The 57,671-nt window shown below is 39.7% G+C and carries 57 protein-coding genes (2 of these 57 cut by a window edge); 36 read left to right on the top strand and 21 right to left on the bottom strand.

Features of this window, described 5'->3' with window-relative positions:
* On the top strand, positions 1 to 546 hold the 3' portion of the coding sequence (locus tag HII17_RS16315) for a hypothetical protein (RefSeq protein ID WP_169076436.1). It extends 582 nt beyond the left edge of the window; the window shows 546 of its 1,128 coding nt (coding positions 583-1,128); its start codon lies off the left edge, out of view; the stop codon is at positions 544 to 546.
* An 18-nt stretch (positions 547 to 564) separates the two neighbouring features.
* On the top strand, positions 565 to 2,268 hold the full coding sequence (locus HII17_RS16310) for a TolB-like translocation protein (RefSeq protein WP_169076435.1): 1,704 nt from the start codon (positions 565 to 567) through the stop codon (positions 2,266 to 2,268).
* 182 nt (positions 2,269 to 2,450) lie between these two features.
* On the opposite strand, the gene HII17_RS16305 is transcribed toward HII17_RS16310, so the two are convergent.
* Positions 2,451 to 3,224 carry a trypsin-like peptidase domain-containing protein gene (locus tag HII17_RS16305; protein WP_169076434.1) on the bottom strand — a complete coding sequence of 258 codons (774 nt, stop codon included), beginning with the start codon at positions 3,222 to 3,224 and terminating at the stop codon, positions 2,451 to 2,453.
* 223 nt (positions 3,225 to 3,447) lie between these two features.
* On the opposite strand from HII17_RS16305, the gene HII17_RS16300 reads away from it, so the two are divergent.
* Both HII17_RS16300 and HII17_RS16295 read left to right on the top strand, forming a co-directional pair.
* A complete protein-coding gene (locus tag HII17_RS16300; RefSeq protein ID WP_169076433.1) occupies positions 3,448 to 4,353 on the top strand; it encodes a hypothetical protein in 906 nt (301 codons plus the stop codon).
* A gap of 25 nt (positions 4,354 to 4,378) precedes the next feature.
* Positions 4,379 to 5,662, top strand: coding sequence for a DUF885 family protein (locus HII17_RS16295; protein WP_169076432.1), 1,284 nt, complete (start codon positions 4,379 to 4,381; stop codon positions 5,660 to 5,662).
* 36 nt (positions 5,663 to 5,698) lie between these two features.
* Here HII17_RS16295 and HII17_RS16290 read toward each other — a convergent pair whose 3' ends face one another.
* The gene (locus HII17_RS16290; protein WP_169076431.1) at positions 5,699 to 8,053 is read right to left on the bottom strand and encodes a PKD domain-containing protein; all 2,355 of its coding nucleotides are present in this window, start codon (positions 8,051 to 8,053) and stop codon (positions 5,699 to 5,701) included.
* 254 nt (positions 8,054 to 8,307) lie between these two features.
* A complete protein-coding gene (locus HII17_RS16285) occupies positions 8,308 to 8,904 on the bottom strand; it encodes a hypothetical protein (protein WP_169076430.1) in 597 nt (198 codons plus the stop codon).
* Positions 8,905 to 9,194: 290 nt separating this feature from the next.
* Here HII17_RS16285 and HII17_RS16280 point away from each other — a divergent pair, with 290 nt between their 5' ends.
* The 5 genes from HII17_RS16280 to HII17_RS16260 all read left to right on the top strand — a co-directional run bounded on the left by HII17_RS16280 (position 9,195) and on the right by HII17_RS16260 (position 13,579).
* Positions 9,195 to 10,598 carry a sensor histidine kinase gene (locus HII17_RS16280; RefSeq protein WP_169076429.1) on the top strand — a complete coding sequence of 468 codons (1,404 nt, stop codon included), beginning with the start codon at positions 9,195 to 9,197 and terminating at the stop codon, positions 10,596 to 10,598.
* An 8-nt stretch (positions 10,599 to 10,606) separates the two neighbouring features.
* Positions 10,607 to 11,968 carry a sigma-54-dependent transcriptional regulator gene (locus tag HII17_RS16275; protein WP_169076428.1) on the top strand — a complete coding sequence of 454 codons (1,362 nt, stop codon included), beginning with the start codon at positions 10,607 to 10,609 and terminating at the stop codon, positions 11,966 to 11,968.
* Between the two features lie 81 nt (positions 11,969 to 12,049).
* Entirely contained in the window at positions 12,050 to 12,901 is an 852-nt protein-coding gene (locus HII17_RS16270; RefSeq protein WP_235938876.1) for a DUF417 family protein, read from the top strand.
* Between the two features lie 99 nt (positions 12,902 to 13,000).
* A complete protein-coding gene (locus HII17_RS16265; RefSeq protein WP_169076427.1) occupies positions 13,001 to 13,315 on the top strand; it encodes a TraR/DksA family transcriptional regulator in 315 nt (104 codons plus the stop codon).
* Positions 13,316 to 13,333: 18 nt separating this feature from the next.
* Complete coding sequence (locus HII17_RS16260; RefSeq protein WP_169076426.1) at positions 13,334 to 13,579, top strand: YdcH family protein; 246 nt, start codon at positions 13,334 to 13,336, stop codon at positions 13,577 to 13,579.
* Positions 13,580 to 13,734: 155 nt separating this feature from the next.
* Here HII17_RS16260 and HII17_RS16255 read toward each other — a convergent pair whose 3' ends face one another.
* From HII17_RS16255 to HII17_RS16245, 3 genes are all read right to left on the bottom strand, one after another.
* A complete protein-coding gene (locus HII17_RS16255; protein WP_169076425.1) occupies positions 13,735 to 14,268 on the bottom strand; it encodes a sel1 repeat family protein in 534 nt (177 codons plus the stop codon).
* A 202-nt stretch (positions 14,269 to 14,470) separates the two neighbouring features.
* A complete protein-coding gene (locus HII17_RS16250) occupies positions 14,471 to 15,154 on the bottom strand; it encodes an exonuclease domain-containing protein (RefSeq protein ID WP_169076424.1) in 684 nt (227 codons plus the stop codon).
* 1 nt (position 15,155) lies between these two features.
* A complete protein-coding gene (locus HII17_RS16245) occupies positions 15,156 to 17,003 on the bottom strand; it encodes a putative nucleotidyltransferase substrate binding domain-containing protein (RefSeq protein ID WP_169076423.1) in 1,848 nt (615 codons plus the stop codon).
* Positions 17,004 to 17,198: 195 nt separating this feature from the next.
* Between HII17_RS16245 and HII17_RS16240 the strand changes: the two genes are divergently transcribed.
* From HII17_RS16240 to HII17_RS16225, 4 genes are all read left to right on the top strand, one after another.
* Positions 17,199 to 17,447 carry a DUF4212 domain-containing protein gene (locus HII17_RS16240; protein WP_169076503.1) on the top strand — a complete coding sequence of 83 codons (249 nt, stop codon included), beginning with the start codon at positions 17,199 to 17,201 and terminating at the stop codon, positions 17,445 to 17,447.
* Entirely contained in the window at positions 17,447 to 19,183 is a 1,737-nt protein-coding gene (locus HII17_RS16235) for a sodium:solute symporter family protein (RefSeq protein WP_169076422.1), read from the top strand. The genes HII17_RS16240 and HII17_RS16235 overlap by 1 nt, the downstream gene beginning before the upstream one ends.
* A 127-nt stretch (positions 19,184 to 19,310) precedes the next feature.
* Entirely contained in the window at positions 19,311 to 19,751 is a 441-nt protein-coding gene (locus HII17_RS16230; RefSeq protein ID WP_169076421.1) for a hypothetical protein, read from the top strand.
* Between the two features lie 27 nt (positions 19,752 to 19,778).
* Complete coding sequence (locus tag HII17_RS16225; protein WP_169076420.1) at positions 19,779 to 23,219, top strand: hybrid sensor histidine kinase/response regulator; 3,441 nt, start codon at positions 19,779 to 19,781, stop codon at positions 23,217 to 23,219.
* Positions 23,220 to 23,235: 16 nt separating this feature from the next.
* Here HII17_RS16225 and HII17_RS16220 read toward each other — a convergent pair whose 3' ends face one another.
* From HII17_RS16220 to coaBC, 4 genes are all read right to left on the bottom strand, one after another.
* Entirely contained in the window at positions 23,236 to 23,892 is a 657-nt protein-coding gene (locus HII17_RS16220) for a response regulator transcription factor (RefSeq protein ID WP_169076419.1), read from the bottom strand.
* Positions 23,893 to 24,033: 141 nt separating this feature from the next.
* Positions 24,034 to 25,503 carry an aminoacyl-histidine dipeptidase gene (locus HII17_RS16215; protein WP_169076418.1) on the bottom strand — a complete coding sequence of 490 codons (1,470 nt, stop codon included), beginning with the start codon at positions 25,501 to 25,503 and terminating at the stop codon, positions 24,034 to 24,036.
* Positions 25,504 to 25,555: 52 nt separating this feature from the next.
* Complete coding sequence (slmA, locus tag HII17_RS16210; RefSeq protein WP_169076417.1) at positions 25,556 to 26,140, bottom strand: nucleoid occlusion factor SlmA; 585 nt, start codon at positions 26,138 to 26,140, stop codon at positions 25,556 to 25,558.
* A gap of 125 nt (positions 26,141 to 26,265) precedes the next feature.
* A complete protein-coding gene (gene coaBC / locus HII17_RS16205) occupies positions 26,266 to 27,471 on the bottom strand; it encodes a bifunctional phosphopantothenoylcysteine decarboxylase/phosphopantothenate--cysteine ligase CoaBC (RefSeq protein WP_169076416.1) in 1,206 nt (401 codons plus the stop codon).
* Positions 27,472 to 27,559: 88 nt separating this feature from the next.
* On the opposite strand from coaBC, the gene radC reads away from it, so the two are divergent.
* The 8 genes from radC (at position 27,560) to mutM (ending at position 31,941) form a co-directional block, all read left to right on the top strand.
* On the top strand, positions 27,560 to 28,231 hold the full coding sequence (radC, locus tag HII17_RS16200; protein ID WP_169076415.1) for a RadC family protein: 672 nt from the start codon (positions 27,560 to 27,562) through the stop codon (positions 28,229 to 28,231).
* Between the two features lie 155 nt (positions 28,232 to 28,386).
* Positions 28,387 to 28,698 (top strand): PilZ domain-containing protein, encoded by a 312-nt coding sequence (locus tag HII17_RS16195; RefSeq protein WP_169076414.1) that lies wholly within the window; start codon positions 28,387 to 28,389, stop codon positions 28,696 to 28,698.
* Positions 28,699 to 28,777: 79 nt separating this feature from the next.
* On the top strand, positions 28,778 to 29,446 hold the full coding sequence (locus HII17_RS16190; protein ID WP_169076413.1) for an AAA family ATPase: 669 nt from the start codon (positions 28,778 to 28,780) through the stop codon (positions 29,444 to 29,446).
* Positions 29,433 to 29,828: a hypothetical protein gene (locus HII17_RS16185; protein ID WP_169076412.1), complete on the top strand. Its 396-nt coding sequence runs from the start codon at positions 29,433 to 29,435 to the stop codon at positions 29,826 to 29,828. The genes HII17_RS16190 and HII17_RS16185 overlap by 14 nt, the downstream gene beginning before the upstream one ends.
* 230 nt (positions 29,829 to 30,058) lie before the next feature.
* A complete protein-coding gene (rpmB, locus tag HII17_RS16180; protein WP_159822134.1) occupies positions 30,059 to 30,295 on the top strand; it encodes a 50S ribosomal protein L28 in 237 nt (78 codons plus the stop codon).
* A 10-nt stretch (positions 30,296 to 30,305) separates the two neighbouring features.
* Positions 30,306 to 30,461 (top strand): 50S ribosomal protein L33, encoded by a 156-nt coding sequence (gene rpmG, locus HII17_RS16175; protein WP_033078277.1) that lies wholly within the window; start codon positions 30,306 to 30,308, stop codon positions 30,459 to 30,461.
* 191 nt (positions 30,462 to 30,652) lie between these two features.
* The gene (locus HII17_RS16170; RefSeq protein ID WP_169076411.1) at positions 30,653 to 31,126 is read left to right on the top strand and encodes a hypothetical protein; all 474 of its coding nucleotides are present in this window, start codon (positions 30,653 to 30,655) and stop codon (positions 31,124 to 31,126) included.
* A 2-nt stretch (positions 31,127 to 31,128) separates the two neighbouring features.
* Positions 31,129 to 31,941 carry a bifunctional DNA-formamidopyrimidine glycosylase/DNA-(apurinic or apyrimidinic site) lyase gene (gene mutM / locus HII17_RS16165; protein ID WP_169076410.1) on the top strand — a complete coding sequence of 271 codons (813 nt, stop codon included), beginning with the start codon at positions 31,129 to 31,131 and terminating at the stop codon, positions 31,939 to 31,941.
* Positions 31,942 to 31,968: 27 nt separating this feature from the next.
* Here the strand turns inward: mutM and coaD are convergent, their stop codons facing one another.
* Positions 31,969 to 32,448 (bottom strand): pantetheine-phosphate adenylyltransferase, encoded by a 480-nt coding sequence (gene coaD / locus HII17_RS16160; protein WP_169076409.1) that lies wholly within the window; start codon positions 32,446 to 32,448, stop codon positions 31,969 to 31,971.
* 65 nt (positions 32,449 to 32,513) lie between these two features.
* Entirely contained in the window at positions 32,514 to 32,897 is a 384-nt protein-coding gene (locus HII17_RS16155; protein WP_169076408.1) for a nuclear transport factor 2 family protein, read from the bottom strand.
* 295 nt (positions 32,898 to 33,192) lie between these two features.
* Here HII17_RS16155 and HII17_RS16150 point away from each other — a divergent pair, with 295 nt between their 5' ends.
* On the top strand, positions 33,193 to 33,885 hold the full coding sequence (locus HII17_RS16150; protein ID WP_211185392.1) for a substrate-binding periplasmic protein: 693 nt from the start codon (positions 33,193 to 33,195) through the stop codon (positions 33,883 to 33,885).
* 178 nt (positions 33,886 to 34,063) lie between these two features.
* The gene (locus HII17_RS16145; RefSeq protein WP_169076406.1) at positions 34,064 to 34,720 is read left to right on the top strand and encodes a TetR/AcrR family transcriptional regulator; all 657 of its coding nucleotides are present in this window, start codon (positions 34,064 to 34,066) and stop codon (positions 34,718 to 34,720) included.
* Here HII17_RS16145 and HII17_RS16140 read toward each other — a convergent pair.
* Positions 34,717 to 35,469, bottom strand: a complete 753-nt coding sequence (locus tag HII17_RS16140) for a 3-deoxy-D-manno-octulosonic acid kinase (RefSeq protein WP_211185391.1) — start codon at positions 35,467 to 35,469, stop codon at positions 34,717 to 34,719. The genes HII17_RS16145 and HII17_RS16140 overlap by 4 nt on opposite strands.
* Positions 35,470 to 35,524: 55 nt before the next feature.
* On the opposite strand from HII17_RS16140, the gene HII17_RS16135 reads away from it, so the two are divergent.
* Positions 35,525 to 36,592 carry a glycosyltransferase family 9 protein gene (locus HII17_RS16135; RefSeq protein ID WP_169076405.1) on the top strand — a complete coding sequence of 356 codons (1,068 nt, stop codon included), beginning with the start codon at positions 35,525 to 35,527 and terminating at the stop codon, positions 36,590 to 36,592.
* On the opposite strand, the gene HII17_RS16130 is transcribed toward HII17_RS16135, so the two are convergent.
* Entirely contained in the window at positions 36,578 to 37,801 is a 1,224-nt protein-coding gene (locus HII17_RS16130) for a 3-deoxy-D-manno-octulosonic acid transferase (protein ID WP_235938874.1), read from the bottom strand. The two genes, HII17_RS16135 and HII17_RS16130, sit on opposite strands and share 15 nt — an antisense overlap.
* Before the next feature lie 202 nt (positions 37,802 to 38,003).
* On the opposite strand from HII17_RS16130, the gene HII17_RS16125 reads away from it, so the two are divergent.
* The 5 genes from HII17_RS16125 to glpG all read left to right on the top strand — a co-directional run bounded on the left by HII17_RS16125 (position 38,004) and on the right by glpG (position 42,560).
* A complete protein-coding gene (locus HII17_RS16125) occupies positions 38,004 to 38,792 on the top strand; it encodes an alpha/beta hydrolase (RefSeq protein WP_169076403.1) in 789 nt (262 codons plus the stop codon).
* A 211-nt stretch (positions 38,793 to 39,003) separates the two neighbouring features.
* Positions 39,004 to 40,197 carry a glycine C-acetyltransferase gene (locus tag HII17_RS16120; protein ID WP_169076402.1) on the top strand — a complete coding sequence of 398 codons (1,194 nt, stop codon included), beginning with the start codon at positions 39,004 to 39,006 and terminating at the stop codon, positions 40,195 to 40,197.
* Between the two features lie 49 nt (positions 40,198 to 40,246).
* The gene (gene tdh / locus HII17_RS16115) at positions 40,247 to 41,272 is read left to right on the top strand and encodes an L-threonine 3-dehydrogenase (protein ID WP_169076401.1); all 1,026 of its coding nucleotides are present in this window, start codon (positions 40,247 to 40,249) and stop codon (positions 41,270 to 41,272) included.
* Between the two features lie 107 nt (positions 41,273 to 41,379).
* Positions 41,380 to 41,709 carry a thiosulfate sulfurtransferase GlpE gene (gene glpE / locus HII17_RS16110; protein WP_169076400.1) on the top strand — a complete coding sequence of 110 codons (330 nt, stop codon included), beginning with the start codon at positions 41,380 to 41,382 and terminating at the stop codon, positions 41,707 to 41,709.
* A 2-nt stretch (positions 41,710 to 41,711) separates the two neighbouring features.
* Positions 41,712 to 42,560 (top strand): rhomboid family intramembrane serine protease GlpG, encoded by an 849-nt coding sequence (gene glpG, locus HII17_RS16105; protein WP_169076399.1) that lies wholly within the window; start codon positions 41,712 to 41,714, stop codon positions 42,558 to 42,560.
* On the opposite strand, the gene HII17_RS16100 is transcribed toward glpG, so the two are convergent.
* On the bottom strand, positions 42,557 to 42,937 hold the full coding sequence (locus HII17_RS16100; protein ID WP_169076398.1) for a flagellar basal body-associated protein FliL: 381 nt from the start codon (positions 42,935 to 42,937) through the stop codon (positions 42,557 to 42,559). The two genes, glpG and HII17_RS16100, sit on opposite strands and share 4 nt — an antisense overlap.
* 179 nt (positions 42,938 to 43,116) lie before the next feature.
* Between HII17_RS16100 and HII17_RS16095 the strand changes: the two genes are divergently transcribed.
* Both HII17_RS16095 and ubiA read left to right on the top strand, forming a co-directional pair.
* The gene (locus HII17_RS16095; protein ID WP_169076397.1) at positions 43,117 to 43,695 is read left to right on the top strand and encodes a chorismate--pyruvate lyase family protein; all 579 of its coding nucleotides are present in this window, start codon (positions 43,117 to 43,119) and stop codon (positions 43,693 to 43,695) included.
* 5 nt (positions 43,696 to 43,700) lie between these two features.
* Positions 43,701 to 44,558: a 4-hydroxybenzoate octaprenyltransferase gene (gene ubiA, locus HII17_RS16090; RefSeq protein ID WP_408033893.1), complete on the top strand. Its 858-nt coding sequence runs from the start codon at positions 43,701 to 43,703 to the stop codon at positions 44,556 to 44,558.
* A 43-nt stretch (positions 44,559 to 44,601) separates the two neighbouring features.
* Here the strand turns inward: ubiA and plsB are convergent, their stop codons facing one another.
* From plsB to HII17_RS16060, 6 genes are all read right to left on the bottom strand, one after another.
* Positions 44,602 to 47,043 carry a glycerol-3-phosphate 1-O-acyltransferase PlsB gene (plsB, locus tag HII17_RS16085; protein ID WP_169076395.1) on the bottom strand — a complete coding sequence of 814 codons (2,442 nt, stop codon included), beginning with the start codon at positions 47,041 to 47,043 and terminating at the stop codon, positions 44,602 to 44,604.
* Between the two features lie 103 nt (positions 47,044 to 47,146).
* A complete protein-coding gene (locus HII17_RS16080; protein WP_169076394.1) occupies positions 47,147 to 48,196 on the bottom strand; it encodes an XrtA/PEP-CTERM system-associated ATPase in 1,050 nt (349 codons plus the stop codon).
* A gap of 2 nt (positions 48,197 to 48,198) precedes the next feature.
* Positions 48,199 to 49,767, bottom strand: a complete 1,569-nt coding sequence (locus tag HII17_RS16075) for a TIGR03016 family PEP-CTERM system-associated outer membrane protein (protein ID WP_169076393.1) — start codon at positions 49,765 to 49,767, stop codon at positions 48,199 to 48,201.
* On the bottom strand, positions 49,751 to 50,641 hold the full coding sequence (locus HII17_RS16070; protein ID WP_169076392.1) for an XrtA-associated tyrosine autokinase: 891 nt from the start codon (positions 50,639 to 50,641) through the stop codon (positions 49,751 to 49,753). Before HII17_RS16070 ends, HII17_RS16075 begins: the two co-directional genes overlap by 17 nt.
* A complete protein-coding gene (locus tag HII17_RS16065; protein ID WP_169076391.1) occupies positions 50,641 to 52,242 on the bottom strand; it encodes an XrtA system polysaccharide chain length determinant in 1,602 nt (533 codons plus the stop codon). Before HII17_RS16065 ends, HII17_RS16070 begins: the two co-directional genes overlap by 1 nt.
* Before the next feature lie 37 nt (positions 52,243 to 52,279).
* Entirely contained in the window at positions 52,280 to 52,918 is a 639-nt protein-coding gene (locus HII17_RS16060) for an XrtA/PEP-CTERM system exopolysaccharide export protein (RefSeq protein WP_169076390.1), read from the bottom strand.
* Positions 52,919 to 53,126: 208 nt separating this feature from the next.
* Between HII17_RS16060 and HII17_RS16055 the strand changes: the two genes are divergently transcribed.
* The 5 genes in view from HII17_RS16055 to xrtA are tightly spaced (at most 28 nt apart) and all read left to right on the top strand, a layout consistent with a single transcriptional unit that may run on beyond the window.
* A complete protein-coding gene (locus tag HII17_RS16055; protein WP_169076389.1) occupies positions 53,127 to 54,530 on the top strand; it encodes a TIGR03013 family XrtA/PEP-CTERM system glycosyltransferase in 1,404 nt (467 codons plus the stop codon).
* 28 nt (positions 54,531 to 54,558) lie between these two features.
* A complete protein-coding gene (locus HII17_RS16050; protein ID WP_169076501.1) occupies positions 54,559 to 55,377 on the top strand; it encodes an XrtA system polysaccharide deacetylase in 819 nt (272 codons plus the stop codon).
* 11 nt (positions 55,378 to 55,388) lie between these two features.
* Complete coding sequence (locus HII17_RS16045; RefSeq protein WP_328824558.1) at positions 55,389 to 56,423, top strand: FemAB family XrtA/PEP-CTERM system-associated protein; 1,035 nt, start codon at positions 55,389 to 55,391, stop codon at positions 56,421 to 56,423.
* Between the two features lie 7 nt (positions 56,424 to 56,430).
* Positions 56,431 to 57,663, top strand: coding sequence for a TIGR03087 family PEP-CTERM/XrtA system glycosyltransferase (locus tag HII17_RS16040; RefSeq protein WP_235938890.1), 1,233 nt, complete (start codon positions 56,431 to 56,433; stop codon positions 57,661 to 57,663).
* A protein-coding gene (gene xrtA, locus HII17_RS16035) for an exosortase A (protein WP_169076388.1) crosses the window boundary here: on the top strand, positions 57,663 to 57,671 show its beginning. The gene runs 1,434 nt beyond the window's last position; 9 of the gene's 1,443 nt are visible here — the first part of the coding sequence; the start codon lies at positions 57,663 to 57,665; its stop codon lies beyond the right edge, outside the window. The genes HII17_RS16040 and xrtA overlap by 1 nt, the downstream gene beginning before the upstream one ends.

The raw sequence follows: 57,671 nt of genomic DNA, 5'->3' as shown, positions 1-57,671 counted from the left end.
GACAATGATGGCAAGCTGGTATTTGTTCGAAATTTTGGTACGAAACACCAACCAATCAACAATGATTCAGGTGCGGGTATTGACCGCATTACTTACGATTTAAACGGCAATTTCATACGCTGGCAGGTTTATGGAAAAGATGGCAATCCAGTGGAGGGTAATCGACCTAGGGTTCACTTAGGAGAACATTTATATGACAGCAAGGGCAATAAGATTGGTTTACGTGGCTTTGATCGCTTTGGTAAGCAAATTGCTTTTTCTTGGGGCGCATTGTCGCATGTTTACCGTTATAACGAGCAAGGGATTCAAACTGAAACTAAAAGTTATAAGGCTGATGGCTCATTTCAGGAACATTTTGTTTATACCTTTAGTGAGCAAGGAACTCGACGTACATCATTAACTGCACTGGATGCTGACGGTAACCCAACCAATGATCCTAGGTTAAAAGGCGCGGCAAAGGTCACGTATCAATACGATGAACAAGGGCGCGCTGAACCCAGCTTCTTTGATTATAAAGGCAAAGAACTCGCTGTGGAAAGTGAGTAGTCACTATAAGGGTGTGCTATGAAAAATAATGTAATGTTAATGTTAGTGCTAATAGGGGCTACATCGTTTACTTTTGCTGCAAGTGGAGAAATTGATTGGGTAGAAAAAGTACATAATGACATTAATACGACGACGTTTAATAACAGCTTGTCGCCAGAAAATGATCGCATGTATTTTACGCAAGTTGCTAGCGACTTTTCTGGTATTGGAATTTATGTTGGTCACCTAAAGCATGGCAAGGTCACTAAGGTAAAACCTCTACAAATAAACGGAATGGATTTACAGGGCACAGATGTTCACATTTCGCCCGATGGCACAAAGCTGCTTTATAGCGCTCGATCAGGGTTTAACTCTGACGAACCACTGGCTGACTACGAGTTATATATGAGTGAAAAGTCGGACAACGGTTGGGGAATACCAAAGCTACTACCTAAGGCGATTAACTCTTCGTCAGATGAATTTTATCCTAGTGTAACTAACAAAGGTGATATCTACTTCGCCCGTCGTATTGAAGGGGATAACTTAGATATCTTTGTCTCGCGGTATGAAAACGGTAGTTATCAAACAGCGAATAGACTAGGTCAAGAGGTAAATACCGGCATTTTAGAGGGAGATGCTTTTATTGCACCGGATGAAAGTTATTTAGTATTCGCGCGCATGAAAGCATCAGATTCAATGGGCATGACAGATTTGTATATCAGCTATCGTCAAGCGAATGGTTGGACAAAAGCGGTTAACTTGGGTCCGAGTGTTAATAGTATTGGTATCGACGGAAGTCCGTTTGTAAGTAGTGATGGTCGCTGGTTGTACTTTACGTCTAATCGTGAAAGTAAATCGCCAGAAAAATTTGATAACCAACTGGGCTTATACCGCGTGCCGTTTGGCCCTGCACCTGTGCTGCTCGATTTGTCGTCTATCGATTACGGTAGCAGTCTTTCACGTGACGGAACGTATATGTATTATTCTAATGCGAGTGCAGGTTTTAGCTCGCGCCAATTGATGCAAGCTGAATTACAGCAAGGGCAAGTCGTAAAGCAATCTCCTTTGTTACTAGCTGGTAAATCGTTTCAAGGTAGTGATGTACAGTTAAGCCCAGACGGCAAAAGCTTGTTATTTAAAACAAGAAAAAATTTTGGTCGTTTGCAAGGAAGAAAAGATGGCAATATCTATATAGCTGAGCGCTCTGGAGATGGCTGGGGTCAACCAGAGCCTTTACCTGATACAGTAAATTCAATGGTAGATGAGTATTACCCGTTATTAACAAATAGCGGCAATCTGTACTTTTCTAGACAAACAGCAGCGCAAAGCTATGACTTGTACGTGAGTGAGTTTGTTGATGGAAAATACCAGCAAGCTAAACCACTAAACTCTAAAGTTAATACGCCTTACTTGGAATCTGATGCTTATATATCGCCTGACGAGCAGTTCATGGTATTTGTGCGTATGTATGTAGAGAGAGACTATGGTGTATCTGATCTGTATATCAGTTATCGCGATCAGAGCATTAGCAATATAGCCCAAAGCTGGTCTGAGCCAGTAAATTTAGGTGCGCATTACAACTTTGAAGGGGTTGATGGTAGCCCTTTTATTAGCCATGACCAACGATGGTTATATTTTACGTCTAATCGAACAAGCGACCAGCCTAGCGAGTTTGATGAGCACTTAGGTATTTATCGCATGCCATTTTCATTACGGATTGAGGTAACTAGTGAAAGTCGTTAATTATGTGCTGTGAAGAGTTTTAACTATTTGTTGTTGCTGATGTGAATAATGTGCGAGTTTTTCGCTCGAAGAACTGCACATTTTTCCAATATAAAAGACCAATAAAAAGCCAGTTAGGGAAGTTAAGGCAAAAATGAGCAGCTTCTTCATCGTCGTAATTTCAGGTAGTAAATTGACTAAAATTAAACGCGCTTAGCGCTAATTTTAGCGAGCACCTTGCTTAAGTACTTCAAGTTGGCAGGAGCAAAGTCAAACCCTTCACTAGTTTGAGACTTAAGCACGTTTGAGACAATACCAACAACTTGATTATTTGTATCTAAAACTGGACTGCCACTTAAACCTCTTAATTTATCCATTTGTAGATTGTCTAGTTTCATCCGCAAGTTATTAGGCTCATAAGCAATAAATTGGCCTTGATAGGTATCTTGCTGACATTGTTGTTGATTTACATAAGCACAACCATAGGCAGTGAGTGTTTCTCCTTTGGTTACTTCACTTTCTCTTAGTGTCAGCGGCGTTAGTGGCGAGTGATTCTCTATTACTTCAAATACTAACCAGTCTTTTTGCAATATTTTCATATCAATAGCTTCAGTAATATCTGCATTGAGCAACCTACCTAAAACAATATATTCATTTGGCGATTGTTTAGGGTGAATGCGCCATTCTTTGACATGTTTTTCTATTGCAACATGTTTCATTTCAGGTGTTTTGGCTTCAAACAGCGTATGTTTTACGGTAACAGCGTAGAGCTTATCGGCCACTGAAATGAGGAATCCGTTACCAGCAAATGTTTTGTCATATGCTGTTTGGTGGAAGCTTATGTTGTTCACGCCAGAATATTGCACAGTGTCTTGTGCGTGGGCACTGGATAAAATAAACGAACTAGAGATGCACAGAGAAACTGCAAAGCTGACTTTAACGCTGGCTTTAGCGAGTGAAAGGGGTTTTAAAAGCATAATTTAATGTAAGTCATGTTATTGGTAAATTGAGTATCTTATTACGCAAATAAAACTTGATAACCTCGTTGCAAGTTAACTCATTTTACTTTCAATATTTCTTAGATTATCGCCAACATTAGATAAAGTTAATAGAGCTTTACAAAAAGTCATATAACTAAGAGTAGCCTGTCATTTCCAAGACCAGAAAGATTCATTTCACACTTTTATTGGAATACGAGAAATGCACAAACACATATCAATGCCTGCCGATAGAGTCACTAACATCTTAATATTTTTTTTAGTGTTATTAAGCTTTATGAGTACGAATAGTTACGCTCAACCCAAGTCTACCGAAGTGTCCTTTACACAATTGCAAAATAGGCCGGTTGTTTATATTCGCCTTAATAACAGTGAGCCGTTGCTGGTTATTTTAGACACCGGCTTAGGACGGGGATTGATGCTTGATGATAAAGTCGCGAAACAGTTAAATTTGACGGCGCTTGAGCAACAAACCGTAGATAATTTAGGTATGGGCATGCTCAACTTGCAGCGTTATCAGTCAAGCGAAGCAATAATTGGTGATTTTCGCTTTACGATAGATTCGATAAATGGTGATGAAAACTTGCCTAGAATGCTAAACATGATGGGTGAAGATGCTCAAGGTAATCGCCCTGTTGGCGTGCTAAGCCTTTGGGCATTTGAAGATTTGGTTGCGAGCATAGATTTAATGAACAAAACGTTAAGCTTAGCGACGGAACAAAAGCTCGATAGTCGAGCGGACAACGTTATTTCGTATCAGCAAACTCAGCGTTTACCTTTATTCCCTATTGAAATTAGTCAGCGGTCATATACTGCTCATCTTGACTCGGGCTCGCCCGCTTCGCTCATTATGCCGTACGCTATGGTAAATGATTTTGAATACCAAGTTGAACCTGCGCTTAAAGGTAAAGCTATGACGGCAGGGAGGGACCATAATATTTGGACTGCTACTCTTAAAGGAAAGGTTGTGTTTGCTGGTATCGAACTTGACGATCCCGAGGTTTTGTTTATGGATGGCTTACCGCAAATCAATATTGGTTTAGCCATGTTTGAGCAAGCGACAATAGTGGTGGATACTCAAAACCACTTAATGGAAGTTATTCACTAATACTAAGGCCGTAGGGAGCAATGCTATGAATGTTTATTCGCTACTAAATTATTTCGCATTACTATTGGCGTTGGCTACCTTATCGGTGTCACATGCTGGCGAACCAAAAATCAATCAAACCCAGCTAGTTGATGATTTGGTAGAGCACTATCAACGGTTAGCACTCGCTCCTGTCTCGTTAGATTTTGCTGGTTTTTATCGCTCATTAGCACATAGCGAAAGTGAATCACAAACAAGGCTTATTCAAGCGCTAGAAAAACAAATTAACGAGTTCTCTAGCCATCAGCAAACATTAAGCTTTTGCGACGCTCAATCAGTTGCGAACATTCGCTTTAGTGTCGCGCTAGCGAAAGAGCGAAAAACCTTGGTAACAAAGCTAGCAGAACATCAGGAACTGGACTTTGAAGGACGGATGCATTTGCTTCCTGATGGGAGAACTTGGTATTTACATTGGCTAAAAAGTTGGCTTTATGACGATGTTGAAATTAATGAATTGAAACACTTTGCTTACCAAGAATTAGCAGATGTTAACGCCAAGCGCCTTGCACTCTCAAGTCAGCAAATGCCACGCAGCATAAAAGAATTTCATATTGATAATCATGACGATATTGTTCGCGTATTTAAAGATAAGGAAAGCATGGTAAACCAGCAGCTTAAACAAGTGATGGGTACAAATTATACTGCCCCCCCTGTCAACATAGCTCGTTCCAATTTACCAAAGAGTTTTCCTGCGCCAGGCATATACGATGCTGCTAACCAACGATTTATTTATCATACGCAAGGCGAATATCTAGCAGCAAAACACATGGATTGGCTGTTCCTGCATGAAGCCGTACCCGGTCATCACTATCAAAGCCAGTTTGTTGAAGAAAAGGCGACATGTCCAGATGCACTTGCGATTGGCTCTACTGTTTTTAGCGAAGGTTGGGGAGCTTATGTTGAAACGTTAGGTCAGCAACTCGGGTTGTTCAAAGACCACGATAGCATTGATTACGCATTAGATTGGCAAGCGCTAAGAGCAGTTAGAGTGCTTATTGATATCGGTATTCATTATGAAGGTTGGAGTGATCAAAGAGCTCAAGCACTATGGCAAACTTATATTCCTGAACAATCTGCAATTATGCATCGAGAGATTTCGCGGATAAAACAGTGGCCAGTACAAGTGATTACCTATGTTTACGGTAAACGAGAAATTATCAAGGCGATAAATCACTGGCAAAAAACCGAACCTCAACTTTCAATAGATGCTATTCATCGTAAATTACTTAGTCTTTCTAATTTATCGTTAACAAGCCTCACGATGACATGAGGCTTTAGTCGAGACTATTGGCTTAAAAAACAATTATCATCGATCTTTAATCAATACATAGTCAGCTGGTAGTGTTACTGGGCGAGTATCTCGCTTAATGAAGTTAGAATAAATCGTTGATATAACGTTATAGGCATGCTGTTGCGTTAACGCCGAAATATCTTCTTCAGAAATATATGGGTCTTGGTAATAAACGATATGTTGTTCAACTAAGTTTTTGTTTTGTGAGCCGCTTTGACGTTCAGCAAGTAAGTGCCAGTCGCGTTCCATATAGACAAGGCAGCTATCATCGAATGTCGTAGTCCATTGAGTTGGTGTACAGTTAAAGTCTGCTCCAGGTATTCTTCTATTCGCTCTGTAACGTTTTATTTTTATTACGTTATCTTCTATACGCCAAAAGCCAGGAGACTCCCATATGTCATCGGAACTGATATCGGCATCGGCAGTATCAAAGCCACTTTGAATATAACTTAACGTACCGTCTTCCCTCAGCTCATACCAATAGGCGTATAACGGGTTAAGTTCGGTACTATCGTCTTGATATTGATAAAAGCCGACAACATTTTCTGTGGTGAGTGTTTTTATTTGGCTATCTGGCTTAAATATTTGGCCAAAACTGGTGGCATGAAAATCTTCATTGTTTTGACGAAGTGTTGCAGTTACAAAAATCGACGCTTCAAAATCTGAAAGGTCATCAAATATTACTATTTCGATCTGCCATTGTTCATTTTCAATGGTCAATATGTCATCAGTTACATGCCAAGTTAGTTCATTGATTACGGGCACGATTTCATTGTTTTCACTGATCTCATATGAGGTCATGTTTGCAAGAACGTTATTGGAAAAAGAGAGGTTGAAGGTTGCAATGTTAGCAGCTAATACTCCACCTAAACCAGAATCAAATGTTGGTTGATTTGGATGGGTGAACTTAAGAGAAAACGCTTCGCCATTGCTGAATAATTCCGATAGCGCTGTTGTTAATTGGTAACCATTGCTAACGTTGCTAGTAGTATTGTCTATAACGGATATGGGGGAATTATCGTCTGGATTAGTATATGAAAATACTGGTTCAATAATAATAATATCTCTGTTTGGTGAATCAAAAAGCCAAGACAAGTTATAACCGTATATTGATGGTATCGCATCCACATAACCTAAATAGTCTGCTTCTACTTGCTTTATTGGCTGTTCGATACTGTTAGACAAAGTGATGCTGATTGACGTTTCACCTCTTGACCAGCTGATTGACTGTTCGCCATTAGCATTGGCAAACGTACCCGTATTGTTACTGGCTAATTGAAAGAATCCTTCAGGGGTATAGAAGGAAATAACATTGTCATTGCCTTGGAATAAAGAAATGTTTTTTAAATTGCTGTCTGGGTTATTTGCAATGTTTTCAGCTAGATCATCACGAGCGCCTGTATCAATCGTTAGTTCTTGTATTAGTGCCGTGGTGTTACTTTCCATCAATAGAAAGTCATACAAATTGTTAAATGATGGTGCTTTGACACTGTCAGGTAACGCATCGACATTACCGATGTTATTAAGGATAGATTCATAGATAGCGAGATGTGATATATAGATGTCGGTAGAGAATGAATTAGCCGAATTTTCAAGTGTTTGTAGCGTTGTTATTGGGCTGTTTTCATTTGCCCTATCCATTAGCAGTGCAGCTGCAGAGCTTGCAGTTGAAACCGTTAGTTGGGGAAAATTTTCCTGGGTAACGTTAAGGCCATTTTCAGTAGCAGCATCACGCAAATTCCCAACAATATCGACATACGACACCATTTTGATGATGCTGTTAGTTGATGCGCCCCTGGCTTCAATGCGGACTAATGTCTGTTCATCAGCAGCTTTAAGGCCTGACACTTCAATTGAGTAGACTCCAAGCTCGTTTGTAAGACCAGAAAAAGTGTGTTCACCGACAATAATATCAACAGGAGCAGCACTTAACGACGTAGTTTCTGTTACGACTTTTCCGGAGATAGTAAAGGTTGAAATTTTTGGTGTTATTGTTAATTCAATATCTTTTGAAATACCTGCGCCATCATCATCTATCACGGTAAGTGTTATTACGATTTTTTGTTCTACTTCTACATCAGGTGCAATAAAAGTGATTGTACTGGCTGCAGGATCAGAGATGGTGATTTCAGGGCCAGATTTTTGTTGCCATTCATACGAAGCGATAGTGCCGTCGCTATCGCTTGCATTAGCTGCTAGTACAATAGTGGCGCCTGTATCAATAATACTATTACTTAGCCCTATGGTCGGCGTTTTATTTGCGGGAGGAGTTACTTGAGGGTCTGGTTTTGATGAACCGCCACCGCCACCACAGGCAGAAAGCGTAAATACTAGGGCAGCACAACATACTTGCTTAAGCAAAGTAGCCATAAAAATCCTTTTTTATTTTATAAGTTTTTATTTTTGGCACATTGTCTATTGTCTAAAACGTTTTTGCAATTAATGGTTTTGAATCTTACTTAGCGTGCTTTTTTGAAGGGGTGTTACGATTGCAGTGATCGTCAAACATGACGATTAGGATTATACCGATGAAACGCTTATCAGCTTTTTGAACCAGTGAATGCGAGCTAGCCGTGTATTCCTCCACACGGCTAGCTCGGTAACTTTTCAATAAAATATAGGGGCTATCGCTTAGCGTCTAATGCTTGTTGCAATTTGTTTAAATCGTCCTGACTAAATTCTCCGCTTTTTATTAGCTGTATAAGGCTATCCGCTGGTATTGCTCCACCATGCTTTAATTCAATTACTGCGTGCTTATCGCTATTGCCGTGGATAAATTTTTTGATGATTTTTGTGTCACGGCCGTCATCAGCACTATGATCTTCATCAATATCTATCATCACGACATGTTTATCGCCTTCTTTGCTAAACCAGTTCATTGCGTTTCCGCCATCAACTTTAAAAGCAAATGATTGACCGTCCATATGAATACCATTTAATGCCGTTTTTACTTTTACTCGAACATCTTCAGGTAAGTCCGCAAGTGCGGCATCAATTTGATCGGGATCTGACAGTGCTTCTTTAGATAGCTCAACCACTTTATGGTCATTTTCAGCATCAACTACGATATGTGCGCCAGTATCAGTGTCGGCATCTACTTCTATTTTGAAGGTGTGAACTTTTGTGTCTGAATCACTAAATGGTGCTGATACCGCTGGTACTGACAATGCTGTGATTGAGGTCAAAGCTGTTGCTAATGCTAATTTCTTGAATGTACTCATTTGTTCGTCCTTTTTGGATTTTTTCTAAAGTCCTAGTGACATTGCGACAACTGTGCCAGAGTAAATAAAGTTATGTATTACATGACTTTATGAATATATGTTGTTAAAAGGGGGAGGTGTACTTCCTGATATCAGGATTTTTACTTACTGATATCGGGAGAAAAAAGAATCAATTCATTCGACAAGAAAATTGGTAGTTAAAAAGAATCATTAATTCAAATGGTTACACTAGATAGTGTCATGGCCTTATCCTTGCTAAAGTAATGACAAGAACGATAGAGAGAGTGCACATGTCATTACGTCATTATTTGTTTAGCTTAATTGGCGCGTTAATTTTATTGCTGACCTTAGTACAGCTATTTTTAGTGTATTGGATAGATAGAAATCTTGCGCAAGAAGTTAATGAGCAAGCCAAGTTATTAAGTGAGCGGGTGGTTGAATTTGCCTTTAATGATGTGGAAATTCATGTTGAGGAATTAAGCGGAGAACAGGCACGCGTTATTCATTTACCTGCAGGTAATAAGCAAACGAAAATGGTGATTGTACCTGATGATAATGAGCCTTTCGAAACGAATGTTCACGTATTCAAAGAAAAAATAGAGATTGATGAGGAGAGTAGTTTAAAGCATGCAGATAAAGTTCTAGTGAAAAAAAGACTAGCAAAATTGTTTGAATCACTAGAGCAAGGCGAATCAAACGGGGCGACAACGTTTGTGCAAAAACATCCAGATAGTCATGGTTTTTCATTCGAACATAGCGTTACTACCAGCGAAACTAGTCAGTCGTTGATTCATTCTATTCAGTTGATGATCCTTGTTTGTGCACTTTTAGCGCTCATTTTTGCGTATTGGTTAAGTGCACAATTTAATAAACCATTAAGCGCTTTGAAAAAGGGCTTTGAAGCACTGGCTAACCAAGACTATAGCTATCGAATAAAGCCCCAAGGTGTGAATGAAATTAAGCAAACCATGGTGCAATTTAACGCCATGCTAAGCACGTTAGGGGAGTTGAAACAGGTAGAGCAACACTACAAAGAAACGGCTCATCTCGCTGAACTAGGAGAAGTTAGCAGAGGTTTGGCACACACGTTAAGAAACCCTATTCATACCATTGGTTTGAGTATAGAACGATTGGCCAACAATCATTTAACCGAAAGCCAGCGCGTTGAATTAGTACATACTATTCAAGCAAAAATAGCGCACATTGATAACAATATTAAATCGTTATTAACGTTAACTACCAATGGAATTGAACGTGATCAGAATGTGCCTGTACTTGCGGTAATTCAGGATATTGTATTGGAGTTTAAATCGGCCCAAGTTAAACCACAGCGATTTGATATCGATGTATCAATTAACCTTCATATTACTGGCGCAGAATCCGAGATTCGCAGTATTTTACATACGCTAATAATTAATGCTTGTGAAGCTAACCCTGAAGACGGCACGGTAATTATTAACGCTAAGGAACAAAGTAATTGCATTGCCGTTGCCGTTAAAGATGAAGGGAAAGGCTTAGATGATGCTATAGCGCAGCGATTATTCCAACCCCATGTAAGCTCTAAACCAGAGGGTGCTGGTATGGGGTTGTACATTGCCAAGCGCATTACTACCTTGCATTATGCGGGTAATATTTCATTAGAAAACCGTGTTGATCATCATGGCTGTATTGCAACAGCCATATTCAGCCATTAGGAAGCCGTATGAGTAACGAAACTATTAGTGTATTAGTCGTTGAAGATGATCATGAACAACGTCAATTAGTTTGTGAGATGCTAGCTGCTAACAATTTTCAAATCTACAGCGCAGATTGTGTCGAACAGGCCATATTGGTACTGAAAGAGTCTCCTGTCGATGTCGTATTTTCTGACTGGAAGCTAGGCACATTAACGGGTCTAGATTTACTAAATTATGTACGTAAAAATTTGCCTGAAACAGGTTTTGTTATAGCGACTGCATACGGCACTATTAGTCATGCCGTAGAAGCCTTGCAAAGAGGAGCAGATGACTATTTGCCTAAACCTTTTCAGCGGCAAGCATTGATGTTGACCGTTGAGAAAGCACATAAGGCAAAACTATTAAGAAATCAAAATCGTCAGCTTCAAGCACAACTATCTGAACAAAAACAGTTGGTTGGGTTAGTTGGAAAGGCGCCTTGTATGCAGAAGGTCTATCAACGAATCGACAAAGTTTCAGCAACAAGCGCAACCGTATTAATCTTAGGTGAGAGTGGTACAGGCAAAGAACTAGCTGCTAGAGCATTGCATGAAAAATCTAATCGAGCGAATCAGAAATTTGTAGCGATTAATTGTGGCGCCGTAGCTGAATCATTGGCAGAAGCTGAACTATTTGGCGCGGAAAAAGGCGCCTATACTGGCGCCGATAAGACTAAGATTGGTAAATTTGAAGCGGCTAATGGCGGCACCATTTTTCTTGATGAAATTGGTGAGCTATCTCCTTCGTTACAAGCTCATTTATTGCGTTTTTTACAAGAAGGCACTATCACTCGTCTAGGTAGCCATACCGATATTCAACTGGATGTCCGTGTGATTGCGGCTACCCATCGTGATTTACAAACTCAGGTTGCTAATGGCGACTTTAGAGAAGATTTGTTTTATCGGCTCAATGTCGTTCCTATTGATATGCCACCTCTGCGGGAAAGGCAAGAAGATATTGCCTTACTTTCTGAGCACTTTTTGAAGTCGCATGCTAAACAACATGGTTGTGAATTGATCAAGCTAAGTGAGCAAGCTTATCGCAAATTATTTGATTACCACTGGCCAGGCAATGTACGTGAATTATCAAATCGGATAGAACGATTTGTTTTGTTAAATGATGAAGAAGAACTTACGCATTTACCTTCGGTAGGCAAAATTCAGGCGAATAATGAAAAGTTGCCCAATGTGAGTTTTCCCGATATTGGCTATAACTGGGATGACTTTGAGCGCTTTTGCTTAGAGCAGGCGTTAGAAAATCAGCAAGGAAACAAAACAAAAGCCGCAAAGTACTTGTCGATGTCTTATAAGGCGTTTTTGTATCGATTAGAGAAGTATCAAATTAGTTAACGGTGCCTGTGCATTAAAGTTAGGAAGTTTTTGGGCACTTCGTAGGTCTATTCGTGCAACTTTGATTAAACGATGACTACTATGCCGTTTCAACACACCCTACACCCGGTCAATTTAACTTCTTTGATATTGCTTGCGCTATCTAGCGCGTTACTTGGCATCAGCATCATGCTGATGGGGCATCACGGCCACATTGAACTAACAACTAATTTTTACGGCATTACTGATTTAGCATCTAAATCGGTATTCAATTTTATAGCGGCTTTTGGATTTATCGCCATTGCGGTTTTGTCGCTATTAAGTACCAATAATGTGAAATTTAGGTCAATGCTGGGAGCAGTAATCATAGTGGTTAGTGTCATTCCATTATTGGCTTTGTTTAGCAGTGCAATGTGGATTGATTCCCTCGGTGGTTTTCCGGCTATTGGCTCTGGCCAAGGAGTCATTAAATATATGGCGCTGTTAGCTATCGGAATTGTTTTGGTAGCTCCTCAGTTGTCGTCAAATACGCAAAAATGGATAAGTGTTGTGCCAGTCATCATAGTATTGCTGTGGATTGGTGGCATGAAGTTTACCTTGCTAGAAGCGAAGGGCATCGAAGATTTAGTCGTCAGTTCACCGTTTATGTCCTGGATGTATAGCATATGGGACGTACAAACCACTTCTAATCTTATCGGCATTTATGACTTAGTCGCTGTAGCTTTATTAGTGATTGCCATGTTCAATCATCGTTTTATGCTGCCAGCTATTTTAATGTCTGGTGCTGTTTTTGTAACAACGCAGAGTTTTCTCTTCAGCTGGGATGCTGCTTTAAATGAGTCGAGCATTTTATCAACGGGTGGCCATTTTTTAATTAAAGATCTGTGGTATGTCATTAACTTATTCGTGATATGGCACCTAACTAAAGATCGACAAAACGTTGAGTTGAACTAACAGAACGAGCAATTTTTCTTCCCCTGCTCTTATTTGAGCTAGATCAAAACACACAATAAAGAGAGGCGTACACTGAAACCATCAACTAAGGAGTTAAGTATGGTTTCTCAAGATATTTTAGAAACACTTAAAGATAAGCAGCAAGAGCTAAGTAAACGAATTGATGCTATCACCGCAGACTTCCAAAAAGGGCGAAGTGCCGATTTTGCTGAACAAACTACGGAAAGTGAAAACGACCAAGTGCTTGAAGCTATTCGATTAGAAGCGAAAGAAGAGTTAAAGCAGGTAAATAGAGCTATTCAACGTGCTAAGGACGATGAATATGGTCAGTGTATTACATGCGGTGACGATATAAACCAGGCACGCTTAAAAACTTTACCTTATACCGATTATTGTATTAATTGTGCATCTTAAATCCAGGGGCCGAATATTATGTTAAATGAAAAACACGACTTACATCACGAATTTCCAGAATACAAAGAAGCTATTCATCACTTAAAAATGAATGACAACCATTTTGCGCGTTTATTTAAAGAATATCACGAGCTTGATCACGAAGTGATTCGCATTGAACAAGGCGTAGAAAATACATCAGATGAATATTTAGAACAGCAGAAGAAGCAACGTTTACATTTAAAAGACTCATTGTTCGCCATGCTTAAAAAGCATGAGGGCTAGTATCTTTTAACTCTCCGATTCCTTTTCCCTCTATAAAGGTTGGCTACTGACGACATTGCGGTAGCCTTTTTTTATTCCCGAGAAATAAAAAAGCCCCTGCGGTTGGGAGTGCAGGGGCGAAAGTTCATGATTGATCCAGAGAAATCAAAGATGAATTAATTCGAAGCAAGTTCCTGATTAGCAACATAGTAGTAGCCATCTTTAACTTCTGATTTAACACATAAATGCGTAGGTTTTTTTGAACCAAGGGTTTTAGTGTTACGACACTTTAATTTTTGAGTTTTTGCGCCATATAAAGATTGATATTTTTCCGCTTCACTACCTGCTACAGCTAAATAGTCTTTTGGTAGTTTTTCATTAAGCATATTTAGCGGACGTTTCCAGTGCTTGCTCTTTTGTTCGTTCGCAACGCTTAACCATGCATAACTCTTCATTAAGTCTTGCGCAGTACCTTGGCCATTTAAATACATAGTGCCTAAAATATATTGCGCTTTCTTTTCTCCACGTTGTGCAATTGTTTCTAAAGCTGGTAATGCTTTGTCAAAATCTTGAGACTTATATAGATCAAGTGCTGTTTGAAATTCAGCTTTATAAGTATCAACTTCAATTAGGTTAGCGTTGCTTGTTGCTGCGTTAGCTGAAGTTGCTGCGAATAATAAAGTACAAAATGCGATTACTGACTTTTTCATGTTAAATCCTTTATAAAAAATTTGTGCATATATAGTTAAGTTGCAATAACCTTTACAAAGGTTGTGCCAAACAATGAAAAAAATCTTAGTGCTTTGTAATATAAGGAAAAATAATGTAATCGAGATGTACGGAAGAGTCTATTAGTTAAATTCAAGCAGCCATATTTTTAGTCAAAAAAACCAAATAGTGGTGAAATACAAACTATCGAAGAAAGTGCTTCAACGGTTTTTGTCGACTATGGTGATGGGCAATCTCGGCTAAAAGCAATTCGCCAGTAGCAACGGCGTCATTTAAGGCGTTATGAGCGTAATGTGCAGGTAGCTGATAACTGTCACGTAAGTTAGTGAGGCGCAAGTTTGATGGGTCGTATGCGGCTTGTCTTTGGTCAAGGCGGTTCTTAGCAACAACAAGTGAATCTATGATCGGGAATACCGGGGCATAACCGTACAATGCCTTGCAAGCTGCTGCTAAAAAAGTTTGTTCTATTTTTGCGTAATGCACCAATATGACTTTTCCTGCCATTGCATTAAGTAATCGTTCTATCGCATTTTCAAGAGATAATCCTTGTTGCGATTCAAGTTCGGTTATTTGATGAATAGCGACATTATCACCAGCGCGTTCGATGCCGCTTTTTAGTAGGTAATGTTCAGCACTGGCCAATTTAATCGATAGCTGATTGATCTCAACGTGACCGATACTCAGTAAATGATCTGTAGTGGCATTAAAGCCTGATGTTTCAAAATCTAAAGCGAGCATGGGAACTTCAGATATCGGCGTGTTTGGCTCAGGAAAAGGTACAGATAAAAAGTTTTTAAGAGGTCCTTTTGGTACTTTCGTAGAAAGGCCACGCCTTTTGGCTTCAAGTCCAAATAAAAAATCAAACATGTTAATACACCGCTTGTCGATTTTCTTGAAGCGTTTTGACTACTTTAAAGGCGTCTTTTAAGTGTTCTCTTTCTAAGCGAGAAATTTCTTTAGGTGCTAAGAAATTATCAGCTTTAACACCTTCTTGTAATTGATTGGCTTGATGATTCAAGCGTAAAGTAGTTAAAAATTCGAATGCATCAATGAGGTTGGCACCTGAAGATTTGCTAAGAGAGCGTGTGCCTGATGCTTGCTTTAAACGTTCGATAGTATTGACCGATGTTATGCCCTCTTGCAGCGCATAAATTCGTGCTAAATCGACAATGGGTGCGATGCCATTATGTTTTAAATCCATGGCTTTTTTATTGTTACCGTCAGAGACTAAAACAAAGTCGCGGAAAAAGCCTAGTGGTGGTTTATGCTGTAAAGCGTTCTTCGACATATGAGCGATAAATAAACTTGCTCCTTGGGTACGCATCAACATTCTTGCTTGTACCCGATTAAGCAAATTCTTGTCGCCATAAATGGTGGTTAAGTCAAAAAAGATACTGCAATGCATTAGTGCTTTCGGTTCGGGGTTTTCGATCCATTGGCTAAAGTAATGGTGCCAGGTATCTTCGTTTTGCCGCCATTTAGGGTTAGTCGCCATGACATCGCCAGGGCAATAAATAAAGCCACATTGTGCAAGCCCATCACAGACAAATTGGGCTAATCGCTCAAACCAGGGTGCTTGCTCTGGTTGCAGGCTATTATCAATGATAAGTGCATTGTCTTGATCAGATTGTGCCATTTGTTCTTGCCTAGCCTGAGAGCCAGCAGCTACCCAAGCAAATGGCACCGGCGCTTTGCCGTACAAAATTTCCGCCAGTTCAATTAAACGAATGGTAAACGCCATTGTTATGGCACTAATGCTTTTACCGGCTTGCTCTGCTGGTGTACCAAGGCGTGCCATTTTAACTTGCAATTTAGGGATTAATTTACTAATTTCAGCCAGTTCATCAACATCGGTAGCTTTATGAATAAGGCTTGTTAAATTGATGGCATTTTGTCCTTCATAATGCATTAGATCAGTGATGGTAAGCATTCCGGCTAAACGGCCTTGATCGGTAATAGGCAAGTGATGGATATGCAAACTTGTCATGGTAATTAACGCATCAAATGCGGTATTTCTGACATCCAGCATAGTGATATCAGGTGTCATAATTTCGCTTATTGCATTATCTGGCGTGATACCCTGAGCGATGCAGCGACGTCGAAAGTCTTTATCGGTAACAATACCTTTTACATTTTTATCTTCATCGATAACGACTAAACAAGAATAGCCAAGTTCCGTCATTTTTTGTGCCGTTTCTGAAATGGAAGCGCCCTGATCGATAGTAGCTGCGGGCGTTTGATAGAGTTGGTCAATTGCGGTATTGGTTAGAGATGAATTGACGACAGCATCATCTTGAATTTGAGAAACTTTCGCCTTTAATCGCTCTTCTGCGGATTGTTCAAAAAAGCTAATAATCACTGGGTATTCAATTAAACAACCAAGTAATTGCTGTTTATTTACTGCATATAGTAGGCAATCTTCATCGCATACTACTTGAATATCGGCATACTTTTCGGGGTAACAAAAAACCGTACAAATATCACCTTCACCATATTTGCCAATGAGCTCTTGCAGTTGATTAACGTAACTTAAAGCACCTTTGCGAACGATATAAAAACACCCTTCTTCTATTTGAGCTGGTGGCAATTGCTGCCCTTGTTTGAGATAGCAAATATCTATTTTGCTAACCAGCTTAACTATGGTTTGTTCAGGTAATTCTTCAAATGGCGCAATGCTGCCAATAAATGCATATATTTCGCTTAACTCGTTATCCATAAGAAGTCTGCCAATAGCTTCGATAGTTCATTTGTAGTGTAGGAAGGCTCGAGGGTCAACGTTTTTCAACCCAACCTAGACTAAAGTTGAATACCTCGATAAAAAATTCCTTGCTAGTGTTTATTGCAGGGTGGAGAAATCCCCCGATTACAAAATTAAAATTACTCTAATAAAACAGGCGAAAACGAGGAGAGAATTGTGGAAACAAGTTATTGGCAGGAAAACCTGCGACTAATTTTTATCTGTCTCGCGATCTGGTTCGTTGTATCGTTCGGCTTTGGTTTGTTGCTCGTTGAGCCACTAAATGCAATTCGTTTAGGCGGATATAAACTAGGTTTCTGGTTTGCTCAGCAAGGATCAATATATACCTTTGTCGGATTAATATTCTGGTACACACATAAAATGAATCAGCTAGATAAAAAATATAATGTGGAGGATCAGTAATGGATGAGTTAAGACTCTATACATGGATCGCCGTTGGCGGTACCTTCGGGCTATATTTTTTCATCGCGTGGTGGGCTCGAGCGGGTTCAACTAGTGAATTCTATGCTGCAGGTGGTGGTATAACACCACTGCAAAATGGTATGGCAATTGGTGCCGACTGGATGAGTGCGGCGTCATTTATTTCAATGGCCGGTCTTATTGCTTTCTTAGGTTACGGGGGTTCTGTATTCCTAATGGGGTGGACCGGTGGTTACGTATTGCTTGCGATGTGTTTAGCACCGTACATGCGTAAACACGGTAAGTTTACCGTACCTGAATTTATCGGTGATCGTTTTTATTCTAGAACGGCGCGTATTGTCGCAGTTGTGTGTTTAATTATTGCATCAGTTACTTACATTATCGGCCAAATGAAAGGTGTAGGTGTAGCTTTCTCTCGCTTTTTAGAAGTGTCTTATGACATGGGTCTTTACATCGGTATGTTCGTTGTATTCGTATACGCGACATTAGGTGGTATGAAAGGTATTACTTATACGCAAATTGCCCAATATGTAGTATTGATTACCGCTTACACAATTCCTGCAATCTTCATTTCACTGCAGCTAACGGGTAACCCAATTCCGCAGCTGGGCTTAGGCTCAACATTAGCAGATGGAAGCGGTGTTTATTTACTTGATAAGCTCGATATGGTGGTCAGTGATCTCGGTTTCAAAGAGTACACGACGTCGACGTTAGGTGGCGTTGAAATGTTTGCCTACACTATGTCACTAATGATCGGTACTGCAGGTTTACCACACGTAATCATGCGTTTCTTTACTGTTCCTTCAGTTAAAGCAGCACGTCAATCAGCAGGTTATGCATTAGTATTCATTGCGTTACTTTACACCGTTGCTCCAGCGGTAGGCGCAATGGCTCGCTTCAACTTAATGAACACGATTGAGCCAGCTGCAGGTCAAAACCTAGAATACGCAGAACGTCCGCAATGGTTTAAAGACTGGGAAAAAACAGGTCTATTGAAGTTTGAAGACAAAAACGGCGACGGCAAAGTTCAATACACAGCTGATGCTGAGAAAAATGAAATGGTGAAAGTTGACCGCGATATTATGGTACTGGCTAATCCGTCAATTGCGAACTTACCTAATTGGGTGATTGCATTGGTCGCTGCTGGTGGTCTTGCAGCCGCACTATCAACTGCTGCAGGTCTATTGTTGGCAATATCCTCCGCGGTGTCTCATGACTTAATGAAAGGGGTGCTGATGCCTGATATGAGTGAGAAGAGTGAGCTTAGAGCCAGCCGTATAGTGATGACGATATCCATTCTGTTTGCAGGATATCTGGGGCTAAATCCGCCAGGTTTTGCCGCCGGTACGGTTGCGCTAGCCTTTGGTTTAGCAGCATCTAGTATCTTCCCTGCGCTAATGATGGGTATTTTCTCTAAGAAAATGAATTCTACAGCGGCTATCTCAGGTATGTGTGCAGGTTTAGGTGTGACTATGCTGTATGTATTCCAGCATAAAGGTATTATGTTTATCCCTGGTACATCATTCTTAGGTGGTATGGAGCCGAACTGGTTCTTAGGGATTTCACCGAATGCCTTTGGTTCAGTAGGTGCATTAGTTAACTTTGCGGTAGCGTTTATCGTGTTGAAAGCGACTGGTCCTGCACCAAGTCATATTCAAGACATGGTAGATAACTTCCGCACACCACATGGTGAAGTGGCAACGGCACACGATCACTAGTAGTGAAGGAGTGAATACTAACTTAATGTTAATGACATAGTTCCCCTAGTATTCACTTTTTGATAAGGCTCCATTACAGTAGTGATGGAGCCTTTATTTTCAATAACTTAAGCGAGAAGATGTACTCATGAGTCGACATAAAAAAATAGCTTTCTTTGTTGCGCCATTTCTTGCGTTAGGTGGTTATATTCTCTCTGATATGTATATGGAATATAAAGCCAATGAAAAGAGAGTATTCGAGTTGGTTCCAGAAGGTCATTGCGACATTATTCATGAAAAATGTGTATTAAAGTCAGGAGACTTTAAGATTAATGTTTATGATAAAAATGGAATTACTTCAATTAATTCGACCTTTCCACTTGATGAAGTTGTCATTTTTTTAGTGGATAGCGCCAAGGAAATTCAGAGTTATCCGATGGGAATGAAAGACAGCCCGTATTATTGGCATCGCGAAACACCATTGAGGTCGCGCATTGCTGAAAAAGGACAAAAACAAAAACTAAGAGTGATTGCCACGATAAAAGGTGGTAAATATATAAGTGAATTTTATAGTCAAACAGTTAAATAGAATCAATAAGGACACTCTACCCGTCTAATGTTTGCAAACTGGCAGCTAGCAACGTTAAGTTTAGGCTATATCGGCCTGTTATTCGTTATTGCTTTTTTAGGTGATAAGTATCGTCATCGATTAGCAAAAAAGTGGCAACCTTTCATCTACGCAATGACTCTCGGGGTATATTGTACTTCGTGGAGTTTCTTAGGGACTACAGGGCAAGCCTCATCTAACTTTCTATCTCATTTACCCATTTATCTTGGCCCGATATTAATTTTTATATTTGCTTGGCCATTTCTACAACGTGTCATTCGAATAAGTTTAAAATTAAACCTTACTTCAATAGCCGACCTTTTAGCCGCTCGTTTTGGCAAGTCGCATAACCTCGCGATAATGGTTACGCTAGTGGCACTAATTGGCACTATGCCTTATCTTGCGTTGCAACTGAAAGGTATTGTCTATGCGTTTGAGCAGTTGCAAATCGATCCATTTGTTAATTCTGGTCAGTTTGGATTTATTGTTAGTATTGTTCTCGCAGGCTTTACGGTTGTATTTGGTATCAGACATTTAGATGTAACCGAACGTCATCCCGGTGTAATGCTGGCGATCGCGTTTGAGTCATTGGTTAAGATATTGGCATTCATTGCTGTTGGTGTCTTCGTTACCTTCTTTTTGTTCGATTCACCAATGATCCTTTGGCAAGAATCAGGTGCTAGTGTCAAATTAGAGCGCCAACTACAGTGGCCTAATTTGTCGTCACTCGCAGCTATGTTGATCATAGTAATGGCAGCTTTCCTATCACTACCTAGGCAATTTCAGGTAATGGTCGTTGAATTACAAGATGCCAAACATACGCAATTAAGCCGCAAGCTCTTTCCCATTTATTTATTAATTTTTGCTTTGTTTGCCATTCCGTTGGGATTAGCAGGTCATCACCTTTTGGGTGAACAAGTACCGTCAGACACCTATGTTTTATTCTTACCGGCACTTGGCGGTCAACAATGGCTGTCTTTATTAGCATTTCTAGGGGCAATATCGGCAGCAAGCTCTATGGTGATTATTTCTTCCATCGCGTTAAGTACAATGCTGAGCAACGAAATAGTTTTCCCGTTTATCTATCGCTATCGTCAAAACCGGAATATTGAATATGATGAATTCCGGGTAAATTTATTAAATATCAGAAAATTACTGGTGCTGATGGTAATTTTACTTGGCTATTTTGTTTTCCTTTTTGCGTCTCCCGACACTTTAGCTTCGTTAGGTGAAGTAGCTTTTGGCGCTTTTGCTCAACTAACGCCAGCGCTGATTGCTGCCTTTTATTGGCGAAGAGCTAGTTTAACCGGGGTTTATGCCGGTATTTTAGTTGGTTTTGCTATGTGGCTATTCCTCAGCTTCTTACCTAAGTTTGGTTTGTATTTGCAGCCTATTGCAGAAAGTGTTTTACCGACCAACACTATGGTGACGTTATTGAGCTTATTGGCCAATATGTTTGTCATTTATATTATTTCTCAGGTGAGTCGACAAAGTGTTCAGGAACGTGTTCAAGCGTCAATATTTTTAGAGTGGCAGTCGCCTTCCTTGGTAACAGCTCAGCGTAAAAAGGTAATAAATAGCAAGGAGTTAGAATTACTTGTTTCACGTTTTGTTGGTGTTAAAAAGGCAAAACAAAGTTTCCAAGTCTTTATGCTAGCGGTTGATAAAGCTGATGTCGGAGTCGCGCGCTTTAATCAATTATTGCTTGAACATACCGAAAACACGTTAGCCAGTGTAATGGGGGCTTCCTCTGCACGATTAGTCTTGTCTTCAGCGTTAGAAGGTCGTGATATCGCGCTAGACGAATTGGCAATGCTAGTAGAAGAAGCATCTAGCCAACAGCAACGGTTTAGCCAGTCTTTACTGCAAAGTGCAATTGAAAATGCTAGTGAAGGTATTTCCATCATAGATAAAGAACTCAATTTGGTGGCATGGAATAGAAAGTACCTTGACCTATTTGCTTATCCTGAACAATTAGTATTTGTTGGCTGTCCTATCGCTTCGCTTATTCGCTATAACGTAGAACGAGGTCTTTGTGGGCCAGGTGAAGCCGATGAACAAGTAAATAAACGTATTAACTATTTGCGTACTGGTAGTTCCCACCAATCTGAACGTACCTTTGACGATAAGGTTATTAGAATTGAAGGAAATCCACTACCTGATGGTGGTTTTGTAATGTTGTTTTCTGATATTACGCCATACCGACAAGCAGAGCAGGTATTAAAAGCGGCTAATGTCGACTTAGAAGCTTTAGTAAATGAGCGCACAGTCAAACTTGCACAAGCAAATCGAGAATTAGGGCTGGCACGAAAGAAAGCGGAGCAGGCACATGTTAAGAAAAGCTTATATTTAAAAGCTTGTAGTCACGACTTAATGCAGCCACTGGAAGCGGCACGATTGTTTACTGAAGCATTATCGAATCAAAATAATTTATCTGAGCAACAGCATCATCAAGTTGAAAGCATTGGTCATTCGTTAAAAGTAGCGAGTGATTTAATCGCTGAACTTGCTGAAATAGCGCGTATTGAAAGTGGTAATATAAAACCCCAATGTGAACCTTTCTCACTTAGTCTTTTATTCGAAGAAATTGCCAATGAATTTTCTGTGTCTGCCAATAATAACCAAGTAGACTTTCACGTAGTTAATAGCGAGTTATGGGTTTATTCTGATAAACAGTTGTTAAGGCGTATGATTCAAAACTTGCTGACCAACGCATTTCGTTACGCTAGTCCTGGTCGAGTGTTGCTTGGCTGTAGAAGAAAAGCAGGGCGTGTGCTTATTCAGGTCTTGGACAATGGGCCTGGCATTCCAATAGATAAACAAGAAATAGTGTTTGATGAATTTACCCAGCTAACAGATCAGCAAACGTTAACCACGAAAGGATTAGGCCTTGGGTTAAATATCACTAAAGGGTTAAGTAAACTTTTGGGGCATCATTTGCATTTAAACTCTATAGAAGACAAAGGCTGTTGTTTTAGCATTGAATTACCCAGTGTCGCTGCGGAACGCAAAGTAGAACCTATTAGTCAACAACAGCAAATGACAATAACTGGTGCCACCGTTATGTGTGTTGATGACGATGAAGACGTGCTTAGTGGTATGGTTGAAATGTTATCGAGCTGGGATTGTGAAGTATTAGCTGCAGATACCGCTCAAAGCGCAATAGAAATGTACGAACAGCACAAATATTCTATTGATATTGTTCTCGTAGATTATCAGCTATCAGCGAAAGATAACGGCATCGCATTAGTTGATGAGTTAAGACAGTCTAGTAGTTTTTATTTACCCGCGATTCTTATTACGGCAACGACAGAGCCTGATATTGCAGAGAAAGCAGCAAATGCTGATATGGGCTATATGCGCAAAATGGTAAAACCAGCAGCGCTTAGAGCCATGATCAGCGCTAAGCTAGCAGAGAAGTTGCGTCGGAGCTATGTAAACGCCAAGTAGTAGCTACAAATATCTGCTACTTGTTAAAGTCCTGATCGCCTAAATCAAGATTGCTTATGGCTATCACAGCCTGTGTGCGGTTTCGAACATTCAGTTTTTTAAAGATAGCGGTCGCATGTGCCTTGATAGTCGCTTCTGACACATTTAGGTCATAGGCGATTTGTTTGTTTAGCATACCTTCAGCGAACATCATTAATATTTTATGTTGCTGCTGAGTTAAGCTCGCTACGCGTTCAGCAATGTCATGGTATTCTTCGTTAGCCGGTGCTGATCGAAAATTACTCGGCAACCACTGCTTACCAGCGAGCACTTCAATGATTGCCGTGTAGATAGTATCTACAGGCGTTGACTTAGGAATGAACCCAACTGCACCTAATTCGATCGCTTTGCCCATTGTGTCATTGTCTTCATGTGCTGAAATAATTACGACGGGGATTTGTGGGTGCTGCTTTCGAATATTCACCAAGTTATTAAAGCCGTGTCCACCAGGAATATTGAGATCTAAAATCAACAAGTCGGCATCAGCATGGTTTCCTAGCTGATTCTCGAGCTCTGATATAGTTTCCGCTTCTAGCCATTGGCAACCTAGAAACTTAGGTTGCAAGGTTGTCAGTAACGCTTGCCTAAATAAAGGATGATCATCAGCTATTATCAATTTTTCTGGCTGAATCATAAAAATCACCTGTGTATATATACCCACCTTAGTATAGGCAGAGGCTATGAAGATGGTTATTCGACTTTAGTCTAGAGTGGCAGATTTTTGAATTAAATCAATAAAAAAGGAGTGCAAGCACTCCTTTTTTAATATGGGTTATTAACGCACAGGAATATTGGCTAATACCGCGAGTAATAATTTCCAGTACTGGCCAACGGTTTCGACATTCACTTTCTCATCTGGCGAGTGAGGGAATTTAATTGTAGGACCAAATGACACCATATCCCAATGAGGGTAAGCTGTTTTAAACAAGCCACACTCTAGGCCGGCATGTATCACCATAATTTCTGGTACTTTACCGAAATTTTCTTGGTAGGTTTCTCTAACGACTTTCATTATTGCCGAATCTGTATCTGGCTTCCAACCTGGGTAAGCGCCAGAGAATTCAATATCTGCTCCAGCTAAGGTAAATACTGATCGCACGGCTTCTTCTGTACCTAGGCGACCATCATCATGCAAACTACGAATAAGCGTTTGTGCCACAAACTTTGGTCCCTTTGTTCGCATCACACCTAAATTAAGTGATGTTTCTGCGATACCTGCAATTTCATCACTCATACGGATAACACCATTTGGACAAGCATTAAGCGCATTAAGCACATTATTTTGAACTGAAATAGTCCAGCATTCTTCAAATGTTTCCGGTGAGATAAGCAGCATATCTAACTCGGTTTCAATCGCTTTTAGGTTTTCTTTAGCTTGCGATAAATAGCTATCAACTGCTGCTTTTAGCGCATCTACATGTTCGTTAGCTACAACAAAGCTAGCGTTTGCTTCACGTGGAATAGCATTGCGTAGACTGCCGCCATTTAATTCGGTTAGTTGAATATTAAATTGTTGCGCAGCTTGTAATAAAAAGCGAACAAGTAACTTGTTGGCGTTCGCTCGTCCGGTGTCTATATCAACACCCGAGTGACCGCCTTTCAAACCAAATAATGATAGGTTAAATGCTGTGTAGCCTGACGGTACAGCTTCAAACTCAAGCTTAAAGCTGGCATTGCCATCAATACCGCCAGCACAGCCCATATAAACTTCGCCTTCTTGCTCTGAGTCGGTATTAATTAAAATATCGCCATCGAACTCGCCAGGCTGTAGGCCAAACGCACCAGTCATGCCAGCTTCTTCATCTATGGTCACTAACACTTCAAGTGGACCGTGGGGAATATCATTGCTGGCTAAAACTGCTAACGCAGATGCTAGGCCGATTCCGTTATCTGCACCAAGTGTTGTGTCTTGTGCGGTTACCCATTGCCCATCGTCTTCTTCGATAATGTAAGGCTTAATAGGATCGGTTAAGAAGTCGTGTTTAGTGCCATTGTTTTTTTGCGGCACCATATCCATATGGGCTTGCAAAATGACCCCTTTGCGACTTTCCATGCCTTGCGTTGCAGGTTTCTTTAAAATTAGGTTGCCTACAGCATCTTCCTTAACAGAAATTCCTAAATTTTTTGCCCATTCTTGAATCCAAGCTGATATTGCTTGTTCATGCTTTGAAGGGTGAGGAATACTACAAATATTGTCAAAAAGCTGCCAAAGAGGGCTTGGGGCGAGGTGCGATAATTGCGCCATATAAATTTACCTGTATTTGATAAAAACGCCAGCGATGCTGGCGTTAAGTTTACTATTTTGTGGCCATTAAAAATTGCCATTGTTCATTAAATTCATCACTTGGTTTTTTAGTAAATCCAGAGCGAACATAAGCACCAATTTTACCTTCGGCGAAGGCGACAATAAGATTTGCCAATGCTTGCTCGCTAATGGTGAAACCTTTTCCTTCACGCAGCTTACGTTCACGCAATACTTGCTTGAACTGCGATTCAAGTTTTTCAAAGAATTGATTTACACGTAAACGTAATCGCTCATTTTCGCCCATCAAAGCATCACCAGAAAGGATGCGGCACATACCTGGGTTACGCTCTGCAAAGATGAGCAAAACATGCAAAATATGATGACAACGAATTAGCGCTTCTTTGTGATCGGTTAAAATTAAGTTTACTCTTGAGAAAATCGATTCTTCAATAAACTCAATCAAGCCTTCGAACATGCGTGCCTTAGAAGGGAAGTGGCGATATAACGCTGCCTCAGAAACACCAACTTCTGCCGCTAGTTTGGCTGTTGTAATGCGTTGACCAGGGCTGGTTTGTAGCATAAGTGCTAAGCATTCTAAGATTTGTTGTTTACGATTGGGTTTGTCAGTAGTCGACATGATACGTTCTCTGCCAAGTTATTCTTTAGTTATTATGGAGCTGATTGTAGCTGCTTCTGTACAGCTTCATCAAGCCAATTCAAATTCGTTTTCAGCTATATTCTCAAAAGTAAGTGAGCCAACACTTACTTTTGGTCGCTTACTTTATCAGAGATTATCTTTACTAGTTGTTGTGCTAGCTCAACTTTTGTAGCCAATGATAACGGAATAGTTTCATCTGCTGAATAGAGTGTTAAGGCATTATCATCGCTGTTAAATCCTTGCCCTTGCACGGCGACATTATTAGCAGCAATAAGGTTGAGTTTTTTCTTTTGTAACTTGCCTTTTGCGTAATGCTCTACGTCTTGTGTTTCTGCAGCAAAACCAACGGTGAAAGGGCGATTTTCATTGAGTGCTGCAACATCAGCAACGATATCTGGATTTTTAACCAAATTTATTTGCATGGCATCTTCATGCTTTTTAATTTTCTGCTCAGCGACTTGGGCGACTCTATAATCAGCAACCGCTGCGCAAGCAATAAAGACATCGGCATTTGGTGCAAGCTCCATGGCGAGCTGATGCATATCTTGTGCGCTGGTAACCGAAATACGCTTACAGCCACTAGGAGCTTCCAACTTGGTTGGCCCCGAAATTAGGCTCACTTTCGCGCCAAGAGAGGCTGCGGCTTGAGCAATCGCGTAACCCATTTTTCCCGAGCTATGATTAGAGATATACCTTACTGGGTCAATGGCTTCTTGCGTTGGTCCTGCGGTAACAACCCAATGTTGCCCTTGTAGTTTAGGTTCTACAAAGAGTTGGTTTACGGCATCTACTAGCTCGGGAACATCTAACATTCTACCTAAGCCAACATCACCACAAGCTTGCTCACCTGAGCCAGGACCAATAATTTCTATATTGCGGCTAATTAACTTTTTGATGTTTTCTTGAGTTGCTGTGTTGTGCCACATTTGTTGATTCATTGCAGGGGCAACCGTAACCTTTGATGCTGTTGCAAGTACTAAGGTCGACAATAAGTCGTCCGCCAACCCATGAGTTAGCTTGGCAATTGTATTTGCAGTCGCAGGTGCGATTAAGATTAGATCTGCCCATTTAGCAAGCTCTATATGCCCCATGGCAAGTTCAGCTTGCGGGTCAAGTAAATCGTCTGACACAGGGTTTCCTGACACTGCTTGTAATGACAGTGGGGTGACAAATGCTTTGGCTGATTCTGTTAAAACAACACGCACATTAGCACCTTGCTCTTTTAGTCGGCGAACTAACTCTGGACCTTTATATGCGGCAATTCCGCCGGTAATTCCTAATACAATGTTTTTATTCTGTAAATTTTGCATAAACTGCTAATCTTAAAAAAACGAATTGGCTCAAAACCTTAATGTCAGGATTGGCAGTATATCAGGGAATGAAGATAAGGAGAAAGGGATGTTAAAAAGCTGGCCTGCGCAGGAGCGTCCACGCGAGAAACTACTTCGTAATGGTGCAGAATCTTTAAGTGATGCTGAATTATTAGCTATATTTTTGCGTACAGGTGTTAAAGGCTGCAACGTTGTTGACTTAGCTCGCCAATTACTAGCAAGCTTTGGCAGCATTGCCGCTATTTATCAAGCGGAGCAACAAGCGTTTTGTCAGCATAATGGCTTGGGACAAGCCAAATATGTTCAATTACAAGCTTGTTTAGAAATGGCTAGGCGATATTTGAAAGAGCAAACGCTAGATAAAAGTTATTTAACTAGCTCAAGTGCTACCAAAGAGTACTTAGTGTCAGAGCTAAAAATAGAAAAGCATGAAGTCTTTGGCGTGCTAATGCTAAATAGTCAGCATCAAGTTTTATCATTTGAACGACTATTTCAGGGAACAATTAATGCGGCAGCAGTTTATCCAAGAGTTGTGGTTGAACAGGTACTTAAACACAACGCCGCTGCGGTTATTCTGGCACATAATCATCCGTCAGGTGTGGCTGTGCCAAGCGAAGCAGACAAGCACATTACTCAACGATTAATTCATGCATTACAATTAATCGAAGTCAATGTACTCGATCATTTAATAATTGCTGAGCATCAATGTTATTCATTTGCTGAACATGGCCAGTTATGAGCAATTGAAATTGAAGATTTTAATTACCGCTTTTAGGTTATTATTAATTAATAACCGTATAAAGTGTTTGCATATCAGCAAAATGCCAGTTAATTTTAGTGCGTTAAGGTAGTCTAAAAAAGACCGGATAACTGGATTAAAGCAAGGATCATCTTATGTCAGAAAGTAGTAACCATGAGATTGAACGTCGAACGTCATTTCGACTCGATATGGAAAAAGAGCTTATTGATGTCACTTGGCAAGATAATAGTGGACAGCAGTTTACTAAAAAGGTCGCGTGTTTAGATTTTTCTAAAGGCGGTGTGCGTATAGATAGTGACATCGCCATGCAAGTCGACACACCTGTAACTGTTATCTTTAAAGGTAATAGCCCTCAAAGACAAGAGTTACAAGGCAAGGTTCTTCGATGTATCAAACAAGACACTGGCTGGTTTGAAGTCGCATTTATATTTGATAGCAAGGAATAAGCTCATTTTTGGGTTTTGAACTATAATTGATTTAATCCTGCGCGGATAATTCTACGTGTAGTAATAGGAAGTTAGCATCATGATGATTTTGGTTGGTGGGGAAAAAGGCGGTAGCGGTAAAAGCTGTTTGGCACAGAATTTAGCGGTCTATTTTGCAAAACATAAGAACGCAATTGTGTTAATGGTTGATTGTGACCCGCAGCGAACAACTTCAGATTGGATTCAAGCACGAAATTCTGATCCGACGTTACCTGCTATTAACTGTATTCAACTTTACGGTAAAATTCGCAACGATTTATTAAGTCTTAACCAACACTATGACTATGTAATTGTTGATTGTGGTGGACAAGATAATTTAGCACTTCGTGCAGCTATGTCGGTAGCTGATCATGTGGTTATCCCTTTACGACCTAAGCGTCGAGATTTGAAAACCGTGCCACACATGGAAGATATGCTAAGCACCTGTAAAATGGTCAACCCTAAAATGTTGGCATCATTTGTCGTGACTCAATGCCCGGCATTACCTACTCAAGCAAATCGTATACTAGAAGCTAAAGAAGTTTGCTCTTCTTATGGCATTAACGTTTTAGATTCGGTGACTTATAGCCGAAATGTCTATGATGACAGTGAAGAATCTGGTTCATCAGTATTAGAAAATGAACCGGATGGAAAAGCTGCTGCTGAAATGATTGCAATTGCCGAGGAGTTGTTGGCAATGAAACCGGATGACTCTCATGAGTTTAACTGATCTTAAAAAGGGTAAAGGCAAGGCGGTAAAAAAGAAAAGTTTTACCGTCGATGAATTTATTTCTGATGCAGAAAATTATGCTAAAGGTGCTCCTAAGCTTGTTAAAGAAGGCAAAGAGCCGACACCAACTGGTTTAAACTTGGATCAGGCAATTGCTTTTGCAGAGAAAAAGGTTGCCGAAAAAGTCGGTGCAAAAGAGACTAACAGGCCATTTAGACATGCTACATTTACCTTAAGTGAAGATGCGATTGCCCAGCTTAATGCGCTTTCTAAAGATTCTAAATTGGCAAAATCACACATCATTCGTATATTACTTGATTATATTTCTGACCAAGATCAAAAATCACAACTTTCTACCTTGCTTGGATCAAAAACCCTCTAAAGTCGATCAAAAAATCATCGAATAGTTGCTGTTTTGCGCATAATTTAAGACGAATTTATACTCGTATCTAGCTGATATTAAAGCGAAATGTCTTAATGTTTGGTTAAAAACTGATTAGTACTAGTAATCGAGTTTTAGTTTCTCTATAATATGCCACCTTTTTCAGGATCCCGCGGCGACGGCCAAGGGGAAAGATAGCTCGAGCTGAAATTAATTTTGGAGTGACTCAAATGTCTAAAGTTTGCCAAGTAACTGGCAAAAAACCAGTTGTAGGGAACAACCGTTCTCACGCGAGAAACGCGACACGTCGCCGTTTCTTACCAAACCTTCAATCTCACCGTTTTTGGGTTGAGAGTGAAAATCGTTTCGTAAAATTACGCCTTACTCCTAAAGGTATGCGTATTATCGATAAGAAAGGCATCGATGCAGTATTAACTGACATCCGTGCTCGTGGCGAAAAAGTTTAAGGAATAAATCATGCGTGATAAAATCCGTTTAGTTTCTTCTGCTGGTACAGGTCATTTTTATACTACTGACAAGAATAAAAAGACTATGCCAGAGAAAATGGAAATAAAAAAATTCGATCCTAAAGCACGTAAGCACGTGATTTACAAAGAAGCAAAAATTAAGTAATTTTTCTTCACGAATTTTAAAAAAACCCAGCGATATGCTGGGTTTTTTATTTTCTGCAGTAAGCTCTTCTCAATTTGACGCCACCTCAATAATAAAGTGCTTCAGCGCTTACCATTTAAATAACCACTCCCTTTAAACAATTTGTTATAGTGCAAAGCAATAATAATATTATCTAACTAAATGCATATCCTATGAGACTTTCTAGAGCAGCTTGGAACAATGTCATTATATTTTCAGTAATGGGCTTTATTTTATTAATAAACCTAACTCAGAGGAGTAGTGATGCTAGCAATTCTTCAACGCAGTATGTCATCGGTGAAAATAAAGTTATTTTAACCATGAATATTGATCAGCAAGTGACGATTGAGCGTGTTGGCCAGAGTTGGCGAATGCAGCCTGAGCGCATCACGCCACAACTGCTAGAACAAATGATGCGAGCGTGGCATCAAGCGACTGGGCAAGTAGCTGATTTAACCATAGATCGCCAACAACACAGCGGACTATTTATAAGTATGGTGCTAGCTGATCAGCAAAATATTCAAATGTTTACCCTTTACATACTTGATCAACAAGTTGTTGTTCATAATCACCAAACAGATACGTATTTAGTATTGCCAGCCCCTATGTTTAACCAATTAATTCCTAGTGGATTATTAGCTGAATAATTATGCCTGAATTACCCGAAGTAGAAGTATGTCGTTTAGGCATAACACCTCATGTTAAAGCGCAATCAATCACTGATATTATAATACGGCAGCGAAACTTGCGTTGGCCGATACCAGAAGAGATATCGTCGGCAATTGGAGAAATAATAGAGTCTGTGGAGCGCCGCTCCAAGTATCTTATTCTTAAGGTTGCTTCTGGCTCAATATTAATTCATCTAGGCATGTCTGGCACGATTAGGGTTATAGATAAAGACTTAGCAACCATAAAGCACGATCACGTTGATATTGTGCTAGGAAATGGCAAAGCTTTAAGGCTGAACGATCCGAGGCGCTTTGGAGCTGTATTGTGGTTGGCAGATCATCAAGATGATCAAGGTATTTTGTCAAAGTTAGGTCCAGAGCCGTTAACAAATGAATTTTGCTATGGGTACTTGTTTGCAAAAGCTGGTAAGCGAACCATACCGGTTAAGAACTTTATAATGACCAATGATGTTGTTGTTGGGGTCGGTAATATCTATGCCAATGAAGCCTTATTTCTCTCAGGCATACTTCCATCAGCTAAAGTCTGTACTATTAAAGAAGCACAATGGGATCGTTTAACCGATAATATTAAATTGGTGTTAGCAGCGGCGATTAAACAGGGCGGCACAACATTAAAAGACTTTACTCAAAGTGATGGTAAACCTGGCTATTTTGCACAATCGCTAAATGTTTATGGTCGAGCCGGTAAGCCTTGTGTAACTTGTCAAACAACGTTAGAAGAAATAAGGCAATCAAATCGCAGCTCGGTATTTTGTCCAAATTGTCAAAAATAACCTAGACTGCGACTGCTCTATATGCGCTTATTTAAGCGAAGCTTCTAACGCATTTTTTACGACAGGGTGCACAAACTCGCTCACATCACCTTTATGTAAAGCGACTTCTTTGACTAAGGTTGATGAAATAAACGAATTTTCTTCAGCAGGTGTAAGGAAGACACTTTCTAGATCAGGTGATAAACGGCGGTTCATGTTTGCTAATTGGAATTCATATTCGAAATCTGATACCGCTCGCAGACCTCGTATCAATACATTGGCTTGATGCTCTTTAGCAAAATCAACAAGTAGGCCAGTAAAGCCAACCACCTTAACATTCGATAAATGTGAAGTGACTTGTTTAAGCATATCGACTCGTTGATCTAAATCGAAGCGCGGTTTTTTGCTAGGGCTGTAAGCAACGCCAACAATGACTTCACCAAATAGCTTGCTTGCACGCTCAATAAGATCACTGTGTCCGTTAGTAACCGGATCAAAAGTGCCAGGATAAATAGCTTTTACAGACATAAATTTAAATTAATTATGATTTATGTCTGTCATTCTAATGTTGGCACTACACAATTTCAAAATTATTAGCCCGCTTTGTACTTTTCAAGCAGTGCAGTCATCTTATCATTAATGAGGTTAATAGCTTTAAGAGGACGTACCATTACTTTGAAATCAATAATCTTACCTTGCTCGTTAAAAGTAATCATATCGATACCGTTTACGTAAATGCCGTCGATTTCTGTGCTAAATTCTAGAACCGCTGCGTTATCAGCAAAAAATTCTCTATCATAAGTAAATGTTTCGTTGGCGAAAGTGTGAAGTGCTGCGGTTAAGTACATAGAAACCATCGCCTTGCCTTCTACAGTGCGATGAATAACAGGCGAATGAAGATTAACTTCATCAGCTAATAATGCTTGCAGTTTAGCGGGATCGCGCGACTTAACCGTCTCATGCCATTGTTGTAACATATTTATTTCCTATTTGTTTTTATTAAACTTGTCACTGTCAAGATTAGCGTTAATTGTAAAAATAGCAACAAAATTAAATTGTAAGCATAGTCCTTAAAGGTGCCTTTGTTTTGTATGTCCAATGTAAGAGAGCTATGTAGGCTAAAACAATCCTTACAACAAGTATGAAATAGAGTTAAGGATATGTTCTATACTATTTTTATAAAGCTAATGGAGTTTACTATTGAGTAAATTAACCTTTATTTTGATTTTTATCTGTGTGTTCTTGTGTCGGCAGGGTATTGCAGGGCAGGAGGTGCAGTTGTATACAGAGCATATACCCCCGTTCCAACTAGTGAACGAGAAAAACCAACTAGCCGGTGGTATTGCCCATGTCGTTGTCGAAGCCCTCATGTTTAGGCTGCAACTAAAAACTAAATACATTCCACTTCCATGGGCACGCGCTTATAAGTTAACCCAAGAAAACCCTAATACCTTGATTTATTCCATTGCAAGAAGTCCGCAGCGTGAGGACCAATTCGCTTGGATTGGAAAAATAAAACAAGTGAGATATTTTTTTTATGGCGTGAATACAACAATTTCGGGTGTAGACTTAGCGTCCTATAAAGTAAGAGATTTAAAAGTCGTGGTCGTAAGAGGAAGTATTGAATCTGACTTACTTCAACAAATCGGATTTGAAGAAAATAAAAATTTATTCTTTGCAGATAGTTATCCTGCGGCATTTCAAATGGCTTTATTAGGCCGTGTTGATGCAGTTTATGCCAATCAGTTCTCTACCTTAGGGATCTCAAGATATTTAGGTTTAGAAGAAAACATACTCAAACCCATATATACGATTAATCAATCGCTTGACCTATATTTAGCGGCAAATAAACATTCATCGAGAGAGTTTATCGAACGATTAAAAACAGAGTATGAAAAAATGGTACGTATGGATATTGTTTCCCGCATAATAGCGGAAGAAGAAGAAAGGTTACTTAGCAATTAGCGTAAATACTTTATCACGGGAAGTTAATGGCGCTGATGAATTAGAGCACGCTATTAAGCGTAGGTAAAATGTTAGTAATTAAGAAATATAATAATAATATTGAGTAAATACTTTAAGTCTAATTGATTTTGATAGTATGATAGCCTGATACGTTGTGAAAAGAGGGTACATACACATCATGAAAACACGGGATAAAATCATTCAAGCCAGTATTGAATTATTTAATGAACATGGTGAACGCAACGTCACTACGAATCATATTGCTGCGCATCTTGGTATTAGTCCGGGTAATTTGTATTACCACTTCAGAAATAAAGAAGACATTATTTTGTCTATTTATGAAGAGTACGCACGTAACCTGTTATTAGAAACGTTTCCACAAGTGTCACCAGATGTGGCGCCTTTGGATGCAATTATTCTTTATATGGATGCGGTATTCCAGGCAATGTCTAAATTCCGCTTCTTTTATGCAAACTTACCTGTACTCCTCTCTAAAAATCCATTGCTTCGAGAGAAGTATGTAGAAGTACAAAAATCAATTAGTGAGCGTGTAAGTGACATGATGATTTCACTGCGCGAAGCTGACATGATTAAGTTTGATGATGAAGAGCTACCTGATTTAGTGGCTATTTTGCGTTTAGTTAATACTTTCTGGTTAAGTTTTTATCAAACACAAACTATGGAAACGGATATTGAATCGACAGTATTCTATGAAGGTGTACTGAAGATATTAAGCATTATTCGACCATATACTACTGAAAAAGCGTTACCAGAGTTTCTGAAAGCACGTGAAATGTATTTAGAGCGTCATAACGAAGCTCGTTTAGCGGGTTAATTGCTGTTCATCGCTTGTTGGTAGCTATTAATTAATAGCTGCCAATCTGTCTCTTGCCAATGCATACTTGGATTCTTAGCAAGCTCTTTGCGAAATGATCTTAATAAGCGGTCAATATTGCTTTGTTGCCAACCATCTCCTTGTTTTATTGAACCTTGATCAAAGTCGATTAGCCAGACCTTCTCGCTATCATCGATTAGAATATTATGAATATTTAAATCGTGATGATTGACCTTCTTTAGATGAAAACGGGCAATGGTTACACCTATTTTTTTCCATAACCCTTCTGAAACATTGGAAGTTTTTAAAATAGTGTAAAGGTCGTTAGCGTTGTTTATGCGATCCGTTAATATATCGCCTTTATAATGAATTCCAGAGCGAGTTATTTGGCAGGCAATTGGTGTTGGCGCTGGTAATTGCCATTGTGTTAATTGAGCTAATAACAGATATTCTTGAATAGCGCGTGTTTTAGCTAAACCAAGATATAGGTAGCTATCTGTTAACAATTTTCCGATTAATCCGCCACGATAGTAATGTCTTAGCACCCAGTGACTATCTTGGTGAGTGACAAAATAAGTGGTACCTCGGCCCTGAGCAGTGCCAGTTACGGCGTTTGTCGATTGCCAGAAGTCAGGTTGAAGCATTTTTGAGTCAAAATCAGTCACCAACTTAGTGTTAAATAAACACCATTGATTCGAAGATTGATGAAGTGATGCTTGACCAGATTTTACAATTGCGTCGAGGTTCAAGATAATATGCCCAAATTAAATGCCAGCGCTAGCTGCTTATTGTGGTGATTCCTCTATGTCGGGTCAATTAATTGCTCCAAAAAAACTCTGTATTTTGCGTTTATCGGCAATTGGCGATGTTTGCCATGCAGTAGCTATGGTTCAAGCTATTCAGCGAAAGCACCCTGATTGTGAAATTACTTGGGTAATTGGCAAAGTAGAAGCCATGCTATTAAAAGGCTTGCCCAACATACGTTTTGTGATTTTTGATAAAAAAGCAGGTTTGAAAGGTTATTTAGCATTACGCCAAGCACTTGCAAACGAGCATTTTGATGTTTTATTACATATGCAAGTCGCTCTGAGAGCCAGCCTCGCGAGTTTGATGATAAAAGCTAAGAAGAAAATTGGCTTTGACAGTTTTCGCGCAAAAGAAGGGCAATGGCTATTTACCAATGACAAAATAAGTGCTCAAAGTGAACCTCATGTGCTTGATGGCTTTATGGCTTTTGCGCAAAGCGTCGGTGTAGAAGATATATCTCCTAAGTGGCAAATGCCGATTTCCGATCAAGATCAGCTTTGGGCAAGTGAACAATTACTAAATGACAAACCGTTAGCTATTATTTGCCCTGCTGCCAGTAAAGCTGAACGTAATTGGCATGCAACCGGCTATGGCGAAGTGGCACACCATTTAATTCAAAAAGGTTTTCAGGTAGCTATATGTGGTGGCCCAACTGAGTTAGAGCAGAAGTTAGCATCTATGATTCAAGCTAATTGCCCAGAGCCTGTGTTAAATTTAGTTGCTAAAACAAGTCTTCAACAGTTGCTTGCCTGCTTAAAGCTTGCTCACATAGTGATAGCACCTGACACCGGTCCTGCGCATATGGCAGTGACTGTCGGAACACCGGTAGTTGGTTTATACGCACACAGCAATCCCAAACGTACAGGACCTTACCTTTATCAGCAATACGTGGTGAATTATTATCAGCACGCAATTCAGCAACAGCATCATAAGTCGGTGAATAAATTGCCGTGGGGTATTCGCGCCAAAGGTGAAGATCTTATGGATAGTATCACTGTCGAGCAAGTGCTTGATAAAGTGAGACAACTAATTGCTGATCAGTATCCAGAGTTAGCGATTCAATAACTGTGTTAATACGTTAATACAACGCTGGGTGGCCCCTTGATTTTGCAGAACAACTTTATAGGCATTCTCGCCTAGTGTTTGCGCAGATTCAGGATTTTGGATTAGCGTGGTCACTTTCTCTGCTAAGGCTTGTTTAAGTGAGTTAGAGTCACTGTACTTAGGTAATGTAACTATACCGCCAATACTTTTTAACTGTTGATACACTTCAGTAAAATTACTCATGTCGTTGCCGACGATGACTGGCTTTTTAAACAATGCCGGTTCTAATGGGTTATGACCACCAATATTGGAAAATGTACCGCCCATAGTGACTACATCTGTAAGACCTAACACCGCCATTAGCTCACCAAGGCTGTCCATTAGCCAAACTTGCGTCTCTTCTGAAACCTTCTCATTCGTGCTCCGCCTTTGACAGCTAAATTGGTGTTGAGAAATGATTTTGGCGACATTATCGAATCGTTCTGGATGACGTGGAACTATAATGAGTAGGCAATTAGGTAATTTTGACTTTATTGTTTGATAACTACTTAATATTAATTCTTCGTCACCGCTGTGGCTGCTGGCTAATAGCCAAATAGGGCGATTATTAGGTAGCAACTCAGCTAAGTGTTTTTGTTTGCTTTTGATGTCGCGGCCAAGTGTTAAGTCGTATTTTAAATTGCCAGCGCTACTACAAGAGGTAGGGGATGCGCCGAGTTTAACTAAGCGTTCCGCATTATCTTCACTTTGTGCCAAAACTTGATCAAATTGCTTTAGACAAGGGGAAATTAATGCTGAAAGTTTTTGATAGCGTGGGAGAGATTTATTCGAAATACGTCCATTAACTAACAGTAGCTTGGTCTGTGCTCGTGTGGCTTGATCAATTAAGTTCGGCCATAATTCCGTTTCCATCATGACCAAGGCTTTAGGCTGTAATCGCCTTAAAAATAAATAGCTACATGGCCAAATATCGAGCGGTATATAGCAGTGCTGTACTTTATCTCCAAATAGCTTTTGCACTTGCGCAGAGCCCGTAGGGGTAAACGTGGTAACCGTAATTGAGTATTGTGCAAAGTCGACCAGACATTGCTCAATAAAAGGCTTTAACGCTAAAACTTCGCCAACACTTGCCGCATGAATGACAATGCCTTTAGGTTTGAAGTGCCTCGGGATAAAGCCAAGACGCTCGCCTAGTCGTTTTCGGTAGGCCGGATGGTTAATTGATCGCAACAGCGCCAAAAGCAAAACTAAAGGCAATAAAAGTAAAAGTATTAAGCGGTAGGTAAATAATGCCAAAGCGAAATGTAATCACATGAATAATATGAGCAATATTATAACTGTCTGAGCAATAAAAGTAATGGCTTGATATTTAACTCAACAAAGGACTTTGCTATGTTGAATGCTCTGAGCGCTTTTTCCTAGGAATATATCTGTGTTATTCATTTGTCGATTGGTGTTAATTAGTTGTTTTAATATCGTTCTTCTTTCGTTTTCTGTGCAAGCACAGCAGGCCGAAGAAGGAATTCAAACTAAGATCCCAGAAAATGAAATTACATTAACCACTGCAGATAAATTTACGCTGAAAGCGGATTATTATCCGGGTAAAGAGAAATCAGATGGCTTTTTATTGTTACATGATTGTCATTCAGATAGAAAAGCTTACCAAGCTGTAGCTCAACAATTAACTGATGATGGATATCATGTGCTGTCTCTCGATTTAAGAGGCTTCGGAAGGAGTGTTTCACCTAAGTTTTCTCACAGCACAATCAAACGTCAAACCAAAGATATCGTCTTGTATCAGCAAAAATTGGCTCAATTAACGAGTTATTGGGAACAAGATACGTTTTTGGCCTATAATTTTTTGCGGGAAAAGCTCGATAATAAAAACAATATTTCGTTGCTAGCGAGTGGCTGCTCTGCAACTTTTGCAATTACTACAGCAGAGAAAATGTATGTGGCTAATATGGTGCTATTGACGCCTGATATGGATTTCGCTGCTAAAGAGCGATATAAAAACTTAAATGATATTGCTAGTTACTTTATTGGTTCGATCTACCATATTGCTAGCTATCAAACGACGAAAGAATTGTTTGAGTGGAATGGTCACACTCGGTCAAAAATGTTGTTATTTAAAGGCAACAACACTAACGCCCAATTAATAAAGAAAAATGCGTCGCTTGCCAAAGATATTGCTCACTGGTTAAGTGAACGAGCTCGTTAGGTGCTATTTTATTTATATGAAGCTGCCAATAAAAGTTTTCACTTTGGCACTCATTAATTTCACTGATCGGACTGTACCTCGCCTGATAAATGCGTAAAATAGCGCCAAATTAAGCACCTACTTGCAAAAAGCGCAGGCTAGGTTAATGCTTAAAACTAAATTAGGTAGCTGTGCGTTACCCATACCTTAACTTTTGAACTCCGAGGCAAGTATGTCATCGAATTTTTATTCGTTTATTCAAGATCAAATTGATCAGGTTAAAACTGAAGGCTTATATAAAGCTGAACGCGTTATTACTACTGCACAACAAGCAGAAATAGCGGTAAGTTCAGGTGAAGAAGTTATTAACTTCTGTGCTAATAACTACTTAGGTTTGGCTAATCATCCTGCACTAATTGATGCAGCTAAAGCCGGACTTGATGATCATGGTTTTGGTATGGCGTCGGTACGCTTTATTTGTGGTACACAAGATATCCATAAAACGTTAGAGCAAAAATTAAGTACCTTTTTAGGCATGGAAGATACGATTTTGTATTCTTCTTGTTTTGACGCAAATGCAGGTTTATTTGAAACCTTACTTGGTCCAGAAGATGCCATCATTTCAGATGCACTAAACCACGCATCGATTATTGACGGCGTGCGCTTATGTAAAGCTAAACGCTTCCGCTATGCGAATAATGACATGGCTGAATTAGAAGCTCGATTACAAGAAGCTGATGAAGCAGGTGCTCGCTTTAAACTTATCGCGACTGATGGCGTGTTTTCAATGGACGGTGTTATCGCAAACTTAAAAGCAGTGTGTGACTTAGCTGACAAGTACAATGCATTAGTAATGGTTGACGATTCACATGCAGTAGGCTTTGTTGGTGATAAGGGTCGCGGTAGTCATGAATTTTGTGATGTGATGGGTCGTGTCGATATCATTACTGGTACCTTAGGCAAAGCAATGGGGGGCGCGTCAGGCGGCTACACATCGGGTAAAAAAGAAATTGTTGAGTGGCTAAGACAACGTTCTCGCCCGTACTTATTCTCTAACTCATTAGCACCGGCGATTGTTTCAGCGTCTATTCGTGTAATTGATTTACTTGCTGAAGGTGATGAACTGCGCGCTACATTACGTGATAACCAAACGTACTTTAGAAGCAGTATGGAAGCCGCTGGCTTTACTTGTGCTGGTGCCGACCATGCAATTGTGCCAGTTATGATTGGTGATGCTGCTTTAGCGAGTCAAATGGCAGACAAATTACTCGCAGAAGGTATTTACGTTATTGGTTTCTCTTTCCCGGTGGTACCAAAAGGGCAAGCGCGTATACGTACTCAAATATCTGCAGCTCACACAAAAGCGCAGCTGAATAAGGCGATTGAAGCGTTTACACGTATTGGTAAAGAACTAGGTGTTATTTAGTTAATAATCTAAATGTAAACTTGAGAAAAATATTTTAGAGGTTAATGAAATGAAATCATTAGCGAAATTACATGCCAAAGAAGGCATTTGGATGACCGACTCACCAAAGCCAGAGCTTGGTCACAATGACTTGCTGATCAAAATTAACAAAACAGCAATTTGTGGTACAGATATTCATATTTATAACTGGGATGAATGGTCGCAAAAAACAATTCCAGTGCCTATGGTGGTAGGTCATGAATATGCTGGTGAAGTTGTCGGTATTGGTCAAGAAGTAAAAGGCTTTGAAATAGGCGATCGCGTCTCTGGAGAAGGCCATATTACTTGTGGCCATTGCCGAAATTGTCGTGGTGGTCGAACTCACTTATGTCGCAATACGGTTGGAGTAGGTGTTGATCGCACCGGTTGTTTTGCTGAATATTTAGTTATCCCAGCGTTTAACGCATTTAAATTGCCAGATGAAATTTCTGATGAATTGGCATCAATATTTGATCCGTTTGGTAACGCTGTTCATACCGCTTTATCGTTTGATCTCGTTGGTGAAGATGTCTTAATCACAGGTGCGGGACCAATTGGCATTATGGCTGCTGCTGTTGCTAAACATGTCGGCGCTCGTCACGTTGTCATCACTGATATCAACGAATATCGCTTAGATTTAGCTAAGCAAATGGGAGCAACTCGTGCTGTTGATGTCTCGAAAGAAAAGCTAAGTGATGTAATGGCAGAGCTTGGAATGACAGAAGGGTTCGATGTTGGCTTGGAAATGTCAGGGGTACCGGTGGCCTTTAAAGATATGTTAGAAAACATGAATAACGGAGGCAAAATCGCAATGCTTGGCATACCAGGGCAAGATATGGCGATTGATTGGAGTAAAGTTATTTTTAAAGGGTTAACTATAAAAGGCATCTACGGGCGAGAGATGTTTGAAACTTGGTATAAAATGGCAAGCTTGATCCAATCGGGCTTAGATTTAACGCCAATCATTACGCACCAATATAATGTTGACCAATTCCAAGAAGGCTTTGATGTGATGCGCTCTGGTCAATCAGGTAAGGTGATTTTAGACTGGACATAATGAATATCCTTTCTGGTAAGGCATGCAATGGCATGCCTTTTTTATTTGTAGTGAATTTCCTTACTATCACCGTATAATGCTGGCATTAAACTAGTGAGAATGAATTGATGTCTGAGCAATCTAACTTTACCCATTTAAATGCAGCACAGCTGGCTGAAAAACTTCCTGATGAGCATTTTGTTGTTGTCGATATTCGAGATGCTAATACCTTTAGCCAAGGGCGTATTCCCGGCGCAATTCATTTAACGAATGATAATATTTCTGATTTTTTACGAGATGCTGACTTTGATAAGCCAACTGTCGTATGTTGTTATCATGGTATTTCCAGTCAACCAGCGGCTGAATATTTGCATAGCTTAGATTTTACCGAGGTATATTCACTCGATGGTGGTTATGTGCAATGGCAGCAGCTTTATCCTGAACAGGTAGAGCGATAACGGTGGAAGTACCATTACACCCTTTAGTTAAGGTAGATCAAAAGTCAATTGGCGAGCTATTTGTTAATTACTTAAAAAGCCAAAATATCGTGGCCGATATCCAAGTTGATGCTCAAGGTTTTTGGATCCGAGTCGAAGAAGAAAAGTTTGACCAAGCACGTGCATTATTTCAAGAATTTGCTGTGCAACCTTATCACCCAAAATATCAACAAGCCGCATGGGAAAATGGCGAAGCAGTAACACAACTACCGGCAACTGCATTTGGCAGTATGTTCAACGCGTTTTTATCACATGCTGGTTTTTTTACGCTTACAGTGTTTAGTTTATGCTGGCTAATATACATAGCTGCGCAGCTAGGGTTTATACATAGTATTTACCCGCCGCTAAGTTTCTTTGAACAGTTGTCTTTAAGTGCTTTGCTCCATGAACCATGGCGGCTGATCGGTCCAGCTTTTCTGCATTTTTCTTTACTTCATATTGCTTTTAATACCATGTGGTGGTGGCAGCTTGGTGGTTCGATAGAAAAACTGTTCGGTAAGTCGACGATTATCCATTTATTCCTGTTGTCTGCAATCATTTCAAACTTTGGACAGTTTCTATCGACAGGCGCGAATTTTGGCGGCTTATCCGGTGTAGTTTATGCTGTTGTTGGTTTTGCTTGGTGGTCTGGATGGTTAATGCCTGATAAGGGGTTGTCATTATCTAAGTCGATAGTTGGCTTTTTGTTAGTTTGGCTTTTACTAGGATTTGTTGATGTTTTACCGGTTAATATGGCAAATACCGCACATTTATTAGGTCTAGTGGTTGGTTGCTTATTTGCCGTGATTTTAGCTAAAAAGCACAGCGGTTAGTTATCTAACCACTGTGTGAACATTAATTTTTTAACTAGTGTTTCACCAGTTTCTTGTTTAAGTAATTCTTGTATCCGTTCTTGGCACTCTCGTTGGATCTCATGGCGGCCATTAATCGATTTGATTTTTTCTTCTGGCTGCTGGCCAATAATGTTGATGATTGCGTCGCGAAGTAGCGGTGAATGGTGTTCAACAACTTCTAAGTTATTTCCGCCTTCAATCATTAATTCGACGGTTAAACGCACATAGCCCATTTTCTTCTTAACTGCGACATAGTTAGTAATTATGTCTGGTTGAAACCCATAATAAACATAATCTGACGCTTTCACGGTAAGTGAACTACACATTAGTAATAAAAGTAAAAACAGCTTATTCATATCTTAATTTCTTTACGTTGGAAAATTGAGACTATATTTTTCTATTGTAACTCTATGTAGAAAAAAGGGTAGCGATGAGAAAAAATTTATTCTATACATTAATGAAAAATCTGACTAAAGCTAGTGTAAATGAGGTCTAGGCTGTTATTATTGCTGCAATATATTTTTGCTAAGTAGTTATGTTAGATTTTAGCCACCATTTTCCTATTACGTTAGCTGCAAAGTGGCAGCACGAAGTAGAAGAGTATTTACCCCCAGAGCTGCATTCTTGGCTTTATGATGCGCAATCACTGACCGCGCGATTAAAAGCGCATTGTAAAGAATTTAAAGTTGTGGTGATTGGCCAAGAGCAACAACTATGCATAGAGCAAGATGCTTGTGATCATATTCCTGTTGGTGAACCAGTAATAGTGCGAGAAGTGTTGCTGTATTGTGATGATGTACCGCAAGTTTTCGCTCGCAGCCTAATGCCTTTAGCTACGTTAACGGGAGATGAAGCGTTTTTGTCTGATTTGGGCACTAAGCCTTTAGGGCAAGTAATCTTCAATAGTCCTTTTTTGAAACGAGGTGACTTTTCAGTTGCAAAATTTGATGCCCAATCTAGCGTTGCGGCACTTGCAAACGCACTAACATTACCTGCCTCAGACGTATTATGGGGGCGTCGTTCAATATTTTTCCTTCATGATAAGCCACTTGCTGTCGCTGAAGTGTTCTTACCACACGCTTTTGCCTATCAAACAGAAGGGGGAACGGCGTGACAGCAATCTCACAAAAATGGTTAGCGATTAAACTTATCACTCGCATGGATAAGCCTATTGGTACCTATTTACTGTTATGGCCAACGTTTTGGGCACTTTGGGTCGCTTCGGATGGTTTTCCTGATTTATTACTGTTAGCGATATTCTCGTTAGGGGTTTTTATTATGCGCAGCGCAGGCTGTGTCATTAACGATTTTGCTGACCGTAAGGTTGATGGACAAGTTAAGCGTACGGAACAGCGGCCGCTTGTTTCAGGCTTAATGACAGCTGAACAAGCCTTAATGTTATTTGGCTTTTTAATTGGCGCGGCAATGGCGCTAGCAGTTAACTTAAGTTGGTTGACCATTCAATATGCTGTAGTCGCACTATTTTTAGCCTCGAGCTACCCTTTTATGAAGCGTTTTACGCATTGGCCGCAAGTGGTACTAGGGGCGGCGTTTAGTTGGGGAATGGTAATGGCGTTCGCGGAAATTCAAGGACAAGTGCCGACTATCGCCTGGTTATTGTTTTTGGCGAACTTATTGTGGACAGTTGCCTATGACACAATGTATGCCATGGTTGATCGAGATGATGATTTACAAATAGGTGTAAAATCAACAGCGATATTATTCGGTCGTCATGATATTCGTATCATTGGCTTATTACAGGTGTCGGTATTAGCAATTTTGTTTACTGTTGGGGATATGTTGGCTTTTGGTTGGCCTTACCAACTGAGCTTAGTATTAGGTGCCGGCCTGTTTTGCTATCAACAAATGTTAATAAAAGACCGCCGAAGAGAAGCTTGTTTTTCTGCATTTCTTAATAATCATTATTTTGGCTTGATAGTGTTTGTCGGTATTTTTATCGAATACTGGGGCTATTAAAAAAGCGGCTTTATAGCCGCTTTTTAATTAAAGTCTCTTATGGTTACCTAGCGATACTTTGCAGTACTTCAATATCAACTAAGTTGTTCACTAACGCCTTTAGGTTGCTAAGCTGGGCAGTATCATTTAAATAGTTTTGTTCGTCTGTAGCGGCGTAGCCTAACTCTTTAAATACGTTGATAAGCGCAGACTGCGCTTTTTTGTCGACAAACTCAGGTGCGTTAATGTTATTGAGTTTTGACAAGCGTTTAGCAATCGCAATAACTTGCTCTTCAAGTGCACTTTTACTGATTGGAGCAAGACGAGATAATAACGTTGTAATAATGGCTAAGCGTTGCAGTGTTTCATCTACACATTCGCCCATTTCGCGTAACTTGGCTTTAACAGACATATCTTCAACTACAGACCAGAAACCCGCCTTGCTTTGTTTCACCATCTGAAATTCTACTAATGCATTAAGTACTTGTTCAACTTGCATGGCAACGTCATCATCTGATTGCCAAAGGAACATTTCATTTTTTACTAGCGCAATTAATTGCTGTACATGGCCAATAAGCTCTTGGTGATTAACTTTGGCATTGCGCTCTAAAATTCGACACACAAACGCCGGTAGCATGTAAGCATGCAAAATGTTATTGCGGTAGTAACGCATTTCTAGCGCTGCAGTGTCAGAAAGCGATAGTATGGTACCAAAGTTATCTTGCTCAACATTCACCTTACCAAGCGACTTTATATGCTCTACTAAAGCGTCAACGTCATCTTCTGGCATTGTCATGTTATCGCTATATGGCGCATGTTTTTGAAGATTTAAGAAGAAAGCCATTTGCGCATTGAGTTCTGACTCTGCTAACGCTTTATTCTCAGTCGCGAGCAAAATAAGTGCCGCTAATGATACAGAGTTTAATGCCACGCTCTGGTTGACGGACTTCATCACGTCATTAGCTAATACATTCACCGCAGGTGTTAACCAGCTAGGCTTTTGTGGATCGATTGGGTCAATGGCATCTTTCCAATTTTCCACATTTTGGTTGAGGAATTGGTTTATATTGATTGGCTCGCCAAAATTCACATAGCCTTTACCATAATTTCTTAGACTCTTAATGGCTTTGAGTACTCCGAAAATAGATTCTTTTTGTTTTTTACTGCCACTGAGCTCTTTATGGTAAGAGCCAACTTCCATGACATGCTCATATCCGATATAGACTGGTACTAGTGTTAATGGGCGATCTATGCCTCGCAATAAGCTTTGGATAGTCATCGCTATCATGCCGGTTTTTGGCTGCAGTATTCTGCCGGTACGGCTTCTGCCACCTTCAGTGTAATATTTAACTGAATACCCTCTTTCGAATAATAATCCTAAGTATTCACGAAATATGGTTGAATACATGCGGTTACCGCGGAAGCTTCTGCGAATAAAAAAAGCACCGGCTTTTCTGAAAATAGGACCTGCAGGCCAGAAATTTAGGTTAATTCCAGCAGCTATTCGCGGAGTTACTAAGCCCTCATGAAATATTACATAGGTTAGTAGGAGGTAATCCATATGGCTGCGATGACAAGGAACGTAGATAATTTCATGGCCGTCTTGCGCTACTTCTCGCAACTTGTTGGCATTGTTCACTTCAATGCCTTTATATAGTCTATTCCAAAGCCAATTTAAGGCACGCTCGCCTAAACGAATCATCGACTCTCTATAATCACCAGCAATTTCATCCATAATGGCTAGCGCTTGTTTTTTCACTTTTTCTTCAGAGAGCTTTTTACTTTTTACTTCATCTGCAATTAAGCGTTTTATTGATGGGTTGGCGAATAACGCAGTAAACATCTGCTGGCGATGCATTAAACGAGGACCGGTAGCGGCTATCGTTTGGCGATGGAAATGGAAACGGGCAACTCTTAGTAATTTTCGAGCTGTAGCTTGGTCGGCGCCATGATCATCCGCCATTACTCTAAGTGAAAGTGCATCACTAAAGCGCACTAAAGTGTGTCTTCCTAAAAATAAGACGATGAAAAACTTTCGCAGAGGCGTTGGCGATTCCTGATCGGCCAATACGGTTCCCATATTGGCATTGTTTTTTTCAACCGTAGGACGACGACCCCAAATAAGGTTAGCTGGAATTAATTTTGCGTCTAACGTTTTATCTTGGTTATGTAATTTGAGTAGTTTGATACCCTGAATAAACGCTTTGGTTTTGCTATTACGGCGGCCAAGAATTATTGATGTTGGCTTTTCCAAACACAAGGTGCGATCAAATGATTGTCCGTTGATGACAACTTGGCTGAGCGGATCTGGTAAATCGAGCGCTTTACATGCTTTTTGCAGTGATAGTAGATCGCTGGCAGATTGGTGGCGGACAATATAAAAGATAGGTTGCTTGGCATCTGCCCCTTCGATTTCAGCTAGATTGTCAGGCACAATTTTACACCTCACCAATAACTTTATTGGCAGAGAAAGTAAAAAATAAAATATAGAACGTAATGCTAACATGTTGTTTCGCTCAGACTTATCAGAACGGGTATTTTAGCATCAATGATTGGTAGTGTCGCAACGACTAATTGTGAGTAATAGTAACTGATAAAAAGGTCGAAGATTAATCCTCAACCTTTTTATCAGTATTAATATTGCTTTCAGCGAACTGTTTATTCTTTTGTTTCAATAGCTTGTCAACATAACGAGCCATTTTAACTTTTTGTTTAATTGAAGTTTCAAGAATATCTTCAATTTCTCTTAGCACATCTTTGATATTTTCAACATTTTCTGTTGAGTTCACTACACGTTGGCTATTTTCATCGCTTGTAACATCTTCTATATTACTATTTAACGAACCTGTAAGCTCTGCGCCCATTTCTTCAGCAACATTATTGATAGCATTAATATCGATACTTTCTAATTCTTCTAAAAAGCCATAGAGCAAAATCCGATCAACAAATATATTGATTTTTCGCGGCACGCCTAATGTTTTTTCATGAATAAGCTCAAAGGCTTTTTCGCTGAAAAGCTCTTCATCTTCATGACCCGCTTGATGAATTCGGTGATTAATATAATTTTTAACTTCTTCAACAGATAGTGGCTTTAAATGGGCAGAGGCAATGATTCGTTGACGAAATTGCTCCATATTAGGCGCCTGAATAATTGCCTTTAATTCTTCTTGGCCAAGTAAGAAACTCTGTATTAACGGTTGATTATCGAGTTGAAAATTAGACAACATACGAAGTTCCTCTACCGTTTCAGCCGGTAGGTTTTGCGCTTCATCTACTAAAAGTAGCGCTCGTTTACCTTGCTCGTGCAGTGAGATTAAAAAGCTTTCAATGGCTTTAAGCATGTCTGCTTTGCTTTCACCTTCGTAACTGATTTTAAATTCAGCTATAACTAATTCGAGTAATTCATCAGGAGATAACTTGGTGGTTACTAATTGCGCTGCAACGATATCAGAATCAGATATTTGGCTAAGCATATTGCGTGCAATCGTTGTTTTACCAGTGCCAATAGGACCGGTTATTACAATAAACCCTTCTTTTTGCTCAAGACCGTATTGTAAATAAGATAATGCTCTTTGGTGATGTTTTGTAGCAAAGAAAAAGCGTGGGTCTGGGCTTAGTTGAAACGGACGTTCCTTGAAACCGTAATAACTCTCATACATGGTTAGAAATCTTTCTTAATGGAAATGGTTGCGCGAGTTTCGTCATACTCTCGGCTAGTAAAGTTTGACGTACGCATTAAATGTCGAACATCAATATCGAGCGAGAGCAATCTAGCTAACTGACGGGAATAGCCGATATTGTAGCTGCGATAATAGTCTTGTCGGTCAGCGTTGGTATCATTATTGGTAGTGTAGTAATCATTTCGTGTAAATCGAAACCCTAAATTTAAGTCACTTCTCGGACTGAGTTTTCGACTGGCATCTAGTGATACAGTGACAAATTCTTGAGTATCGCCAGAATTTAGCTCTTCTCTTTCATTGCCTGAAACTCTGAAATTAAATGTTGTACGCGTAAAGGCCAGTTCTGAGTCCCAAGAAAGTGTTTTATATAAAGAAAATTGGTTATCTTCTATTGCCCTTATACCCAATAAAGGTGCCTCAAAAAACAGCTCTGGGTTGTCTACTCCATCGAGAGTGTCTAAGCAGTCATCAATCGTTATTTGTTGATTAAACGGACAAAATACTGTTGATTCAACAAAGGTTTCAAAGCGATCACGTTGGAACGCTTGAATTTGCTCGTTATAGCTAATGGTATTGGTAAGGCGCTTATTTCTATGGCTGATATTTAGTCCGTAAGAGTCGCCAAAGAAACGTTGATTATAGTTAGCGGCAATTTGCGTGCGAGTTGTTGGCTGCCAGCTAAAATCGAAGGCGACATAATCGTCACTCAATTCCGGATCTTCTGCGTTATTATAGGAAATATCAATTTCCATCAGTGATAGTGGTTGCCATCTAAAGCCAGCCCCTAGAGATTCACCTTGTTCTAGCGAGTTATTACTGATTGAGCCAGTATAACTTTCGTCATAATAGCGGATAAAAGGGTTGAGTTTCCAATTAGTAATTAAGCCTAATTTTGCTTCTATTCGGTAACTTCTTGCAGATTGGCCTCTATTTTTTCGGTCAGAGTAACTGCCATTTAAATCCCAAAATATTGTCCTGTGGCTAGTACCATTTTGAAAGCCTAGCGAAGTGGTATAACCGTTACTTTCGCCGACTTCGTCATCTGAACGCGAGTCATTATAGGAAATGGAAGAGTTAAAGAGAAAATCAGAATTTATAATCTGATAATTTAGTCCAGCACCATAATTGGTAGTTCGAACGGTATCTCCTGAAATTAAATCTGCGGCAAAGTTTTCACCATTACTACGAGGGACATTGGCAATCGCACCTGTTAATGATAGCGACGGCCCTTTTTCCCACGGTGTAATATTGATGTTGGTATTTAACGTTTCATGACCATCGTTTTCATCACTGTCATGACTAAAGAACAGATGGGAATAATATGCATTTATTTTAGCATCAACCATCGCTGAGTCGATTTCACCTTGAAGCCCAACGTTGGCTTTTGAAACAAAGCTATCTTCTTCATCGAAACTATCTAAGTTTACGTTATCGGTAAAAATTTCTTCTACGCTAATAAAGGGTGAAATATTGTTATCAGCCGCCATAGATAAAGGCTGAATAAACAAATTTATTAATATTGGTAATAGAAACTTATTTCTTACGGCCATAGCCATATCCATAATAGCCATAAATATCTTTGCTAGTTTTTATTGTCTTATTAAGCACAAAACCAACTGCGAGTTCTTCGTCTAATTGCGATGTAGCGCGTTTGATATCATCAAGCTTGGTCTTAGATTCTTCAGCGACGACAACTGCTTGACCAACTAAGCTTGCCAGTACTGGTGTTTCGGTTACCCCTAAAAGTGGCGGGCAATCAAATACAACAATACGATCTGGATATCGCTGAGATAATTCTTTAGATAGCTGCGCCATTCGATCACTCGCCAACAATTCATTGGTTAGATGGTGTGCTCTACCAGCTGGCATAATTCTTAAGTTTGGAATATTGGTCGGATAGATAATTTCGGCTACATCATCTGAATTACCGCATAAATAATCTAACAGGCCAGTGTTATTTTCGAATTCAAGTTCACGATGTAGGCTGGGTCTTAAAACATCTGCATCAACCAACAGAACTGTTTTATCTTGCTCTAAAGCAATACTCAGCGCGAGATTGATTGAAATAAAAGTTTTACCTTCATTCGGATTTGCACTACTGACCATAACTAAATTACTTTGTCGCAACGTTTTAGCGGCAGGGCCGAAAGCATTATTCAGTAATTTTCGTTTGATATGTCGAAACTCTTCTTGCTGATGATGAGCTGTACCGCCGCTATGAAGAAAGCCTCGTTCGGTTAATTTATCATTATCAATATAAATTTCAGCTTTTGCTTCATTAGCTGCTGAGTTACTACTAGGTTCAACTACTACAGTTTGTTCCTCAGACTTAACAGGTGCTGATTGCTTTATCTCTTCCGTGCTCTCTGGCTTATTAGCTAATGTTTTTTTATTTTTAGCTAATGCTTTTTCTATGGTACTCATTAGCCAAACACTCCTTTTAACGGTGTCTGAATAGCATCAGGGAAAGCAAAATAGCTGATAAACAACATTAAAATAACTAAAAGTATTAAATTGGAAACCATAAACAGCGCCGTTTTCTTCTTATGCCAATTGTGAAGGCCAAGGTTTTCATTCGCAGATACCGTACCAAATACCGGTATACCAGTCACTCTAGCCATTTGTTGGCTTGAAGTGACCACAGGGCTAATTTGACTCATTAATAATGATAAGCCGATACCAACGCCAATGCCGAGGATGGTTATGCCTGCAAAGAAAATAAATCTTGGAGGCCCTGAAGGTTGAATAGCTGCTCTTGGTGGGTCGATGACTCTAAACTGAATCTTGTCAGTGGTTTCATCAGCCTGCTGGGCTAGTTGTGCCGTTTCTTTTCGGGCAAGTAATTCTTCATACTTTGCTTTGGTAATACTATAGCCACGATTCAATGCCGTTAATTCGGCTTCTATCTCTGGTAATGAATGTACTTTATTTTCGAGTTCTGTAACTCGAGTTTTAAAGTTATTCACTCTAACTGTTAAAGAGGCCACTTCATTTTCATATTGATTGGCTTGAATTTTTAGCTCTTGATAAACAGGGTTTTTATCAACACTTGTTATGCTTGTATTATCTTCATTGGCACTTGACTGAACTGAGGCATAATACTCTTCAATTTCTTTAGTGCGTAAAGTAGTCAACTCTTCAAGCCTTCTTTGCAGCTCTCTGACTTCAGGGTGATTTTCAGTATAACGAAGCAGTAATGAATCCATACTTTGTTCAAGTTGTTGGATACGAGAATCATAAGTCGTTGTGACACTACTATTACTTTGTACCCGACTTGAAAACAGGCCAAATACTGGCTCTTCACCTGCCAATTGTGCTTTTGCAGAATCAAGACGAGTTTTTGCTTCAGCGAGTTGCAGTTGGGCTGTTTCTAATTTCGTCTGTTCTTGCTTAAGTGCAGCGTAAAAGCCACCATTATTGCTAAGTAATACGTCTCCATACTTTTGCTTAAAGTTTGTTAGTCTTGTTTCTGCTGCAATTAGCCGGTTCTCGTAGTCTCTTAATTGCGTATTTAAGAACTTTTGTGCTTCATCAGAATCACTACGAGTCTCTCCTAGCGTATTCTCAATAAACACGGTTAATGTTGCTTGAACAATATTTTTGGCTACTTCTGCATCTTTATTTTCAATAGAGATCGTGAAGATATTTTCGCGCCCTTGCGGTGAGAATTTAATATCTTTCTTTAATTCGTCTATTATTTTGTCGTATTCTTCCGTGGTTGCAGCCTGCACATCCAAATCCGTCATCCTCGAAATACGCTCTAAATTCGGCCTACTTAGTAAGGTTCTAACCATTAGCTGAATTTGAGTGTTTGGATTTGTTTCGACGGTTAGACCTCTCAATAACGGCCTTAGTAAAGACTGTGTGTCAACATACACTCGTGCTGAAGACTCATAAACATTAGGCATTTGTGCGACAAAATACCAACCTAACGGACAGATAGCCCAAGTCGCTATAATAATATAGCGACGTTTAATCCAAATTCCTTTTAGATAGTCTACTATCTGTTCAAGTAACTCTTGCATTCCTGACCTCTATACTAACAGGCAATCGCTGTAATTCTTATAACCATGTTTCTGGTACGATAATGATATCGCCAGGTAACATGTCAACATTCGCTTCTATTTCGCCATCTTTTAATAAATCGTCGATAGCTAGTTCATATTGTTTTTGTTGACCATTTTCAACGCGAACCAAAATGGCATCATTGCCGTCAGCAAATTCTGTTAAGCCGCCAACTTGAATCATGACATCTAGTAAAGTCATATTCTTTTTATAGCTGATAGATTGCGGCTGAGTTGCTTCACCAATTACTCTGATTTGTTCGCTAAACGGGCCAACAAATCCACCTACTGTTACAGTAACGATAGGGTCTCGTAAATAAGTGCTCAATGTTTGCTCTATTTCTCTTGCAAGCTCTGTCGGTGTGCGTCCTGAAACTGGAATATCTTCAACTAATGATGTTGTAATCATGCCATCAGGGCGAACGGTGAATGTACCGGAAACCTCAGGGTTACGCCAAACGAAAATATTAACTGAATCGCCAGCGCCGATTAAATAGCGATACGAATCTATATCTGTTGTTTTTGATGGGTGTAATGTCGCCTGTGGCAATGTAGGTACTGAACTACAAGCTACTAAAAATAAGCCAAAAGCTAATACAGTCATTGATTTGATGACGCGGATAAATCTATTGTCCATGGTTAATACCTTTTAATACCCAGTATTTATAGTTTTATTGCTAATCGATTGTATTGTATTTTTTTTAATGTTGCACACTTTTTAACAAATGATTCATCTTATTTAAAATGTGTGAAAATAAAGTTAACTTTGTTAAAGTAATAAAGCTCAGAGCTCACTTATTTTCCCACGCTGTGTGAGGAGATAATTAAAGGAATAAAATAGCATTATGCCAGCAAGTACGTTTCGAGATTTATCACTTGGTAGTAAGTCATTGGTTTTACTCGAATTGCTCGTTTTTATGGCGGGTATATTGTTAGCGATTAGTGTTAATGGCTGGCTTTCCTTTGTTGAACAAATGACATTACCATCTAATGTGATGTTCATTTATGCGTTAGTTTTTGCGCTCATATCGCAACTTTCTTGTTTAGCGCTTGGTCTATACAACTCAAAGCTAAGAGAAAGCTTTCGCGGGTTATTTCGCCGTATCCTTTTATCGATAGCGGTTGCTTTTAGCATCGTCACTATTATTAACCCTTTTTATGGTCAATTTGCGTTAGCTATCGAAATACTGGGCGTAGCTTCCTTTTTAAGTTTACTACTTATCGTTGTTATTCGTTACACCGCCTATAGTTTAGATTTGTTTGGTTTAAATAAACGAAATGTTTTGATTTTGGGGGCAGGTGAGCGGGCGTCGATTATTGAAAAACGTATGCGTAGAGATGTTGACAGGCAAGCGTTTAAGGTTCACGCATTTGTTAAAATGGGTGGCGATAGCGAAGACGGTATTTCACGAGAAACAAAAATAGATTTAGAAGGCTCTCTAGTGAATTACGCGCTAGATAATGACATTGACGAAATTGTTGTAGCGAGTGACGAGCGAAGAGATAACTTACCCGTTGATGAATTGTTTGCTTGTAAAATTCGAGGAGTTGAAGTTACTGAAATTCTTGACTTTATCGAGCGTGAAACGGGTCAGATAGCAGTTAATTTAATTTATCCAAGTTGGGTCATTTATTCGAATGGCTTTGCATCAAATAATTACTTAAGAAACGCTTTAGATTGGCTGTTCAATGCGTTAATTGCCTTTGTGCTGCTGCTGATTACTTGGCCTGTCATGTTAGTTACTGCATTAATGATTAAATTAGATGATGGTTGGTCAGCCCCCATTTTCTATCGACAAGAACGAGTTGGTGTCGACGGTCAGCCGTTTCATATTGTTAAATTTAGAAGTATGAGAGTTGATGCTGAAAAAAATGGTGCGAAGTGGGCAACCAAAGATGATGACAGGACAACACGTATTGGCCACTTTTTACGTAAATACCGTGTTGATGAGTTACCACAGATATATAATGTAATGTGCGGTGAAATGGGCTTTGTTGGTCCAAGACCTGAACGACCTGAGTTTGTGCAGTCGTTGGTTAAAACGATTCCATATTACAATGAGCGTCATAATGTTAAACCAGGCTTAGCTGGTTGGGCGCAATTGAAATACCCCTACGGCTCTACTGAAGAAGACGCGCTAGAAAAATTAAAATATGACCTATATTACATCAAACACCGCAGTTTCTTCCTTGATTTACTTATTTTAATTCGCACTTGCGAAATTGTCGTATTTGGTAAGGGCAGATAATTCAGTGAACAAGGTTACCAAGCATGCAATGACGGTGGACGTGGAAGATTATTTTCATGTATCGGCATTTGAAGGGCAATTTAAACAACAAGATTGGCACAACCTTCCGTTAAGAGTTGAGCGCAATACCTATCGTTTATTAGAGTTATTCGAACAGCATAATGCAAAATGTACATTTTTTGTGTTGGGGTGGGTTGCGGAAACCTGCCCTAATTTAATTCAAGACATAGTGAAGCAAGGTCATGAATTAGCCAGCCATGGGTATAACCATCAACGTGCACTTACAATGACTCCTGAACAATTTCGAGACGATGTATTGAAAAGCAAAGATTTGCTAGAGACAGCAGGTAGTACAGAGATTATAGGCTATAGGGCACCAAGCTTCTCAGTGAATGAATCGAACCAATGGGTATATCAAATACTTAGAGATATAGGGTTTGAATATAGCTCAAGCACATACCCTATTCATCATGATCTTTATGGCGTACCTAGTTGGCCTAGGTTTAAATATATTCGCGAAGAAGGCATAGTCGAAATTCCTATCCCTACCTTGAGAAAAAATGATGCCAATACGGGTATTGGTGGTGGTGGTTACTTTCGCTTGTACCCTTACGCTTTTTCAAAGCGTCGAATTGATAAGTTTATTGCTCAGGAAAATCAACCTTATAGTTTTTACTTCCATCCATGGGAAATAGATCCTGAGCAGCCTAAAGTAGAAGGTGTGTCGTTTAAATCTCGTTTTAGGCATTACATTAACTTGTCGAGAATGGAGAATAAAATAGTAAGGCTATTGCAGGACTACCAGTGGTCTACTATGCAGGATGTGTACTTTAATCAAGGAAGTTAGAGAGAGCTGTTGTGTCTATTAGTATTGAAATTTGTACGTTAACCTCAGAACATCAAGAGTGGGATGATTATGTTCGTAGTCATTCTGAAGGAAGCTTTTTTCACTTAAGTGCGTGGCAAAAAGTGGTTGATGAGGTGTTTGGTCACGATTGTTATTTTCTATATGCGAAAAATGAGCATGGAATCGTTGGGGTCTTACCCTTAGTTGAAGTTAAAAGTAGCTTGTTTGGGCATGCGCTGGTTTCTACACCATTTTGTGTTTACGGCGGTGTTGTGGCGGATAACCAAGAAGTAAAAAGTGCGCTTGAGGCATACGCCTGTGAGTTAGCAGAGCAACTTCAAGTTGATTATTTAGAGTTGCGCTACCGACACGAACAACAAAATAACTTTATACTCAAGCAAGCGCATAGCACTTTTGGTTGCGAAATTGCTGATTCGGCAGAAGATATACTGGCGAATGTTAAGAAGAAACAACGCGCTGTTATTCGTCACTCTTTAAAAAATGAATTGCTGTATTCACATGACCATAACATTGATGACTTCTATCATTTATTGTCGATTAGTTATCGTAATTTAGGTACACCTATATTCACCAAGCAATATTTCGCGTCATTAATTAAGCACTTTCAGCAAGATGTAGATATTACGACGATTAAAGACAAAGACAATAAGTTGTCTAATGCGGTAATGAATTTTTATTTTAATGATCAAGTATTACCATATTACGGTGGTGGAGACGCTAATGCTAGAGCACTAAAAAGTGCCGACTTCATGTATTATCAAGTACTCTGCCATGCGAGTGAAAAGGGATGTAAATGGTATGATTTTGGTCGTAGTAAAAACGGCAGCGGCCCGTATAAGTATAAAAAAAATTGGGGGATGCAGCCGGAACTCCTGCATTATTACTACCATTTAGTAAATGCTAAAGATTTGCCTAATTTAAGCCCGAATAACCCAAAATATAAGCTCTTCATTCGTATGTGGCAAAAGTTACCTTTGTCGATCAGTCAGTGGATAGGGCCCTTCCTATCTAAGTATTTAGGATAATAGTTTGATGAAGAAAAATATGAGCAAGGAGCCACTATTATTTTTATGTCATCGAATTCCTTTTCCGCCAAATAAAGGCGATAAAATTCGTTCATTTAATATTTTAAAAATGCTTAATGAACATTTTGACGTGTATTTAGGTTGTTTTGTCGATGATCCTTATGATGAGCGTTATATTGGCGAACTTAAAAAATATTGCAAAGAGCTTTTTTATCTCAATCAGAATAAAACCCTCGCTAAGTTAAAAGGACTTAGTGCGTTTCTTTCAGGTAAGGCGATTACACTACCGTATTATTTTGATAGAAAGATGGCTAACTGGGTTAGTGAAACAGCTGAACGCAAAGCTATAGCGAAAGTTTTTATTTATTCTTCTTCGATGGCGCAATATTGCCAAGGAGATGCGTTTAACCAGTGCCATAGAGTAATTGATTTTGTTGATGTCGATTCAGATAAATGGCGCCAATATGCTGAGAAAAAATCAGGTATTAGTAAGTTCGTATTTAATCGAGAGTATAAAAAGTTAGCTGAATATGAAGATTTGGTTTGCCAGCAATTTGATATAAGTTTGTTTGTATCACCTGATGAAGCAGATTTGTTCAAAAACCGTCAACCCAAAGAGCATCAAGACAAGGTGTCAGGTTTATTAAACGGTGTTGACGTTAAATTTTTCGATCCGGATGTAGAGTATCATCAAGAACCTTTGGTACCGAATTCACCGTTTATTAGCTTTACGGGAGCAATGGATTACTGGGCCAATGTGGATGCAGTACTTTGGTTTGTTGAACATGTTTGGCCTGATATTAAAAGAAAAGTTCCTGAAGTTAAGTTTGTTGTTGCTGGTGGCAATCCCAGCAAAGAAATTTTAGCCCTAAAAAAAGATAGTGCTATTGTCGTGACTGGCAGAGTAAATGATATGCGTCCATTTATTGAACAAGCTACCTGTGTAGTTGCGCCACTAAGAATTGCTCGGGGTATTCAGAATAAAGTGCTTGAAGCCATGGCACTTAATAAGCCTGTGGTTTGCACATCAATGGCCATGGAAGGTATCAATGCTCCGGAAAATCATTCGGTACGAGTAGAAGATAACGCGGCGGTATATGCTAATGCCTGTGTTGAATTGCTTAATTCAGATATTCCCGCAAATAATCGTCAGTGGATACTCGATAACTTCACTTGGGAATCAACATTAGCTCCCCTGCAGGAATTATTAGAGTTCAACGAAAACAGAGAGGCGAATTGATGTTAGTT

Source organism: Thalassotalea algicola (genome assembly GCF_012932965.1).
In the GTDB taxonomy this organism is placed as follows: Bacteria; Pseudomonadota; Gammaproteobacteria; order Enterobacterales; family Alteromonadaceae; genus Thalassotalea_F; species Thalassotalea_F algicola.
The sequence above is the reverse complement of the archived record's forward strand: the minus strand, read 5'-3'. Positions and strand labels throughout refer to the sequence as shown.

Coding starts and splice junctions, on each gene's coding strand:
- HII17_RS16215 (WP_169076418.1), bottom strand. CDS start 25,503: ATGGCGCAATTATCGCACCTCGCCCCAAGCCCTCTTTGGCAGCTTTTT.
- slmA (WP_169076417.1), bottom strand. CDS start 26,140: ATGTCGACTACTGACAAACCCAATCGTAAACAACAAATCTTAGAATGC.
- plsB (WP_169076395.1), bottom strand. CDS start 47,043: ATGTTAGCATTACGTTCTATATTTTATTTTTTACTTTCTCTGCCAATA.
- HII17_RS16185 (WP_169076412.1), top strand. CDS start 29,433: ATGAGTTTAACTGATCTTAAAAAGGGTAAAGGCAAGGCGGTAAAAAAG.
- HII17_RS16060 (WP_169076390.1), bottom strand. CDS start 52,918: ATGGACAATAGATTTATCCGCGTCATCAAATCAATGACTGTATTAGCT.
- HII17_RS16120 (WP_169076402.1), top strand. CDS start 39,004: ATGTCATCGAATTTTTATTCGTTTATTCAAGATCAAATTGATCAGGTT.
- HII17_RS16065 (WP_169076391.1), bottom strand. CDS start 52,242: ATGCAAGAGTTACTTGAACAGATAGTAGACTATCTAAAAGGAATTTGG.
- HII17_RS16280 (WP_169076429.1), top strand. CDS start 9,195: ATGTCATTACGTCATTATTTGTTTAGCTTAATTGGCGCGTTAATTTTA.
- HII17_RS16235 (WP_169076422.1), top strand. CDS start 17,447: ATGGATGAGTTAAGACTCTATACATGGATCGCCGTTGGCGGTACCTTC.
- HII17_RS16290 (WP_169076431.1), bottom strand. CDS start 8,053: ATGGCTACTTTGCTTAAGCAAGTATGTTGTGCTGCCCTAGTATTTACG.
- HII17_RS16190 (WP_169076413.1), top strand. CDS start 28,778: ATGATGATTTTGGTTGGTGGGGAAAAAGGCGGTAGCGGTAAAAGCTGT.
- HII17_RS16270 (WP_235938876.1), top strand. CDS start 12,050: ATGCCGTTTCAACACACCCTACACCCGGTCAATTTAACTTCTTTGATA.
- HII17_RS16260 (WP_169076426.1), top strand. CDS start 13,334: ATGTTAAATGAAAAACACGACTTACATCACGAATTTCCAGAATACAAA.
- HII17_RS16255 (WP_169076425.1), bottom strand. CDS start 14,268: ATGAAAAAGTCAGTAATCGCATTTTGTACTTTATTATTCGCAGCAACT.
- HII17_RS16225 (WP_169076420.1), top strand. CDS start 19,779: ATGTTTGCAAACTGGCAGCTAGCAACGTTAAGTTTAGGCTATATCGGC.
- HII17_RS16170 (WP_169076411.1), top strand. CDS start 30,653: ATGAGACTTTCTAGAGCAGCTTGGAACAATGTCATTATATTTTCAGTA.
- HII17_RS16100 (WP_169076398.1), bottom strand. CDS start 42,937: ATGAATAAGCTGTTTTTACTTTTATTACTAATGTGTAGTTCACTTACC.
- HII17_RS16075 (WP_169076393.1), bottom strand. CDS start 49,767: ATGGCCGTAAGAAATAAGTTTCTATTACCAATATTAATAAATTTGTTT.
- HII17_RS16055 (WP_169076389.1), top strand. CDS start 53,127: ATGCCAGCAAGTACGTTTCGAGATTTATCACTTGGTAGTAAGTCATTG.
- HII17_RS16305 (WP_169076434.1), bottom strand. CDS start 3,224: ATGCTTTTAAAACCCCTTTCACTCGCTAAAGCCAGCGTTAAAGTCAGC.
- HII17_RS16050 (WP_169076501.1), top strand. CDS start 54,559: ATGACGGTGGACGTGGAAGATTATTTTCATGTATCGGCATTTGAAGGG.
- HII17_RS16095 (WP_169076397.1), top strand. CDS start 43,117: ATGTTAGATTTTAGCCACCATTTTCCTATTACGTTAGCTGCAAAGTGG.
- rpmG (WP_033078277.1), top strand. CDS start 30,306: ATGCGTGATAAAATCCGTTTAGTTTCTTCTGCTGGTACAGGTCATTTT.
- HII17_RS16265 (WP_169076427.1), top strand. CDS start 13,001: ATGGTTTCTCAAGATATTTTAGAAACACTTAAAGATAAGCAGCAAGAG.
- HII17_RS16285 (WP_169076430.1), bottom strand. CDS start 8,904: ATGAGTACATTCAAGAAATTAGCATTAGCAACAGCTTTGACCTCAATC.
- coaBC (WP_169076416.1), bottom strand. CDS start 27,471: ATGCAAAATTTACAGAATAAAAACATTGTATTAGGAATTACCGGCGGA.
- HII17_RS16275 (WP_169076428.1), top strand. CDS start 10,607: ATGAGTAACGAAACTATTAGTGTATTAGTCGTTGAAGATGATCATGAA.
- HII17_RS16040 (WP_235938890.1), top strand. CDS start 56,431: ATGAAGAAAAATATGAGCAAGGAGCCACTATTATTTTTATGTCATCGA.
- HII17_RS16070 (WP_169076392.1), bottom strand. CDS start 50,641: ATGAGTACCATAGAAAAAGCATTAGCTAAAAATAAAAAAACATTAGCT.
- HII17_RS16310 (WP_169076435.1), top strand. CDS start 565: ATGAAAAATAATGTAATGTTAATGTTAGTGCTAATAGGGGCTACATCG.
- HII17_RS16080 (WP_169076394.1), bottom strand. CDS start 48,196: ATGTATGAGAGTTATTACGGTTTCAAGGAACGTCCGTTTCAACTAAGC.
- rpmB (WP_159822134.1), top strand. CDS start 30,059: ATGTCTAAAGTTTGCCAAGTAACTGGCAAAAAACCAGTTGTAGGGAAC.
- mutM (WP_169076410.1), top strand. CDS start 31,129: ATGCCTGAATTACCCGAAGTAGAAGTATGTCGTTTAGGCATAACACCT.
- HII17_RS16135 (WP_169076405.1), top strand. CDS start 35,525: ATGTCGGGTCAATTAATTGCTCCAAAAAAACTCTGTATTTTGCGTTTA.
- tdh (WP_169076401.1), top strand. CDS start 40,247: ATGAAATCATTAGCGAAATTACATGCCAAAGAAGGCATTTGGATGACC.
- HII17_RS16250 (WP_169076424.1), bottom strand. CDS start 15,154: ATGTTTGATTTTTTATTTGGACTTGAAGCCAAAAGGCGTGGCCTTTCT.
- HII17_RS16195 (WP_169076414.1), top strand. CDS start 28,387: ATGTCAGAAAGTAGTAACCATGAGATTGAACGTCGAACGTCATTTCGA.
- HII17_RS16155 (WP_169076408.1), bottom strand. CDS start 32,897: ATGTTACAACAATGGCATGAGACGGTTAAGTCGCGCGATCCCGCTAAA.
- HII17_RS16220 (WP_169076419.1), bottom strand. CDS start 23,892: ATGATTCAGCCAGAAAAATTGATAATAGCTGATGATCATCCTTTATTT.
- HII17_RS16145 (WP_169076406.1), top strand. CDS start 34,064: ATGAAAACACGGGATAAAATCATTCAAGCCAGTATTGAATTATTTAAT.
- HII17_RS16245 (WP_169076423.1), bottom strand. CDS start 17,003: ATGGATAACGAGTTAAGCGAAATATATGCATTTATTGGCAGCATTGCG.
- radC (WP_169076415.1), top strand. CDS start 27,560: ATGTTAAAAAGCTGGCCTGCGCAGGAGCGTCCACGCGAGAAACTACTT.
- HII17_RS16230 (WP_169076421.1), top strand. CDS start 19,311: ATGAGTCGACATAAAAAAATAGCTTTCTTTGTTGCGCCATTTCTTGCG.
- coaD (WP_169076409.1), bottom strand. CDS start 32,448: ATGTCTGTAAAAGCTATTTATCCTGGCACTTTTGATCCGGTTACTAAC.
- HII17_RS16295 (WP_169076432.1), top strand. CDS start 4,379: ATGAATGTTTATTCGCTACTAAATTATTTCGCATTACTATTGGCGTTG.
- glpE (WP_169076400.1), top strand. CDS start 41,380: ATGTCTGAGCAATCTAACTTTACCCATTTAAATGCAGCACAGCTGGCT.
- HII17_RS16300 (WP_169076433.1), top strand. CDS start 3,448: ATGCACAAACACATATCAATGCCTGCCGATAGAGTCACTAACATCTTA.